Origin of the sequence: Gillisia sp. Hel_I_29 (assembly GCF_000744275.1) — a bacterium.
Classification (GTDB): Bacteria; Bacteroidota; Bacteroidia; order Flavobacteriales; family Flavobacteriaceae; genus Gillisia.
In genome coordinates this window covers 1-57,671 of sequence record NZ_JQLP01000003.1, presented here as the reverse complement: position 1 = coordinate 57,671, position 57,671 = coordinate 1, and the positions used below count along the sequence as shown (strand labels likewise).

Genomic DNA, 57,671 nt, shown 5'->3' with positions numbered 1-57,671 from the left:
TATCAGAATTTCAAGTAATAAAGAATAGAGGATTTTTTTAAACCTCCAATTATAAAAATTTAAATAATGAAAAATATAGCAGTAATAGGAGCCGGAACCATGGGTAACGGTATTGCACATACGTTTGCACAATTTGGATATAAAGTTAACCTTATAGATATTTCTAAAGAAAGTCTTCAAAAAGGCTTGGATACCATTTCTAAGAATCTAGACAGAATGGTTTCTAAAGAGAAGATCTCTGAAAATGAAAAAGCTGAAACTTTAAATAACATTTCAACTTTTATAGATATACCTAGTGGCGTTAAAGATGTAGATCTTATTGTAGAAGCAGCTACAGAAAATGTAGACCTTAAATTAAAGATATTTAAGCAGCTGGATATTAACTGTTCTAAAGACACTATTTTAGCCAGCAATACTTCTTCTATCTCTATTACCCAGATCGCGGCAGAGGTTTCTAATCCGGAAAGAGTTATTGGAATGCACTTTATGAATCCAGTACCGGTTATGAAATTGGTAGAGATCATTAGAGGGTATAATACTTCAGATAAAGTAACGAAAGATATTATGGAGCTTTCAGAAAAATTGAATAAAGTTCCGGTAGAAGTAAATGATTATCCTGGATTTGTAGCCAATAGAATTTTAATGCCAATGATAAACGAGGCAATAGAGACCTTGTATAATGGCGTTGCCGGAGTATATGAAATAGATACGGTAATGAAGTTAGGAATGGCACACCCAATGGGTCCCTTACAACTTGCAGATTTTATAGGTTTAGATGTATGTCTTTCTATTTTAGAAGTAATGTACAACGGCTTTAAAAATCCAAAATATGCACCATGCCCATTATTGGTGAATATGGTGAGAGCCGGAAAATTAGGAGCGAAATCTGGTGAAGGTTTCTACGATTATTCCGAGAGCAGAAAGGCTGAAAAAGTATCAGCTCAATTTATATAAAGATTTTAAAGATCAGAAGTTAGAATGCAGATCCTAACTTCTGATCTATTATACCTATTTTCAGAATTTGACCAAGATCATTCCCTTTAGAGCAGTTCGCCCTACCAGTGACAAGGCAGGACTCGTTGCATCAAGACCGTATGAAGATTATAGCATAGGCGAACTTACGGCGCAATTGGAATACAATCCATATTCTTTTTTACATATTATCAATCCCGGATATAAATTTCAGCATGAAATAACAGGAGAAAAAAGATTTCAATTGGTTAAGAATCGCTATCTCGAGTTTAAAGAAGAGGAGATATTTACCAGAGATGAAACTCCGTGCTATTATCTCTACAAGATCATTGCTAGAAGTCAGGTATTTTGTGGAATTATAGCTGCAGCAAGTGTAGAAGATTATAAGAACAACCTTATAAAAAAGCACGAAGATACTATAGAATACAGAGAAACACTTTTTAAAGATTATCTAAAAGTAGTAGGATTTAATACGGAGCCGGTATTGCTTACGTATCCAGATTCTGAGGTTATCAATAATATTCTGGCACAGGCTATGAAGGAGATCCCGGAATATGAGTTTACTACCCATAATAAGGAAACTCATTACCTGTGGAAAATAGATGATGAAATTAATGTAAATAAGATAAAGGCAGAATTTGAAACGATGCCACATCTGTATATAGCAGATGGCCACCATAGAAGTGCTTCTTCTTGCTTATTGGCAAATGAATCTATGCAAGCCAATCCTGAGCATACCGGGGAAGAGAGCTATAATTATTTTATGAGCTATCTTATTGCAGAGAGCAATTTAAAGATCTATGAGTATAGTAGGATGGTTACAGACCTTAATGGGTTGAGTAAAGAAGAATTCCTCATGCAGCTTGATGAATGGTTTAGAATTGAGAACAGGAATTTTGAGACCTATGCGCCTACGAGCAAGCATCACTTCAATATGTATCTAGATGGCGAATTTTACTCGCTATATCTTAGAAAAACAGGATATGAATTTACAGACTCCTTAAGCACTTTGGATACTAATATTTTATATGAAAAGATCTTAAAACCTATTTTGGGAATTATAGATCTTAGAAATGATAGTAGGATTGCCTATATTCACGGAAAGAATGATCTTATAGAAATGAAATCTCAGGTAGATAATGGAACCTTTGCCGTTGGCTTTGGAATGCTACCACTTACTATAGAAGAAATAAAGAAAGTTGCAGATGAAGGCCTTATTATGCCACCTAAAAGCACCTATATAGAACCTAAATTAAGAAGCGGACTTACCATCTATGAGTTTTAAAATTTGCTGATCTCTTTTTAAGTTCTCAATTCTTTCGAGTGTATGTCCTTCCTATAAAAGCATTTCTGTGAAGATGGAATAATGACAGCGTAATAATATAGATTTAAAATTACAACATATAACAGCATGAGCATTTCAGAAAATATAAAACAATATAAAGAAGAACTTGGTGATGTTTCCTTGGTAGCCATTTCCAAGACTAAACCAAATGAAGATCTGGAAGAAGCTTATAATGCAGGGCAACGCATTTTTGGTGAAAACAAGATCCAGGAAATGACAGATAAATGGGAAGCCTTGCCAAAAGATATAGAATGGCACATGGTTGGCCACGTGCAGCGCAACAAGGTAAAGTATATGGCGCCTTACATTGCTCTTATTCATGCTGTAGACAGCTTAAAGCTTCTTAAAGAGATTAATAAAGAAGCTAAAAAGAACGAACGTACCATAAAATGTTTGCTTCAGATAAAAATAGCCGATGAAGATTCTAAATTTGGGATCTCAAAAGATGAAGCTAAAGAGATCTTAGATTCTGAAGCTTTTGCAAAATTTGAAAATGTTGAGGTTAGCGGATTAATGGGTATGGCAACCTTTACCGATGATATGGATCAGGTTAAAAAAGAGTTTTCATATTTACATTCTGTTTTTACAGAATTCCAGCAAACGTATCCAAAGATGAAGACCTTATCTATGGGGATGAGTGGAGATTATCAGTTGGCAGTAGAATGTGGTAGCACTATGGTTAGAATAGGAAGTGCTATTTTTGGAGAGAGAAATTATAATTAAGAAGAAGGATCATATTTGTACGCAATATTAGACATAGAAACCACCGGCGGGAAGTATAATGAAGAAGGAATTACCGAAATTGCCATTTATAAATTTGATGGGCAAACGGTAGTAGATCAATTTATTAGTCTTGTAAACCCGGAGCAACCCATACAACCTTTTGTAGTAGGACTTACCGGTATAAATAACGATATGTTGCGCAATGCACCCAAATTCTATGAGGTAGCAAAACGCATTGTAGAAATCACTAAGGATTGTATTGTGGTAGCCCATAATGCCAAATTTGATCATAGAATACTAAGATTAGAATTTAGACGTCTTGGTTTTGATTATGAGCGTAAAACGCTTTGTACCGTAGAATTATCTAAAAAGCTTATTCCGGGGCAGACGTCTTATAGCCTTGGAAAACTTGTGAGAGCTTTGGGAATTCCATTAAGTGACAGGCATCGCGCAAATGGAGATGCCCAGGCAACCGTGAAATTATTCAAAATGTTGCTGGCTAAAGATTCTCAAAAAGAGATCTTAAAAGAATCGGTTAAAAATGAGCCTTCAAAACAATTAGACACAAAACTTGTTCAGTTATTAGAAGAACTTCCTGCAATAACCGGGGTATATTATCTTCACAATAGTGATGGAGACATTATTTATATTGGTAAGAGCAAGAATATCCGCAAAAAAGTAAATCAGCATTTTACCAACGATAATCTTAAGGCAAAAGAACTCCAAAAAGAAGTTGCAGCGGTAAGCTTTGAAGCTACCGGTAATGAACTTATAGCTCTCCTTAAAGAAAATGAAGAGGTAAAACAGAATAAACCAAAATATAATAAGACTTCTAACAAACCTATTTTTAGCTACGCCCTCTATCAATTTGTTGATGAGAAGGGTTATATCAACCTAAAGATTGCAAGAGCAGATGCCAGAAAGAGTAATGTTACCACTTTTTCTAATATGCAGCAGGCAAAATCTACGCTTAGAAACATGATCTCCTCTTACAATCTATGTGATAGATTATGCGGCTTGGAGCTAGGAACCGGGAAATGTTTTGGATACACCATAAAGAATTGTCATGGTGCCTGTATAGATCTAGAATCGCCATTAGACTATAATGCACGGGTAAGAGAACTTATAGAAATATATAGTTATAAAGATCAAAACATGCTGGTGGTAGACCGTGGCCGTGAGGTAGATGAAAAAAGCGCCTTGCTTGTGGAAAATGGAGAATTTAAAGGTGTAGGATATTTCAATTTGAATTACCAACTGAATAACCTCGAAATTGTGAGGTCTATAATAACTCCTATGAAAAATGACAGGGATGTACGTCATATCATTCAGAGTTATTTAAGAAGGAACAAGAAACTTAAGATCATCCAACTGCAAACAAATGACTAAATTTTTACTCCCCCTCTTTTTACTTTTTAACCTTTGCATATACGCTCAACAAAGCTTCAATATTAAAAATTCTGAGGTATCAGAATATGATCTAAACGCTACTAGCTACGAGAAAGATGCTGCTGCTAATGCTTTTTATATTTATGAAAAAGGTGAGACAGAATTTCAAGATGTTAATGATCATGGGATAGTAACAAGGTATGAAGCCAAAATTAAGATCTTAAATAATGAAGGTTACGATACTGCAAATATCAAAATAAGACTTTCTAAATCTGAAAGCGACAGGCAGAAGATCAAAGACATTGTAGCTACCACTTATTATCTGGAAGACGGAATTAGAAAAGAAAAGAAGTTATTAGACTCCCAGATATATACAGAAGAAAATACATATCAAGACATGGTGAGCTTTACTTTTCCGGCTTTAAAACCAGGAGCTGTTTTGGTGTACTCTTATACAAAAGAATCTCCTTTTATCTTTAATTTTCAAACCTGGTGGTTTCAAACCGAAATTCCAAAGGTTTATAGTGAATTCAACAGCAAAATTCCAGGGAATTATAAGTACAATATTCAAAAAATTGGAGAACTTAAATTAGCTTCTCAGGAAAGCGATATTCAAAAGCGATGCTTCTTTACTTCAAAATTAGCAGTTCCGGCAGATTGTATGGTTACTACATATGTAATGAACAATATTCCCGCATTTATAGCAGAATCCCATCTAACCTCTAGCCATAATTATGTATCTAGAATAGAATATGAACTGCAATCTATCACTCAACTAGACGGATATGTTAGAAAATATACCAAATCCTGGGAAGATGTAGATAAAGAAATAAAATTTGATAATGGTCTGGGAAAGCAATTAAAGCGCACTTCTCTGGTAGAAGATCTGCTTCCTGAAAACATCAGATCGATGCCTGAAGGCCTGGAAAAAGCACAGGAGATCTTCAATTTTGTAAAAAATACCTATAGCTGGAATGGCAGTTATAAGATCTTTTACGATATGAACTTAAAAGATATCATTAAAGATAAATCTGGAACTATTGCTTCCATAAATATTCTACTTCATAATATTTATGAGAATGAAGGATTTACCGTTAAACCAGTATTAAGCTCTACTAGAAACAATGGAACTCCTACTAAACTGTATCCAATATTATCAGATTTCAATTATTTGATGGTACAATTAGAATTAGAAAATACTCCCTACTTATTAGATGCTTCTGAAAAGAATATAGAATTTGGAATGATTCCTTTTAGAGCATTGAACTCTTACGCCAGACTCATAGATTTTGATTCTGAAAGCTCCTGGATAGATATAAATGCCAAAACATACTCTAATGTTACCTATAAAGATTCTTTAGCTATCTATAAAGACGGGACTGCAAGTGGACATTCTAAGCAATCTTTTAGTGGATATCATGCGCTACAGGTAAGAAATGACCTGCAGGAAATAAGCCAAGAGCAGGTCTTTAATAAGATCTCGACTCCTATGAGCTTTACCACATCAAGCAATTTTGAGATCTATAATCAAAAAGAGATCGAAGAACCTTTAAGCATAGATTATACCTTGAAGAATCAGTCTCAAAAAGTGAATGGAATGATCTATTTTAACCCCTTCAGCTTTAAGCTTTTTGACAAAAATCCCTTTACACTTAAAGAAAGAAATTATCCTATAGATTTTGGATTTAAAGATGGCTATTATTATTACGCAAAAATAAAATTACCGGAAGATCATACGCTGGTAGCACTTCCAGAATCTAAAGCTTACTCCTTACCTGAAAATGGAGGATCCATTCAATTCTCTACAAGAAAGGTTTCCGAAAAAGAGGTGATGGTAGTTTTAAGGGTCACTTTCCCAAAGGCGGTTTATCCTTCGGCATATTATCCTTATCTTAAAGAGTTTTTTAACCATATTTTAGAGATCCAAGATCAATCTTTAATTGTTCTTAAAGAGAATAGCTAAACACAAATATCTATTTAGTAGAAACGATATATTGAAAACTAAAAAATCTTATCCGGCCTGGAAAGCTAAGCTTCATGAAGTAATCTATGAAGCAGATACTCCCATGGGGAAACTGTTTGATATTGTTCTTCTGGTTGCTATAGTATTAAGTATTGTACTGGTAATGTTAGAAAGCATAGCTCCTGTTAATCTTAAATACAGACAGGAATTCTATATCACAGAGTGGATCATTACATTTTTCTTTACCATAGAATATGTTTTGAGGATAGTGTCTATAAAGAAACCCAGAAAATACATCTTTAGTTTTTATGGTATTATAGACCTTCTTTCTACGCTTCCTTCTTATTTAGCTTTCTTCTTTGGTGGCTACAACATGCTATTCGCTATTAGAGCGCTTAGATTGCTAAGGGTGTTCAGGATCTTAAAGATCTCAAGATATATTGGCGAGTCTAATAAACTAATGCGTGCGCTAAAGAGCAGTCAGCCAAAGATCCTGGTTTTCTTATTTGCAGTGTTAATAATCTGCATTATCATGGGAACCTTAATGTATCTGGTAGAAGGTCCGGAACATGGATTTACCAGCATTCCCGTTGGGGTTTATTGGTGTATAGTTACGCTCACCACGGTAGGTTTTGGAGATATACATCCGGTTACTCCGCTAGGCCAGTTCATCGCTTCGTTCATCATGATCATGGGTTACGGAATTATTGCGGTACCTACAGGAATTGTAAGTTCTGAGTTTTCTATGGATACCACTTCAGAAAAACAGGTAAATACTCAATCTTGTCCTAATTGTGCAGAAAGCAATCACCTTAACAAAGCAGAATTTTGCCATAAATGCGGGCATAGCCTTTAATTAAAATGGAGAATAGATACGTAATAAACGTTTTAGGACCAACGGCAATTGGAAAGACAGCGCTAAGTATAAAACTCGCCAATGCATTTAACACAGAGATCATATCTGCAGATTCCAGACAGTTCTATAAAGAAATGTCTATAGGTACTGCTGCGCCAAGCAACGAAGAACTGGCCCAGGCCCCGCATCATTTTATTCAGCATATCTCTATAGAAGATGATTATTCTGTAGGAGATTTTGAAAAGGAAGCTATCAGCACATCAGAAGCACTTTTTGAAAAGCAAGAGGTATTGATTCTGGTGGGTGGCAGCGGACTTTATGTAAAAAGTTTTACTGAAGGTCTGGATGAATTTCCGGAAGTAGATGCAGACATAAGAGTAGCCCTAAATTTACAACTGCAAGAAGAAGGCATTGCTCCTTTAAAATTGAAATTACAAGACCTAGATCCAGAATATTTTGCAAAAATAGATACCGACAATCCTCACAGAGTTATTAGAGCCTTAGCGATCTGTATTGGTACAGGAAGTACTTTTTCTTCATTTCTGAACAAGCCGAAGAAAACCAGAAGTTTTAAGACCCTATCTATTGGACTTACTGCCCCGAGAGAGATAATTTATAACAGAATAAACCGAAGGGTAGATATTATGATGGATGAAGGCTTGCTGGATGAAGCTCAATCTTTATATCAGAAACGAAAATTAAATGCTCTTAATACTGTTGGCTACAAAGAACTATTCGCATTTTTTGAAGGCAGGATGGATCTGGAAGCAGCTGTAGAAGAAATTAAAAAGAATACCCGCAGATTTGCTAAAAGACAGCTCACCTGGTTCAGAAAAGATGAAACTATAAAGTGGTTCGAGCATGAAACTCCTGCAGAAGAGATCATAGCTTATCTAAGATCTAACATGCAATAGTTATTATCTCACTATAACCCTTAAAATAAGTTCTTCCTTATTGGTATATAATTTAAGCACATAAACCGCGCTTTGTAAATAGCTAAGGTTCATCTTATATTGCACCGTTCCTTCCTCAAATAAGGTGGTGGTAATATATTTTCCCTGCATATCATAAACCTCAACTTTCTCCAATGCGATACCCGCAGGCAGATAATAAGAAAAAGGCCCATCTGTAGGGTTAGGATATATAAAGATATAACCTGGCCCTGTAGGCGTGACTGGCGGCTCCTGGCAATTTCCAAGTACGGTAACTGTAGCGGTAGCACTTGCAGGATTACTGCTACCATCTTGAGCCCTTAAGATCACCCTATTTTCACCAAGATTATTACATGTAAAATCTGTTTTATCTAAGAACAGCCTTATATCTCCACAATTATCTATAGAGCCATCATTAAGCATTTCTGTGGTGATGCTGGCAGTACCATTAGCATCTAGGGTAATGCTTATATCTTTAGTTCTTACCACAGGTGGAAGAAGATCTTCTACCACAACTTCTACCCTACAATTACCACCGGTGTTGCCATCGCTATAATACAGAGTAACCGTATTACTGCCTTTATCTGCACACGTAAAAGAGGTTTTATCTACACTAAACTGATAATTTCCTGCCGTACCGGTATATAGATCTTCAGAAGAAAGTTGAGCTTCTCCATTGTTATCTAATTGAAGTATAAAAGATTCTTTGCACGTAAAATCTATAGCATTCTCCTCATAAGGCAATACATTTACAGTTGTGTCACAAAAACCTGAATTTCCCGAAGCATCTGTTACTGTTAATCGTAATATGTTTGTGCCCAGATCTGCTACAGAAAAATCTGACTTAGAAAGTGTTCTTGAAATGCTGTCACAGGCATCAAAAGAAGTATCATCCAGATCTTGAGGAGACAAACTAGCAGTTCCCCCAGCGTCTAACCTTAAGTTTATAATCCCCACGCACTTTACTACCGGCGGAGTAGCATCTACCACATTTATATTAAAAGAGCAGCTGGTTTGCCCGGTATCTCCTGTGGCGGTTAAGGTGATTTTAGTATCTGAGCTTATTAAAGAACCCGGAAGTGGAGATTGGGTAATAACAGCGTCAAAATTAGCCTGTGCCTGTTGCGTATAATCTGGCAATTGAAATTGACAATTAGCATCTAAATTTCCGGTTTGATCTTCTAAGCATGTAATTTGCAGATCTGGGTTTTCGGTGATTATATTCACGTTAAACGTACATTCTGTTGAATTCCCATAACTATCTACCACCGTTAATATAATTTCTGTAGTGTCATAGATCACGGTACCAACATCGGGTTGCTGTTTTAATTCTTGGATAAAGCAGTTATCATCATAAACAGCATTCAATATATAATTTGGCAATTGAAAACCTTCTCCCTGCTGCACCATTTCTGTTTGATCTGTAGGGCATTCTATGGTAGGAAATATAGCATCTGTGGTTATCAACTTTACTTCACAAGTGTCCATCTGATCTTCAAATTTAGCAGTGATTACTAATGTGAGATCGTTATTTACACTAAATCCTGCAGTAATATTTTGAGTTACCGTTGCGCCTTCTATATTAGTACTTATTGTAGAAGCGAGTTCCGGAATTGCATAACTGCAGTTTTCATCTACTTGAAAAAATTGATCTCCAGGACAGTTAAGAATTTGAAGTTCAGATTCTTTAAAGAATTTGATATTAAAACTACAACCAGATTGGTTGTTATTCTCATCTGTAACGCTAAAGTTCACCGTAGTATTTTCTGTAATAATTGTTCCCGAAGCAGGAGTCTGTACAATTTCAAAATTCGAAGAACAATTATCTGAGATAGTGAGTTGTTCTCTATAATCTTCCAGTCTGAAAGATTTGCTATCTGTATATGCTATTAGTTTATCTTCTAGACATTTTACATCTGGAATTATATCATCTATAATAGTAATTTCTGCGGAGCAAGTATCTGAAAGCGAAGGTTCATCTTTATTAGTAACCGTAAGAACAACATCAACTTTGCCGATATCTGCACAATTATAATTATACTTACTCAAACTTAGAATTACATTATCAGCTGCAGCATTCCCGTCATAAACTTGAGCCGCAGTTAATGTTGCTGTACCATTTGAATCTAAAAAAAGATTAACTGGTTTACATTTTGCTTCTGGTGGCGTATTATCTAATACATTAATTGTGGTGGTACACTGGCTTATTTTTCCAGAAGCGTCTGTAACTTTTAAAGTAACCGATTTGATTCCTGAAGTGGTGAAAATTTTGGGAGTTACTTCTCTATTAACTATAGCGCAATTATCTGTTGATCCATTATCTATATCTGAAGCTGCAATTGTTACAGAACCATCTACTAAAAAGAATTCTTTCCCGGGAGCTATACATTTTACATCTGGAATTATATCATCTATAATGGTAATTTCTGCGGAGCAAGTATCTGAAAGCGAAGGTTCATCTTTATTAGTAACCGTAAGAACAACATCAACTTTGCCGATATCTGCACAATTATAATTATACTTACTCAAACTTAGAGTTACATTATCAGCTGCAGCATTTCCGTCATAAACTTGAGCCGCAGTTAATGTTGCTTTACCATTTGAATCTAAAAAAAGATTAACTGGTTTACATTTTGCTTCTGGTGGCGTATTGTCTAATACATTAATAGTGGTGTTACACTGGCTTATTTTTCCATAAGCGTCTGTAACTATTAAAGTAACCGATTTGATTCCTGAAGTGGTGAAAATTTTGGGAGTTACTTCTCTATTAACTATAGCGCAATTATCTGTTGATCCATTATCTATATCTGAAGCTGCAATTGTTACTGAACCATCTACTAAAAAGAATTCTTTCCCGGGAGCTATACATTTTACATCTGGATTTATATCATCTATAATGGTAATTTCTGCGGAGCAAGTATCTGAAAGCGAAGGTTCATCTTTATCAGTAACCGTAAGAACAACTTCAATTTTGCCAATATCTGCACAATTAAAATTATACTTACTCAAACTTAGAGTTACATTATCTGCTGCAGCATCGCCATCATAAACTTGTGACGCCGTCAGAGTTGCATTTCCAACAGCATCCAAAGAAAGAGTTATAGCCTTACAATTAGCTATTAGAGTAGTGTTATCCTCCGGTTTATATTCAATAGAAAAAGTTGTTCTTGGCTGTGGATCGCATTTAAAAAAGTCAATATCTTTTAAACTTACCGAAACCTCACCGGGAGCATCTGGCACTACTTCTGCCGTAAAAGTATCTTGACGTTTAAATTTTCTTATGGAGAAATCAAACGTAGCATTTACACTCGTTGGATAAACCTCATCACCTAAAGCAATTTCACCCATAGGACCTATACCTGAAAGCTTTAGATTATTAATATGGATTAAACCGCAACTATTTAAAGCAATATCTATTGGTAGATTAAGTTCTGCATTATCAAATTTCTTTACAAATGTGTAGTTCTTATTCGTATTAAAAACATTTACAGTATACTTTGTATCTCTTATAGTTTCATAATTATTAAGGACTTCTAGCGGGTCATTAAATAGGTTGGTTAAATTAAAATCACTTTTGTAATCTATAGCATACAAATAACCATAATCATCTACAATTAAACTCCCTGGTGTACCTTGTTCAACACCTTCGATGATTGTAATTGGATTAAAATTATTGTCAAAAATTAAAATTCGACCATTTGTCCCACCTGAATCACTTAAATAAATATTGTTATTCTTATCAACTGCAATTCGAAACGGTTCTATAATCTCTTCGGAATTATAAAAACTAGTCTTTCTAATTAGTTTTCCGTTAGGTTGATAAATTTTTATAGCATCCTTTCCCGAATCGTTTTGACCATTAAAATTATCAGCTACATAAATATTACCAGCTGCATCCAAAGCTATCCCTGTTGCTCCTCGAGGAAAATCACTTTCTCCATTTGTACCATTACCAATTGGATCCAACTCTTGGTAATTTGAGTCAAAAATTAGAACCTGTTTTTTACCATTATCTGCAACATAAAAGTTCCCATTAGTCCTATTAATCACGAAATCCAATGGTGAATCGAATTTATCTTTAGTAATTACGGGTTTAGGATCACCTAATTTATATATTCCATTGTTTAACGTAAGATAAAATAGTTCATTTTTAGAATTAAAATCAATACTAATAACGGAAGCGCCTAATTTAGTCTTAAATAATTCATCGATTGAATCAAAAAGAAAAGCAGTTATTAATTCCGAAGTAGTAATGTTTATAAGGAAGGGGTCAAAATCGATTTCGTCTTTATATTCAAAATTCACATCGGTTCTTAATAAATTTTGCAAGTCTTGACCATTAATGATCGAGAAATCAATCGGAGAAAGAAAATCTACTGCATCATCAAACTCAATGGTTATTGGAATTGGATTTTCAGAAGTAGGACCGGGAGATTCCGTTGATGTTATAGTAAGACCATTCTGCCCCACCACTCCTTCAGAAAAAAACAGCATAGAAAAGAAGAACACAAAGAAAACCACTACCCTATTCACAAAACGAGCGTTCTGTGCGTTGCCGGTAGGTAAGCTGTGGTTAAAATTATCTTTCATTGCGTAGTGTAGGGTGATGCAAATATAGTACCCAATCTCTAAAGTTAAGATCTTAAGCTGTTAACATTTAAATACAAAGAGGCTGTATAAAAGTTATTCATAAGGTTTCCCGGCTCTTTTCATAGTACATGAAATGAACCTCAAATTCCCCAAAACTAACCTTTATACAGCCTCTTTTAGAAACTGAAATTCTAATTCTTTATGCTTCGGTGTTCTCTCTGTTCTTTACAACAAGTCTAAACCCTTCTCCGTGAATGTTCAAGATCTCTACATTCTCGTCTACTTTTAAATATTTACGCAATTTTGCTATGTAAACATCCATACTTCTAGACGTAAAGTAGTTATCGTCTCTCCAGATCTTGGTTAATGCAAGTTCTCTTGGCATTAGATCATTTTCATGAAGTGCCAGTAAACGCAATAACTCATTCTCTTTTGGAGAAAGTTTTATTGGCTCTTGCTGATTGTAAGTTAAAAATCTCAACTTAGAATTTAAATGAAATCCACCAATCTGGAATTCAAATTGTTTGCTGTCTGCAACGCTATCTGTAGCTTTACGCTGCATAATAGCCTTTATTTTCATCAACAAAACTTCACTATCAAAAGGCTTGTTCAGATAATCATCTGCCCCAACTTTGTATCCTTTTAATACATCTTCTTTCATTGCCTTTGCGGTAAGAAAGATAATTGGCACATCTTCGTTCTTATCGCGAATTTCTTTTGCTAATGTAAATCCATCTTTATAAGGCATCATTACATCTAGTATGCAAAGATCAAAATCGTCTTTTTTAAACTTTTCAAAACCTTCCATACCATTTTTAGCATGAGTAACTTCATAGTCATTCATTGCTAGATAATCTTTTAAGACTGTTCCAAAATTCGGATCGTCTTCAACTAGTAAAATTTTCTTGTTTTCAGTTTCCATATCTATGTTATTAACGGTATTTTTATTATAAATGTGCTTCCTCTTCCCTTTTCGCTCTCCACATGAATTGTTGCGTGGTGATCTTCCAGGATTCTTTTTACGTAGGCAAGACCCAGTCCGTGCCCTTTAACGTTATGTATATCTCCCGTATGCTCACGGTAGAATTTTTCAAATATTTTTTTCTGAACAGATTTAGACATTCCCGCCCCCTGATCTCTAATCTTCATCACAATATTATTTCTAACATTCTCTGTATAGATATCTATTTTTGGAGCTTCATCAGAATATTTTATAGCATTGTCTAGAATGTTCACCACTACATTGGTTAGGTGATCTTCATTAGCCAGCACAGAAGATTTCAGCGCACCAAAATGAGTTCTTATATAGCCATTTCTATCTTCTACAATAAGTTCTACATGGGTAATAGAATCTGTAACCACCTCATGTAAATGCAATCTTTCTTTCTTAAGGTCTAGTTCGTTCTTCTCTAATTTAGAGATCTGTAATACGTTCTCTACCTGTGCATGCATCCTCTTGTTCTCATCGCGAATCATCTGTAGATACCGGGCTACCTTTTCCTGATCGTTTATGATCTTCGGATTTTTAATAGCATCTAAAGCCAGATTAATAGTAGCAATAGGAGTTTTGAACTCATGCGTCATATTATTAATAAAATCTGTCTTGATCTGAGAGATCTGTCGCTGTTTTATCAATTGAGATAAGGCACTAGAATACGCAATTACAATTATAAGCGTGAAAATAATAGAAAGTACTGCCATTAAAGTAACAGAAGACAATACTACTTTTTTCTTGCCGGTAAAATTAACCAGTAACTGATAATTACTCTCTCCGGCATTGCTTACAAATAAAGGCACACTATAGGTAGCAGGATCATCAATATCAAAATTATCTGTATGAACTTTGGTTGCCAGCGAATTATTATAAACCCCAAATTCAAATTCTGAATTTAGATTATAGTTCTTTAATTCATTTCTTATTAAATCTTCTATTCTGCTTTTAGAAAGTCTTTTATGAATAGGAATTCTAGAGGTGAATTCTGAGATATAAGATCTTAAAAGATCTTTTTCCACATCTCGCATTCTCATCATTCTATTTAATCGCTCTTCTGAAGTTGCCTGATCTGGATTTACATTCTCATCATTAAAAATATCTTCAACCCTTCTGTTTATCAGTTTAGATACCTGAGCACTATCCTGAGCATAGGCAAGAAAATCTGAAGATACCTTATTATCTTCTTCTATACTACCACCGGGAAGAACACCATCGGTATCTTCATTAGCAGCATCATCGGTTTTAAAATAGCCATTTATAAGATCTTCATCCAATGCACTAGAAGTACTGTCTTTGTCTGCAAATTCAAACCAGAAGTTTTCAATCTCCTGATTTTGAAGCTTTTTAGAAACGCTAATTAGAATTTGCTTGGCGTTATATGAAAATTGTTCTTCCTTATCTTCTACGGTTCTTTTAATCCAGTAACCCTGCACGAATATAATCCCGATAAGGGATAAACTCATGAGCACAATCAAAAGCAGGAATAACTTTTTATTCATGCATCAAAAGTAAGATTTTAACATTTAGAGCATTATCGGTTTAACCAAATGTTAACAAAACAAGTCCTACTTTTTTATAGTATTTAAGAAAATTTTATGCAGATTCTTCACTTGAGATTCTGTATTATCCAGATCTATGTTTAAGATCTCATAATTTGCCAATTCTTGTTTCTGCTCATCGCTCCATTGATGCTGCATTCTAGCCTCAATTTCTGATAGCGAACTTTGGTCGCGTTTCTGCACTCTTTCTAGTCGAGAATTTTTTGGAGCAGTGACCAGTAGAACCAGATCACATTTTTTATAGCCTCCGGCTTCAAATAAGATTGCCGCTTCATAAATAACATATGGAAATTCCTGAAGGCTTAGCCATTCCGAAAAATCTTTAGCTACTGCGGGGTGTACGATCTGGTTAAGTTGCTCTAATTTTTCGGCATCATTAAAAACCTCTGCCGCTATCAGCTTTCTATTTAATGAACCTTCTATATATGCATCTTTGCCAAATAGATCGACCACCGCCTTCTTCACTTCTTCTGAGGTGGCCATAAGTCTCTTGCCAGCATCATCTGCAATATAAACCGGAACTCCCAGATCTTTAAAAAAATTGGCCACGGTAGTTTTTCCACTTCCTATGCCTCCGGTAAGTCCAACTATCTTCATCGCTTTATAACAAATTGAATCTTCTTTTCGTTAAGCCTTACGTTGTTTACCTGTGGTGGTTGCTCTGTAAGCTGTACCAGAAGATATCCATCACTATTAACGGCATTTTTGAAATCTGCCATTACCTTAAAATCTTCTTTCTTAACGCTATTAAATTTCTTTAAACTTACCTGATAGATCACGGTAACCTCTTTTGGAAAGATAACTACATTCATTCCCTCCGGCACATTTACAAGATCTATAGAAACCTGTACTTTGCCTTCTGTAAATTTATCGGTACGTAACGTATAGTCTATTTTAGTTTGGTAGAAGGTAAGACGCTCCAACTTGGCAGTGTCTAGATTTACCGTTCCACTTATATCATTATTGATATTTTCTAAACGCAGCACCTTGGTCTGTACTTGAGATAATGTGTCTAATATTCCTTTAGGCCCACTAACCATAATAGAATCTGGTTGAAATTCTACATCGTCTAGCGCAGAATAGCCCACCGCAAAATCTAATTCTACATTAGAGCGAATAGGAACTTTTTTCACTTCTCTTTGCTGGTAGCTTATGTTTAGGGTCTTTTTTAGGAACTCTGCTTTATCATATTCTAAATTAAGCTGAGATAATAGTGCAGATTTTTGTTCTTCCAGGTTATAGATCAGTTTCCCATTCTCCATCTTACTATCGCTCACATCTAGATACAACACCTTTGGAAATAATCTATTAAAGGCAATATGCAAGCCGTTCTCTTTAACTCTAAGATCTAATTTGGAAGGATTCTCTGGAGAGAGGATCTTATCTTTAGGTACGTTGATATAAGATATAGGTAACTCTACCGCTTCTGTGTATTCTTTGGAGAATTGCACGAATATCCAAACCACTGTAGAAAAGCCTAAAAAGAAAAGGAAGGTTTTAAAAGGCCCTCTTTTTATTAAAGGTTTACGTATTTTCACTTTATTTTGCATTCTTAAAAAATAGCTTAGGAAAAGCTTTTTGAGGCTCCATTTTTAAAAAATTCAATTTCCAAATAGCTTTTAGAAATCCTGTTCCGTACCCAAAAAACTGAATAAAGGTAGCTTTTATTGCTGCCACTCCAATATATAAACTTTTATTTTTAATTCCTGCATCTACTCCTATTATTATAAAATATAGCAAATAGCACAGTATAAAAAATGGAACTCCTAAGAGCAAGAACAGTAAAGATATCAATAAGCCTATCATAAATAAAGATGGGAACCAGAAGGTGATCTTTGCAGAAGAAGGATGCCAGATATTAAGAATAGGGCGCACCATTCCAAACTTATTTACCTGTACATAGAATTTATCCCAGTCTATTCTCCGTTTATGAAACACAATAGCATCAGGAATTAATACACTCTCAAAACCTAAATCTAGTAATCTTAAAGAAAGATCTGGATCTTCTCCCGGATGAATTAACCCAAAACCTCCAGTAGCTTCAAATGCTTCCTTAGAAAGACCCATATTAAAACTTCTGGGCTGAAACTTTCCAACAGATTTTTTACCTCCACGAATACCACCAGTGGTTATGAAAGATGTCATGGCGTAATTAATTGCTTTTTGCAATTTGGTAAAACTCTCATGAGCTCCATCGGGACCTCCAAAACAAGCTACAAAATGAGAAGACAAATAAGAATCTACTTCTTGCAAATAATTTGCAGGCAGAATAACATCAGAATCTAAGATGATATAATAATTGCCTTTTGCCTGCATCATTCCAAAATTTCTGGAATCTCCAGGACCGGTATTTTGCTTGTAGTGGTAGTTAATTTGAAGTAGTTGCTCAAACTCCTTAACTACCGCTTCAGAAGATATTGTAGAACCATCTTCTATGATCACCACCTCAAAAGGTGCAGAAAATTCTAATACTGCCATGCTTTGCAACAACTCCCTAATTTCTTCTGGCCTATTATATACAGGTATTATAAAAGAATAGTGAATTTGCATAGTGCTGTTAGATTATGATTTTAATTAGGTGAAGCTATGGAATGTGAAACCCCGATATCTCGGGGCTTCTAATAGTATAAATAAAATAGATGTGGCTCTATTCTTCTTCTTTCATAAATGTTTCCATCACCCCTTGGCTAACTCCCATATTAGAGAATCCACCGTCGTTATATAAATTTTGAAGGGTTACTCTTTTTGTAAGATCAGAGAAAAGAGAAATGGTATAATCTGCACAATCCATAGCAGTTGCATTTCCTAAAGGAGACATCTTATCTGCATAAGCTATAAATCCATCAAATCCTTTTACTCCCTGCCCTGCAGTTGTTGGTGTTGGAGATTGAGAAATAGTATTTACTCTTACTTTTTTATCTTTTCCGAAGAAATAACCAAAACTACGAGCTATAGATTCTAAGTATGCCTTATTATCTGCCATATCATTATAATCTGGAAAAACTCTTTGTGCAGCCATATAGGTTAATGCAACAATACTTCCCCACTCATTCATGGCATCTTGCTTATAAAGCACTTGCATGGTCTTATGAAAAGACACTGCAGAAACATCCCATCCTTTTTGAGTATAATCATAATTCATATCTGTATAGTGATTCCCTTTTCTCACGTTTACAGACATTCCAATAGAATGCAATACAAAATCTATCTTACCTCCCAAGATCTCCTGAGCTTTGGTAACAAGGTTTTCCAGGTCTTCTACTTTAGTAGCATCTGCAGGAATGATTTCAGAATTGGTTTTTTCTGCTAATTGCTTAATGCTTCCCATTCTCATTGCAATTGGTGCATTGGTAAGTACAAAAGTTCCACCTTCTTCATGAACGCGTTCTGCAGTTTTCCAGGCAATAGAATTCTCATCTAGAGCTCCAAATATAATTCCTCTTTTTCCTTTTAGTAGATTGTATGACATGTTTAAATGATTTTTTAGTATTGTATTAAGCGGGTAAAGATAACAAACTAGATTTAATTAAGCAGCGATTTTGCATGCGCCATAGCCGATTCACTAAGGGTGTTACCACCCAGCATCATTGCTAGTTCTTCTATTCTTTCTCCTGTTTCTAATTCTCTGATCTTTGTGACCGTAGAATCTTTAATATCTTCTTTAAATATTTTGAAATGCTTGCTTCCCTTCCCTGCAATTTGCGGCAGGTGAGTAATTGCCAGCACCTGCATACTGCTTCCCATACTCTGCAGAATATCTCCCATCTTTTGAGCAATATCTCCGGAAACACCTGTATCTATTTCATCAAAGATAATGGTAGGTAATTTGCTTTGTGTAGCAAGAATGCTTTTTACAGCCAGCATAATTCTAGATAATTCTCCTCCGGATGCAGCCTTTTTAAGCTCGTTGAAATCTCCCCCTTTATTGGCAGACAAATACCACAATAATTGGTCTTGACCATTATTAAAATATTCCTCTTTAAAATTGAGCTCTATCTTTAATCTGGCGTTTGGCATTCCAAGATCTGTTAAGATCTTTTCTACCTTGGCTATAAAGCCTGGAATTGCCTTTGCTCTTTTATCATGAATCTCTTTAGCTATCTTGGTTAAAGCTACCTTAGCATTGCTTATTTCTAAAATTACCTTTTCCAGATCTGCTTCTGCATTTTCTGTAAGATCTACTTTTTCGCGCAAACTTGCAGCAATATCTAGAAGCTCCTGTATAGTTTCTGCAGTATGCTTCTTTTGCAAATTATAGATCACCTGCAATTTGGCGTTTACTTCTTCCAGCTCTTTGGGGTTTGCTTCTACTCTGTCTAAAGAAGTTTCCAGATCCTGCGCTACATCATCTAATTCTATGATAACGCTTTCTACCCGTTCTTTAAGCGAGGTATAATTAGAAGAAAGTCCGGCAATTTTACTTAGGCTATTTCTCACCTCCTTTAAACTGCTTAAACTTCCTATCTCTTCTTGCTGAATGTAATTTACGGCAGCCCCTAAATGTTCTGTGAGCGTTTCTACATTGCTCAACTCTTCAAAGCGTTCTTCCAACTCCTCCTGCATTCCATTTTTTAACCTAGCTTCTTCAAGCTCGTTTAATAGAAATACATTATAGTCATGCTCTTTTAAAGCTTGCGCCTGAGACTCTTTTAATTCTGATAAATGCTGCTGAAGTTTTTTGTAAGATCTTAATGAAGCAGTATATTCCTGCAACAGATCTTTATTTTTAGACAAGGTATCTAAAACCTGAAATTGGTATTGATTCTCACCTAAGCTTAAGGTTTGATGTTGCCCGTGAATGTCTATTAGAAAATCTCCAAGCTTACTTAAAACAGGAAGCGTAACCGGAGTATCGTTTATAAAAGCTCTAGACTTACCTGAAGCTAATATTTCTCTTCGAATAATTGTTTGCGTTTCATAGTCCAGATCTTCCTTTTTAAAAAAGGACTGTAGTTTATAATTAGAAATTTCGAACACGCCTTCTATTACGCATTTATTTTCTGCATTTCTAATTCCGCTATAATCTGCACGCTTACCAAGTAATAAACCAAGAGCACCTAACATAATAGATTTCCCGGCTCCTGTTTCTCCGGTAATAATAGTAAAACCCTGCTGAAGATTGATCTTGATATCTTCAATCAAGGCATAATTTTTAATTGATAATGAGGTCAACAAGATGTATGAATTTTAAGGATAAAGATACGTGAGATTTTATTCTCTATCAAAAGGAAAGTGCTAGAATTGGATGTTTCTCCAATTTTCAGCATACATAGGCGCTATTCTATTAAGATCTCTAATAAGATCTGATAATGGAACTTCTGGCCCTCCAGAAAAGATCTGCTCGATCTCCTGTGCTTTCGCATCAAAGAATACACGCATTAATAAAGAATTTGGCCAGCTCTCATTCATTTTCTTTAAATTCTGAATGGATCCTGAAATAGCTTTCTTACCTGCTACCGGATCTTTATGCATAACATCTAGCCCCAATCTATGATATTTGTAGATAGCTGTTCTATAATCTAAATAAGCTCCGGAAAGTAGATCTGCATTAAGTCTGTATCTAGATCTGGTTCCATCAGAACCTTTCCACCCTGCAGAATTACCTTGTTGGGCGGTAGTTACAATTCTATTTGCTTCCTGAAAATACGGAGTTCCGCTTTCCTGCTCAAAAGAATCTGCATCCAGGCCTAAAATGGTATAAATATAATAAGACATAACAGACACCAGATTGGAAGTGTATGAATTCTGACTGTAGTTTAAAGGTTCAAATTCCTGATAAGTAAAGTTGAATTGCTCATCATTAAAATTAAAAACCGGAGTTATAAAGGTAGATCCAAAGACCGGTCTGGAAGATTGCACCTGTATGGTTCCTGAAAATGTTTGATTCTCAAAATTGGTGATGTTAATAAAGAAACTACAACTTATACGTTCTTCGTTTCTTAATCCATTCTCTGTCCATGAATTTTGATTCACGAATTCTGAAAGAGATCTTTGCAATGTTTTAAACACAGATAAGTTTGCCTGCCCTGTTTGTTCGGCATTAACTATAACCTCTGCATTTAATTCCTGAGCTCTTACAGAGATCAGGCTCAAAAAGAAAACAATAACTAGAACGATCTTATTCATGCATCAATGAAATTACTTCTTTTAAAATATCTTTGGCAACTTCTGTCTTAGACTTAAGTTCAAAAGTTTTAATCGCTTCTTTAGAAACTATAGTTATTTTGTTGGTATCAGACTTAAAGCCGGCACCTTTATCATTTAAAGAATTGAGTACTATAAAATCTAGATTTTTACGTTCTAATTTCCCTTTTGCATGTTCCAGCTCATTATTGGTCTCTAATGCAAACCCAATTAATTTCTGATGGGTTTTCTGCTTTCCTAAGGTAGCTAAAATATCTATGGTTGGTTCTAGCTCTATCTGCAAAGAAGTGTCTTTCTTCTTCATCTTTTGAGCCGCAACAGTCTTGGGTCTATAATCTGCAACCGCAGCTGCAGCTATAAGAATGTCAGCATTTTCAAAATGGCTGTTCATAGCCTCAAACATTTGTTGTGCTGTGGTAACTCTAATAATGGTAAGCTCTTTAGCTTCTAGGGCTAAACCTGTAGGACCCGAAACAAGAATAACTTCAGCTCCCAATGCCAAAGCCTGTTTTGCTATCTCATATCCCATTTTTCCACTAGAGTGATTGCCAATAAATCTTACAGGATCTATAGCCTCGTAGGTGGGACCGGCACTTATTAAGATCTTTTTACCTCTAAGAGGAAGATCAATACTTAATCTATTCTCTATAAAGGCAACTATATTTTCTGGTTCTGCCATTCTACCTTCCCCTTTTAAGCCACTGGCAAGTTCTCCAGATTCTGCAGGGATAAGAATATTGCCGTAAGATTGTAAGGTATCTAGACTTTTCTTAGTTGCAGGATGCTGATACATATCCAGATCCATAGCAGGAGCAAAATACACCGGGCATTTTGCAGAAAGATAGGTTGCAAGCAATAGGTTATTGCTTGTACCACCTGCCATCTTAGCCATAGTGTTGGCTGTGGCAGGGGCTATAAGCATAAAATCGGCCCAAAGGCCGAGTTCTACGTGATTGTTCCATACGGCATTCTCATCATCTTCTGTAAAAGAAGAGACCACTTCATTCTTAGAAAGTGTAGAAAGCGTAAGAGGAGTAATAAAATCCTTTGCAGCGGGAGTCATAATAACCTTAACCTCTGCACCAGACTTTACAAATAATCGTACTAAAGAAGCCGTTTTATACGCTGCAATACCTGCGGTAATTCCAAGCAGTATTTTTTTGCCCTCTAGCACCCCCATGTATTATACTTCTTCAGAAGTTTCTGTAGTATCTCTGTAATAGATCTTGTCTTCTAGCCACTCCTGTACTGCTAAAGAATGTGGCTTAGGTAATTTTTCGTAGAACTTAGAAACCTCTATTTGCTCTTTGTTCTCAAAAACCTCATCTAGACTGTCATTATAAGTAGCGAACTCATCTAATTTTTCTAAAAGCTCTTTTTTAATCTCAGAGTTAATCTGAGTTGCTCTTTTAGAAATGATCGCAATAGCCTCATAGATATTGTTTGTAGGGGCATCTACCAAATTCTTGTCGATAGTGGTAGTGTTTATTGGCGCATTACTTTTCTTTAAATCCATCATGGGTAAATAATTAAAAATTTTGTAGTCTTGATTCTAAATCCTGATTTGAAACCTGTATCTGCTCGTAATACTCGCTTCCCTCAGGGTAATATTTATTATACGACTTGTAATAACCACCTGCCGTTTCTAATCTCTCTTTCATTAAGTATTGATAACTATTGATCGCCAACTCATAAGCAGAATCAAATCTATAGTAATACGCAGCTTCTTTAAAAGGAGAGCCTGGATAATCTGTAATAAAATTATTAAAAGCTACTATAGAAGACTTATAATTGGTGGTATGGTGATATTGCTTAGCGATCTCAAAAGCTTTCTTTTCAAGCTTTACTCTTAAATCTGCTACCAATGTATTTGCTTCTGCTATATAGGCTCCTTCCGGATGCATATCTATGTATTTTTGAAGCTCTTCTACTGCTTTAACTGTTTCTGTTTGATCTAGGTCATATCTTGGAGATAGAAAATAATAACTTTTAGCACTCTTAAAAGCTGCTTCGTCTATTTTTTCGCTGTTAGGATACGATTGTGTAAAACGCTCGAACTGATATCCTGCATTATAATTATCATCTAATTCATAATACGTATCTGCATAGATAAAAGTTACTTTCTCTCCCTGAGGTTTCCCTCTATATTGAGGCACAATTTGATCTAGTAATCTTAAAGATTTTCTAAACTTAGCTTTACTATTTTCCGCTTTGCCTTCGTTATAAAGCTTTTCGGCTAAAGTGTATTTTGCACCAACGTCTTCATTTTTCAATACTTTTTGGTACTCACCACAAGATACCAACATTAAAAACACACTTAGTAATAATAAACCTTTTTTCATCTTTTGTAAAAACATCTTGCAAAAGTACTCTTTTCTATGAGATTATAAAAACTTTAGTGAGCCTCGTGCATTTCATTAATAAATCTGTTATTTAAAGTTAGAAACAAAGTCTCCAATTTCTTTCTTTAAGTTCTCTGAAGCTGCAACTAGTGGGAGCCTCACAGTATCTTCCGTCCAGTTTTTAACCTGCAATAAAGCTTTGATCCCGGCAGGATTTCCCTCGGCAAAGATCATATCTATAGACGGTGCTATTTTATAATGTAATTCGTACGCTTCTTTTACCTTATTTTCTAATCCCAGATTCACCATTTTAGAGAATTCTGAAGGTAATCCTTGGCCTATTACAGAGATCACACCATGACCTCCTGCCAATACCATTGGCAACGTGATCATATCATCTCCAGAGATCACTAGAAAGTCTTTAGGTACTGCTGCGATCAATTTCATAGCCTGAACAATATCTCCGGCAGCTTCTTTTACTCCAATAATATTCTTAAAGTCTGTAGCCAGACGTTTTATAGTTGTAGGCAACATATTTGAAGCCGTTCTACCAGGAACATTATACAAGATTATTGGCTTTGTAGCTACAGCTGCTAAAGCTTTATAATGTTGATAAATCCCTTCTTGAGTAGGCTTGTTATAAAAGGGAGAAACAGATAAGATGGCATCAAAACTGGTAAGATCTGTATCCTGAAATTCTTTAACTAAACCTGCAGTATCATTACCTCCAATACCCAAAACTAAAGGTAGCTGCCCGTTATTAGCAGTAATTATAGTATTCTTAACAAGTTCTTTTTCTCCTTTAGTAAGAGTAGCACTCTCTCCTGTAGTTCCCAGAACTACTATATAATCTATACCATTATCAATTTGGCGTCTCACCAATGACGCTAATCCTTCTACATCTACAGATAGATCTGTTTTAAATGGAGTAATAATAGCAACCCCTGTTCCTTTAAATTTATTATTCATCAACAATTAATTTTAAGCTGTTATAAAAATATAGATATCGGTTCAATTAAACTCATAACGTTCTAAGCCTGCAAAAAGAGATCAGCATCTAATCATTCCAATTAACACAATTATGAGGCAACTCTTATTTATTGTTCGAAACCTTCAGCAAAAGTAAGAACTAAATAAAATTCTTTTCAAATAAATTCTCTTTAATATCACTAAAAATTTAAGCCCATTTAATACTATATCTATTAGATCAAGTCGAACCTAAATTATAAGATTTAGCATAGCACCCTAAGCTTTCGTTTAGACCAATAAGAGCTGACAAAAACTTAACATCTGCAATAATCCAAAAGTTATTGTATGCAATTATATCAATTTAAAGCTATGATGGCTTGCATATTACTAATAACGCTTTACTGTACTATATTAGTGTGAACTAGATGAAATTCACAAGTCTTAATTGTTTTTCTCGTGTAGTAAAGAACTTAACCGCGAAAAATGCTGCTGCAAATCTTAGGATGTTCTCTGCTAGTTCTACACTCATATCCTTTAGATAGAAAACATCCATATCTCTCAATACGTCTGCAAACATCAATGCTAACGTTAGTGATATAAAATACATAGATTTCTTTGAATAAGAATTCAAATAATATAGAAATGCTACGATCCCTAGGATCAATAAGTTTAAATAATATAAAGAGTAAAGATAGAATACCGAGCTGTTAGATATATAAGCTTTAAGCTCATAAACATGCGTAAAGATGAGCATGGCATTCATACATACCAATCCAAGAAAAAACAATTGCATAGATATTCCTGCATTTTTTATCTCAACATATTTAGATGCTTCTATGATCAACGCAAAATTCCCCAATGATAATAATACTAATGAAACCTCATCATTAAACCATTGCCCATGGAACAATCTAAAGACAAAAGACAGAAACGTACTTAGCATAAACAGATAATAGAAGCCATTGTTCACTCCTGTTTTATTAATATAGTAAAGCACCGTAAGGAAGAAGAAGGTTATATAAGCGGTATTAGAAATCCAGTCGATATTAAAATAAATAGCAAAAAAATTAAGAAAGAGCAGAATTAACCCAATAATAGCAACAAAATATCTCGCTTTCATTTAAATTTTTGTAAGACGGTAAATATATAAAAATCTAATATTCAGAGGCTGTTAATAGTGAAACTTTAATTTAGAATTAAAATTATATCAACTTATGGTCGTGTATTTCGACTATGAAATAACAAGTCAAATAAAAAACCTTACTACCTTTGTGCTCTTCTAAATTAATTCCAATTAAAATGAATTTGAGATCTATTGTTGCATTGGCAGTACTCGCAGGAACAATTTCTTGCAACAGTGCAAAATTTCATACTTCTACTATAGAAGGAAATAGATTGGCAATAAATAATGAAATTGCTGCAGACACTTCTATAGAAAATTACATAAAACCCTATGCCAATCATATTGAAAATGTGCTGGATAGCGCATTGGCTTATAATCCAACAAATCTGGTAAAGAATGATGGATCGCTAAATACGCCTATTGGTAATATGATGGCAGATCTGGTTTTGGAACAAGCTAACCCTATTTTTAAAAGCAGAACCGGTAATACTATAGATATGGTACTTCTAAATTTTGGCGGAATCCGGTCTTCCATCGCAAAAGGTAATATTACTACCAGAACCGCCTATTCTGCTATGCCATTTGAAAATGAAATTGTTATCACCGAACTTTCTCCGGAGAGAATGAAGGAACTATTGCAATATCTGGAAGTTGCTAAAACTGCACATCCTGTAAGCGGAGTTCAGATTAGAGTGGACAAAGATTTTAAAGTGATAGATGCTAAAATTCAAGATAAACCGCTGGATGCTCAAAAAAATTACTTTGTAGCAACTTCAGATTATTTGCAGCAAGGTGGAGATAATATGAACTTTTTTAAAGATCCTGTACATCTTTACCGAACAGATTATAAGATCAGAAATGCGATTATAGATTATTTTATTAAGGTGGACACCATTAAGACCGTAAAAGACAATAGATATATTCAAATTAAGTAAGTCATGAAAAGAAGATCATTTATTCAGCAAACCGCCGCAACCGGAGCTTTTATTGGCTTGGGTGGTTTAACGATGTCTTTTAAAGAGAATTCTAGAAAACATATTACTATTTTACACACCAACGATGTGCACAGCCATATAGAACCTTTTGGACCGGAAGATCCTAAAAATCCAAATATGGGTGGTGTTGCCAGAAGAGCAACGTTAGTGCATCAAATAAGAAATGAAAATCCAAACACACTGCTTTTAGATGCAGGAGATATTTTTCAAGGCACGCCTTTCTTTAATTTTTACGGTGGAGAATTGGAGTTTAAATTAATGAGCAAGTTAAAATATGATGCTGCAACGCTAGGAAATCATGATTTTGATAATGGCATTGACGGATTGTATTCTCAACTTCCAAATGCAGATTTCGACTTCCTAATTTCAAATTACGACTTCAATGATACTGTAATGAACGGTCATACCTCACCTTACAAAGTCTACATGAAAGATGGAGTTAAGATTGGTATCTTCGGGATAGGGATTGAACTTAAAGGATTGGTTACCGATAAACTTTACAAGGAAACTAAATATTTAGACCCTATTGAAGTAACTCAGGATATGACCAGAATTCTGAAAGAGGAACTAAAATGTGATCTTGTAATTTGTCTTTCTCACTTGGGTTACGAATACAAAAATGAGGATAAGATCTCTGACATAAAATTAGCAAGAGCCACAGAAAATATAGATCTAATAATTGGTGGCCATACCCACACCTTTTTAGAACGCCCTACTATCGAGACCAACAAAGCAGGTAAAAAAGTGCTGGTAAATCAGGTTGGTTGCTACGGAGTTTATCTGGGCAGGATAGATTTCTACTTAGATAATGACAACAATATTGAAAGCAAAGGAGTAAGTATTTCTGTTTAAAATTAATTACAATTAAACCCCATTTTCAATTCTTTCATCACCCTGAATTTATTGACGGCTCATACTATAACATTGGTAAAAAAAATGAGATTTTGAATTCCTTCAAAATCTCATTTTTACTTTAGTTTACTTTACGTACTAACAATTAATTCGCAGCAGGAACCATCGTTAAGAATTCGTCTTCACTAATAATAGTAGTCCCTAATTTTTCAGCTTTTGCCAATTTACTTGGCCCCATATTTTCTCCTGCCACTAAATAATTTGTTTTAGCTGAAATGGATCCTGAAACTTTTCCGCCGTTATCTTCAATTAATTTCTTAAGATCGTTTCTAGAGATCTTTTCAAAAACACCAGAGATCACAAATGTGTTTCCGTCTAAAATATCGGTTTGATTGGCCAATTTTTCAGCTGAAATTTCCAATTTCACTCCATAAGTTGTCAATCTTTCTATAGTGTGAACATTCTCTTCTGAAGAAAAGAAATCTACCACACTTTGGGCAATGCGCTCCCCTATTTCGTCTACATTCACCAATTCTTCCAAAGACGCTTTAGATAACGCCTGAATATTCTTAAAATGTTTGGCTAGTTTTTTAGCTACCGTTTCTCCAACATATCTAATTCCCAATCCAAATAAAACTCGCTCGAACGGAATTTCTTTAGATTTCTCAATTCCTTGGATCAAGTTTTCTGCAGATCTCTCTGCCATTCGCTCTAAGGGCAACACATCTTCTTTCCTTAATGCATAAAGGTCTGCGTAATTGCCAATCAGGTTTTCATTCACCAATAAAGCCACTGTTTCTCCACCAAGGCCTTCAATATCCAGCGCTTTTCTAGAGATATAATGCTGAATTCTTCCTATAATTTGAGGAGGACAACCATTTGCATTTGGACAATAATGTTGCGCTTCTCCTTCTTTTCTAACCAAGGCTGTATCACACTCCGGACAATGAGTAATATATTCGGTTTCTTTAGAATCTGGATCTCGTTTTGTAAAATCTACACCTACAATTTTTGGGATGATCTCACCACCTTTTTCTACAAAAACGGTATCCCCTTCTCTAATATCTAATTTCGCAATTTGATCTGCATTATGCAGCGAAGCTCTTCTCACCACTGTTCCGGCTAATTGAACAGCATCCAAATTTGCTACCGGAGTAATGGCGCCGGTTCTCCCTACCTGATAGCTGATCTGCTTTAACAGAGTAGATTCTTGTTCTGCTTTAAATTTATAAGCAATAGCCCATCTTGGAGATTTGGCAGTAGTACCCAACTCCTCTTGTTGATGTAAATTATTCACTTTCACTACCACTCCATCTATCTCATAAGGTAGCTCATGCCTGTTCTTCTCCCAATAATTTACAAATTGTAAAACCTCATCTACATTCTTAACCAGTTCTGCTTCTTTTGGGACTTTAAACCCCCAGTTTCTAGCTTTTTCCAAGCCTTCATTTTGAGATTTTAAATTGATATTTTCGCCTATAATGGAGTATAATAAACATTCCAAAGGTCTTTTAGCCACCTCTGCACTATCCTGAAGTTTTAAACTTCCCGAAGCTGTATTTCTCGGGTTAGCATAAGGTTCTTCACCAAGTTCCACACGTTCCGCATTCATTGCTACAAAACCTTCTAAAGGCAACACAATTTCACCTCGAATATCAAATTTCTCCGGAAAATCTCCTTTTAATTTTAAAGGAACAGATTTGATGGTCTTAATATTATTGGTAACGTCATCACCTTGAAATCCATCTCCACGAGTTACCGCCCTCACTAGTTTTCCATCTTCATAAGTAAGACTTATAGAAGCACCATCATATTTTAATTCGCAAACATATTCCACATCGCCATCTACCATCTTTTTAACGCGCTTCTCCCAATCTTCCAACTCTTCTTTTGAATAAGAATTAGACAAAGAATACATTCTATGATTGTGAACTACCGTTTCAAAATTCTTAGTAACCGCCCCACCCACTCTATGCGTTGGAGAATTTGGATCATTGTACTCAGGATTTTCCGTTTCCAATTTCTGCAATTCTTCCAGCATCATATCAAAATCATAATCGCTTATCTCCGGGCTATCCAGAATGTAATAATGATAATTATGCTGATGCAAATCTTTACGGAGCTGAGTAATTCTTTCTTCTATCTTCATCTTTTAAGCGGAAAAATATGGGACACAAATTTTATATGTAGTGCAATTCATCGTTTTTGAATTGTAAATGATGTGTATTATTTTGATGACTGTATATTAAGCTAAAACCTGAAGCATAAGCTTTATCGTTAGCTGGAAACCAGTCTTTTAAATCTTTATTAATGGTAATTATAAGACCATCTGGATCTCCAATGGCACAAAATTTTTCGAAATTTCCATCAAACTTTTCAAGCTGAAAGTTCTTACTGAGAAATTCATAGCTTTTTCTAATGTTAGAAGTCGCCAGACCAATTTCAGCAATCCCTAAAATACTTTCTTCAGAAAAGATCGCAGATTTTGGCGAATTAAGCGTTCTTCTTGAAATGAATTCTAAAATATTTTCGTCTTTATCGTAGAAGTAAAGTGACTTAGCATCCCAGTTACTAAAATCTACAATTTCATTATTGTAACTCTTAATAATAGCCACTCTTTCTTTCACCCATTCTAAGGCGATCTCCTCTTGTTTATCTGGAATATGAAAAGCTATATGATATGGAGTAGCATTAGCATTTTTAGAAAGTTTTAGAATTGAAGTTCCTATCAGCACCTCAAAACTTTCTTCAGTATAATTCTGAATTTTTAGTCCAAAGAGATCCCGAAAGAATTTTAATTGCTCTTCCAGTTTTGAAGTATAAATATTTAGATATTCTATCTTCATAGAGTAGTTTACATCTTCAGATCAAGACGTTTAGGTCTGATTTTTATTCATCCATTTTGGAATCGGCATAGGTTTAAAATCTTTCATCTTCTGCAAAAGATCTGCAATATTATCGGAAACTAATACCAAACTCATGTTTTCTTCTTTCAGCAATTTCTTGGTAGCCATTTTATGGAGCATTGCTAAAAGCTCATCATAATAATTATTAGTATTCAAAATACCAATCGGTTTTTTATGTAAGCCTAACTGCCCCCAAGTCAAAATTTCGAACAATTCTTCCAAAGTTCCAAATCCGCCGGGAAGCGCTATAAATCCTTCACTAAGATCGTGCATTTTAAGCTTTCGCTCATGCATATCCTTGGTGGTTATTAATTGAGATAATTGCAAATGCACCACTTCTTTCGTCTTTAAAAAGTCTGGAATTACACCGGTTACTTTTCCACAATTCTCTAAAGCGCCTTTGGCAACCTGTCCCATTAGGCCAAGTTTACTTCCGCCATAAACAACCTCTATATTATGCGTAGCAAGAAATTCACCAACAGCATAAGCCTCTTTGTAGATCTCTACATCCTCCCCATCACTACTCGCACAAAAAACAGCGATGCTCTTTAAATTATTTTCCATTAACGAAAAGTTCTATTTTAAATTTGCTTTCAGCATTCGGTCATTGCCAAAAATATCTTTTCTAACTTCAGTATTAAAACCTAATTCCTGCAACATCGTGGAAGTCTCTTTGGCTAAATATTGATTTATCTCAAAGTATAAACTTCCCGATTTTCTCAATCCAGATTTTGCCAACATTCCAATTTTCCTGTAAAATATCAGAGGATCTTCATCTGATACATACAAAGCCAAATGAGGTTCATTCTCCAGAACATTCCTATGCATTTCTTTTTTTTCCAATTCCCTTACATATGGAGGATTGGAAACAATAACATCTAACTTCTCATCCAAGAAATCTGTGGCAAGAATGTCTTTTAAATTAAAAGATATATGAACATTATTGCACTTAGCATTATCTGTAGCTATAGCTAAGGCTTTTTCTGAAACGTCTACCGCAGAGATTTTAGAATTTTTTAAATGATGCGCAAGGCTAATTGGAATACAACCTGTACCGGTGCCAATCTCTAAGATCTCAAATTGCGCTTCCTTCTTTTCATTTAGATCATCTAAAATCCATTGCACCAACTCTTCTGTTTCAGGTCTAGGAATTAGTACATTTTCATTTACTTTAAATTGAAGGCCAAAAAATTCTGTCTCTCCAAGAATATATTGTATAGGCTCATGACAAACCAATCTTTGTTGAGCCTCCTTAAATTTAATAAGAACCTCATCTTCAATGACACAAGCTGGATCTAGAGCGATCTCTAATCGAGTTAATCCTAAGTATGAAGTAGCTAATAAATTAAAAAAAGAATTGATCTCCTGTGGGGGATATTCCTCTTTTAAGGCATTTATAAATTGATCTTTAAATTGTAGAACCTTCAATCTTGTTTTATTAAATGACTATCTCTATAGATCTTTTATCATCCACATGGTACAGTTGTAATGCCCTGTATCTCCCATTGGCTTTTCTAATGATCTAAACCCTGATCTACCATAAAGTCTTCTCGCATTTTCCATATATGGAAGAGTTTCTAGGTAACACTGCTTAAAACCTTGAGCCTTTGCAAAATGCAAACAAGTTTCCATCATATGCGCTCCAATACCTCGCCCTCTTGCCTCAGGCAGAAAATACATTTTTTGTAGTTCACTCACTTCAGCCTCTAAGCCTACTAATGGCGCAATTCCAGAACCTCCAATAAGAGTTCCATTTTCTTCTACTACAAAATATTGCATCTTATCATGTTGATACGTACTGTACATATCATCCAAAGATTTATCTTCATAAGCTGTTCCCACTTTAGGAACTCCCATTTCTACCAACACCTTTCGTATTAAGGCTGCAATTTGCTGGTTATCTTCCGGTTGTATCTCTCTAATTTTAAAACTCATGTTTTGCTGAATAAATCATATTTTTGTGATGTGAAGATACACGAAAAATATATAAATAGATGCATAGAATTGGCCCAAAACGGCCTCGGAAACACCTATCCCAACCCAATGGTTGGCAGTGTAATTGTACACCAAGGGAAAATTATTGGTGAAGGTTGGCATCATAAAGCAGGTGAGCCGCATGCAGAAGTAAATGCAATTGCCTCAGTTAAAGACAAATCGCTTTTAAAGAAGAGTACTATTTATGTGAGTTTAGAACCTTGCAGCCACTACGGAAAAACTCCTCCCTGCAGTGATCTTATCATAGCTAAAGAAATTAAAAAAGTTGTTATTGCTACGGTAGATCCTTTTGCGGAAGTATCTGGTAGAGGAATTCAAAAACTGCTAAGCGCCGGATGCGAAGTAGTTGTAGGCGTAAGAGAAAAAGAAGCACAAGATCTTAACAAAAGGTTCTTTACCTATCATCAAAAAAAGAGACCTTATGTGATCTTGAAATGGGCACAATCTGAAGATGGATTTCTTGCCCCGGAGAAGAAAGATAAAAGAGAACCAATTTGGATTACCAACCAATACTCTAAGCAACTGGTTCATAAATGGAGAAGTGAAGAACAAGCAATCTTGGTGGGAACTAATACTGCCGTAATGGACGATCCTAAACTAAATTCCAGATTATGGGAAGGAAAAAATCCCACCCGCGTGCTAATAGATCAAAATTTAAGAACCCCAAAAGATTCGGCAATTCTGGATGGTAGCATTAAAACCATTGTAATTTGTGGTATGCACTCTAAACCAGAACTAGATTTTAATTTATTATATTTTGAAAAAATAGATTTTCTAAAAGAGATTGCTTCTCAAATTATGAATACTCTGTATGAACATCAAATTCAATCTGTAATTATTGAAGGCGGGAGCAAAACCCTTCAAACTTTTATAGACGCCAACCTTTGGGATGAAGCGCGAGTTTTTACAGGAGAAAATCAATTTTTAAAGGGGACTTCTTCTCCATCTTTATTAGGCACAAAAGTTCTGGAACAGCACTTAGAGAATGATTATTTAAAGATTTACAAAAATGATTAAAACCATCATATTCGATTTTGGAGATATATTTATAAATCTTGATAAATCTGCTACTCAAAGAGAATTGAACTCTTTAAAAATAGAAAAGCTCTCTGAAGAGTTGCAACAAACAAATCTTGAATATGAACAGGGACATATCACTTCAGATGAGTTTTTAGGCGCTTATACCAATAGATATCCTGCTATTGAAAAAGATCAATTTAGAAGATCTTGGAATGCTATTTTAAAAGATTTCCCGGAGTACAGATTAAAATTTATTCAGAAACTTTCCAAAGAAAAAGATTTTCAACTCATCTTACTTAGCAACACCAATGAAATTCATATAGATTGGATAAAACAAGAGGTTCCGTTCTTTGAAGATTTTAAGAACTGTTTTGATGCCTTCTATCTTTCTCATGAGATTCACTATAGAAAACCGAACAGAAATATCTATGAATTCGTGCTTAGCAAGCATCAGTTAAAACCGGAAGAGTGTTTGTTTGTAGATGATACTTCTGCAAATACAGACGCCGCAAAAGAACTAGGCATCCATGTTTGGAATTTAGAACCTACACGAGAAGATATCATAGATCTATTCACCTCCCAAAAAGAGCTATTTTGATATATCTTCTCCTCAGCATTTTATCATCCAGCATAATATTTGTGGTTTTTAATCTCTACAAAAAATATGGAGTTAATACGCTTCAGGCAATTATTGTAAATTATTTTATAGCCTGTGCTGTAGGCTTTTTTGGCTTTATAAAAAGCACAGACATTACTGCTATACCTCATAAAGATTGGTTTCTAGGCACATTAATATTAGGAGTTCTCTTTATTGTTGTTTTTTATCTAGCCGCAATAACTACACAGCGCAGCGGACTTTCTGTGGTTTCGGTAGCTACTAAGATGTCTGTAGCCATCCCTGTTCTATTCGGTATTTTATATTTTAATGAAAGTAGCGGCATAATGAAATCTGTCGGAATCATCCTTGCATTAGTAGCTGTTTATCTTAGTTCTGTTAAGAATAGAAGCGGAATTGCTATTAAAAAGGAGAATTTAATATTTCCGATCCTAGTGTTTTTGGGTAGCGGAATAATAGATACCAGTATAAAATTTTTAGAAGCCAGCTATGTTTCAAAGACAGAAGTTGCACTTTTTTCATCCACAATTTTTGCCATTGCTGGTATCATAGGGGTTATGGTTTTAATAGTTCAGGGCTTTTTAGGACGCCTAAGAGTTACAAAAAGGAACTTATTAGGCGGTGTTGCTTTAGGTATTCCGAATTACTTTTCTATTTACTTTCTGGTTTTAGCTTTAAGAAGTGAAGGAATGGAAAGTTCTACCGTATTTACCATTAATAATGTCGCCATTGTTTTGGTGTCTACCTTGCTTGGTATAGTTTTGTTCAAAGAACATTTAATTCCTAAAAACTGGATTGGTATATTCTTGGCTATTTTAAGTATAATTTTAGTAGCTACCAGTTAAAATTACATATTTTGAAAGACACGTATAAAAGCATTACAAAACCATCTGAAGAGATCTTATTTAAAGACAAGAACTCTAAATTCTTTGGCTATGCTTTTCCTATTCATTCTGAAGATGATGCCAAGATACATTTAGAAGAATTACGAAAGAAACATCATCAGGCTAGACATTGGTGTTATGCCTGGCAGATAGGTAAGGAAGTTCAAGATCATCAATTTAGAGCTAATGATGATGGAGAGCCCTCAAACTCTGCAGGGATGCCAATTTATGGTCAAATTCAGTCTTTTGAGGTAACTAATATCCTCATCGTTGTAGTTCGATATTTTGGTGGAGTCAAATTAGGCGTTGGCGGTTTGATAAACGCTTATAAAACTGCAGCCCAATTGGCGTTGGAGGCTAGTGATATTTTAAAACGAACCATTGATGAACGTTTTGTGCTTCAATTTGATTATCCGGAAATGAATATCGTAATGCGAGTTATTAAAGAACACAACCTTAATATAATTGAACAAGATCTAGGTTTAGATTGCAAAATCTACATCGCAATTAGAAAAAAAGATGCAGAAGCCATATTTGATAAATTTAAAGGTATTTATAAAGTTGAAATAAAAAAAGTGGAAGACTAATCTTTTAATTTTTCAAGTAAAAACTGCGGACATCTCACCGGCCTTTTAGTAATGGAATCTATAAAAACTAGAACCGTAGAAGCCGTTGTTATTAGCTGCTCATTCTGATTATAGATAGTATATTCAAAGCCAATTTTTACTCTAGGCAGTTCCATTAATTTCGTTTCTATTCTTAAAGTATCTTCAAAGTGTGCAGGTTGCAAAAATTTGAAACTCATTTCATAGACAGGTAGCATAATACCATCTTTTTCCATAGAGCCATAAGACACCCCTAGCTCCTCAAGCCAGTCTATACGGGCCATCTCTAAATACTGTGCATAATTTCCATGATGCACCACACCCATTTGGTCTGTTTCTGCATATCTAACTTTAACATAGGTTTGATGACTTTTCATAGGAGTTTTATGGAGTTAATTGCGTTAGGTTTTGTACTTTCATACCTGAAAGGAAGTATGCGTAAATTTTTATTAAAAGTCAACATCAAAACGGTTTTTTTATTAGATAATTTGTTCACATATTTGTTCCACCAAGATTTGGGAGGATTTCGATCCCGAAAAAGCAACCACGTACTAACCTAAAATAACCTGAAAACAAGCATGTCAAAAACTGCGCAATCAGTTTGGAATAGCTGTCTAGCTTTTATCAAAGATAATATAACACCCCAGGCTTATAAAACTTGGTTTGAACCGATACAAGCAGTAAAACTTACAGATTGTGCCTTGAGCATACAGGTTCCTTCTAAATTCTTTTATGAATGGTTGGAAGAGCACTATGTAAAACTTTTAAAGGTTTCTCTAACAAGAGAATTAGGTGAAAAAGCCAAATTGGTCTATGTGATCAAAATGGAAAACACCTACGGCAACAAACTTCCATTCACAGAAAAAATTCCTAGTACTCAAAGAAGCAATGTTGCTTCTCAAGAAGTAGATGTTCCTGTAAGACATAAAAATCCGGAACTTAGAAATCCATTTATAATTCCTGGAATTCGGAATGTTAAGATAGAATCTCAATTAAACCCTAACTATAGTTTCGAGAATTTTTTGGAAGGAGAATCTAACAGACTAGCAAGATCTGCAGGATTAGCAGTTTCTAACAAACCTGGAGGAACATCATTTAACCCTTTACTTATTTTTGGAGGAGTTGGTTTAGGAAAAACTCACTTAGCTCATGCTATTGGTGTAGATATTAAAGATAAATATCCGGAGAAAACCGTATTATATATTTCTGCTGAAAAATTTACACAGCAATACATAGAATCTGTAAAGAAGAATAATAGAAATGATTTTATACATTTCTATCAGATCATAGACGTTCTTATTGTAGATGATATTCAATTATTATCTGGAAAAGCTGGAACGCAAGATGTATTCTTTCATATTTTTAACCACCTACATCAAAACGGAAAGCAGGTAATTCTTACTAGTGATAAAGCTCCGGTAGATATGCAGGATATCGAGCAAAGGTTGCTATCAAGGTTTAAATGGGGGCTTTCAGCTGAATTGCAAAACCCAGATTTTGAAACCCGAGTTTCTATTATTAAAAACAAACTCTATCGCGATGGTGTAGAAATGCCGGAAGATATCATAGAGTTTTTAGCTAATAATATTAAAACGAACATTCGAGAATTAGAAGGCGCTATCATCTCTTTAATTGCTCACTCTTCTTTTAATAGAAAAGATATCACATTAGATCTGGCTAAAAAAATTGTAGATAATTACGTTAAGAATACAAAACGTGAGGTTTCTATAGATTACATCCAGAAGATCGTTAGTGACTATTTTCAAATGGATGTAGAAACACTTCAATCTAAGACCAGAAAACGTCATATCGTTCAGGCTAGACAATTAGCAATGTTCTTTGCAAAGAAATTTACCAAAGCATCACTTGCCAGCATTGGAAGTCAAATAGGTAAAAGAGATCATGCAACGGTATTACACGCTTGTAAAACGGTAGATAATCTTGCAACCACCGATAAGCAATTCAAAAAATTTGTCGAAGACCTTAACAAGAAACTTACCCTATAAAAAGTAGCTTTATGAAAACCAATGTTTTGATGGTGTGTCTCGGCAATATCTGCAGATCTCCATTGGCAGAAGGAATTCTGAAATCTAAACTTTCTAGTGATACTGTTTATGTAGATTCTGCCGGTACTGGAGATTATCATGTTAACGATCTTCCAGACTCAAGATCTATTGCTGTTGCTAAAAAGCATGGACTAGATATTACAGATCAACGCGGGAGACAATTTAAAGCTGATGACTTTAAAAAATTTGATCTCATCTATGTAATGGATAATTTTAATTACAATGATGTGATTTCATTAGCAGCTTCTACTGAAGATCAAGAAAAAGTAAAGCTCATCTTAAATGAAGTCTTTCCCGGAGAGAACGTAGATGTTCCTGATCCTTACCAAGGTGGACAACAAGGCTTTGAGAATGTATATAATATGCTTGATGAAGCCTGTACGATCATCGCTAAAAAATTAAATGCTTAATTTTAGCTAAACTTCTTATAAACATGGCGAACACTCCTTTTCAATTTTCTGGAAAACTATACCTGATCCCAACTACTTTGGGAACTTCAAACCCGATAGAAGTGCTCCCGTTATCTATAAAAAAGATTATAGAAAAAGTGGATCATTATATAGTTGAAAATGAAAAAACCGCAAGAAGATCTATTAAAGATGTAGTTCCAAGCAAAAAGCAACCGCTTTTAAAATTAAATTTACTAAATAAATTTACAGACCCTGCCAGCCTAAGTTCTTTTCTAGATCCATGCAAAGAAGGTCTGGACGTTGGCTTGCTAAGTGAGGCAGGATGTCCTGGAGTTGCAGATCCAGGTGCGGAGATTGTAAAGCTCGCACATCAAATGGGAATAAAGGTGGTACCGCTTGTAGGCCCCTCCTCCATTTTACTTGCAATGATGGGAAGCGGAATGAACGGTCAAAGTTTTACATTCCACGGGTATTTACCTATAGATAAAAAAGAACGCAAGAACGAATTGAAGAATTTAGAGCGAATTTCTTTAGAAAGAAATCAGGCGCAAATCTTTATAGAAACTCCTTATAGAAATAATAAGTTGTTGGAAGATATGACACAGCAATTACATGCTGCAACAAAACTTTGCATAGCTTGTGATATTACACTTCCCACAGAATATATTATCACTAAAACTATTTCAGACTGGACTAAAACAAAAGTAGACCTTCATAAAAGGCCTACTATTTTTGTGATACAGAAAGAGCTTTAATTTAAGCTTGAAATATTTCAGCCTTAGCTTTTCTCTCCGGTTTTACAAATGAAGTATCATAACCGGCAAACCTTTTCATGTAATACCCTATAGTTGTTCCAAATGCATCATTAAAAGAATTGGCTCCCCAACTTCTTAGATACTTTTTTACACTTCCAGGACCTGCTAAATGTGCCGCAGCAAGAATACCAGATTCTGTAATTGTAATACCATTTATTTTTTCTCCAACAAATCTTGCAATATCACGTTTCAAGATCCATTTGTTCCTAGAGGCATTGGCATAGAATGCCGCTTCTTGCAACTCTGGAGTATTTAAGAATTCATTTGCATTATAGATTCCTATCAATTTTAAAGTTCCCTTTCCAAATTGATACTTCCCTAAATATCCAAATTCATTAATTATCTTATAATCTCCTCTAGACTCTTTAAAAGCAACTGCTTCTTTAAAACCTAAATAAGATTTACCAAGTGCTGGTAAAATTTTAATTGCCTCTACCTCGGTAACGCTACTATCTGGAGTAGCAGCTACCGTGTATTCCAGAACAACATCTGAAGGGGTAGCATAAGTTTCAAGGTTTGCAGCTTCTTTAGTAGAAAAGCTAAAAAATATAGATCCTGCCAATATGATTGGAAAGATTGAAATTTTTGCAACTTTTTTTCTCATAATTTTTTGATTCTGATAGGTTGAATAGCTTAGTAAAACAGCCCCTATCAATTTCGCCGGGCAAATGTACGATTATTTTTAATAATTTGATATACAGCATGTTAAATATTTTATAATATTGTATTTGCTGATATTCAGCGAGTTACGATTTTATTAAATTTCCTATATCAAGTTTTAAGGTACAACGCGTGTAGTAGCAAGGCAAATGAGACCATTTAGCTTGCTAAAAGTGATAAATTTTTTGCCATTTCTTCCTATTTTGAGACTAAAAAATTAATCGGAATAAGAACTCAAATTTTTGCCAAAATGAGTATCCTCACTACATTTTTAATTAAACAACAGTAGATCCCGAGAAATCCGAAAATATACCAAACAAAAAAAAGCACCCATTTTAGGTGCTTTTTGCTGTAAGAGATTTTAGAAATTATCGTTTAATTCCTTGTTTATTCACCCAATTAACATAAGCCTGCTTATTGATATTATGCTCACGCAAAGTCTTTGCAAATTTATGATATCCAAAATTTTCTACGTTAGCTACAAAGAAAATAAAATCGTGCTTTTCATAATTAAGCACCGCATTTATAGATGAAATGTCTGGCATAAATATAGGCCCTGGAGGTAGGTCTTTATATAGATAAGTATTATAAGGAGAATCTAAGGTTAGATCTTTATAAAGTACACGTTTAATAACTGTATTAAAATTCTGTGTCTTATCTTTAATAGCATAAATAACTGTTGGATCTGCTTCTAATTTCATCCCTTTATTGATCCTATTCATATAAACTCCGGCAACTTTTGGTCTTTCATCAACCTTTGCTGTTTCCATTTGAACTATCGAGGCTATAACAGAAACATCCAGTGGTGATAAGCCTATTTCTTTAGCTTTATCTAATTTCTCTTGCGTCCAGAATTTATTATACTCCTTTTGCATTCTGCTTCTAAATTCTTCCGCAGAAGTATTCCAGAAAAATTCATATTGATTTGGAATATACATTGCCAAGCCATTTCTCAATGTAAAGTCATTCCCGCTAAGAAATTCCTCTTCTTTCATTGCACTCAACAAGCTTAAACTATCAGCTTCTATTTGTCTGGATATTCTACCTGCAAGATCTTCTAACCTTTCCTGATTATTAAAAACAACTTTTACAGGTTGATTCTGGCTTCTAAGGACATTAATAAGATCATTATTATTCATGTTCTTCTTCAACAAATACTTCCCAGCTTTTATATTACCCACGTAATTTTTTTTCTGTGCAACAGCATCAAATGCTTCCATATCTTTTATTAAAGGAGAAAGGCTGTCTTTTACTACAGTATAATTTGCGCCGGTTGGAATATAGACCACTGTAGAATCACTATCAAACTTCGTATTTGGAGCAAAAATATTATTGTAGATGGTATAGCTGAAAAATCCCAGCACAACTAAGCCCAAAAGGGCGATAATTAAAAGTATTTTTTTAATGTACATTATTGATGAATTGGTATAAAATCTCGTCTTTAAATTTTCCGTTTATTAAGTTCCAGTCTTTTTTGATTCCCACTTTTTTGAAACCACATTTTTCAAAAAGTTGAATACTAGGCAAATTATCCACGGTAACGTTGGCATAAACCTGATGCAAATTTAGATGAACAAAACAATATTGGCTTATTAGAGAAATTACCTCTGCCCCATATTTTTTTCTTCTATCTTCTTCCTTAATGATCAATATCCCTAGAGAAGCTCTTCTATTCTTAGGATCCAGATCAAAAATATCTACTAAGCCTAAAGGATCCCCTCCCAGATCACAGATCATCAACCTTAATTGCCTAACATCAAAAATATCCCTGTGGGAATTTTGAAGGTATTTTTTAATTAGAAATCTGGAATATGGCACTTTTGTATCACTTATCTCCCAAAATTTTTCGGTATTCTCTACTTCAAGAATAAAATCTAGGTCTTCTGGCTCTAGTGCTCGTAATCTAACATTTTCTCCGGTTAATGTTAACATTCTAAACTTCCTTTAAAAACCTGTAACGCAGGTCCCGTTAACCAGATGTTAGAATACTGAGCTCCATTATTATCAAAACTAACCTCTAGATTACCGCCCGGAGTAGCAAGATTAACCTTATTAAAATTTGTTTTACCCGTGGCGTGCGCAGTAATTGCCACCGCAGTTACTCCCGTTCCACAGGAGTAAGTTTCATCTTCAACTCCTCTTTCATAAGTTCTAACCAGAAAAGAATGATCATCACTTTGCTGAACAAAATTCACATTAGTTCCTCCAAAATTACTATAGATATCTGAGTATCGAATTTTTGAACCCAGCTTTTTTACATCTAAGTCTCCTACCTCTGTAGAAAATTCTATATGATGAGGAGAACCGGTATCTAGAAATAAATGACCTTCATTTAAGCCATCTGCAATTACATCTTGCATTTGTAAACTTATGGTCTCACCTTTTACCCAGGCCTTATGTTTTCCATCTACAGCAATAAAATTGGTGCGCTCTCCTATAACTCCTAAGAAATTTGCAAAAGCTACGATACATCTGCCACCATTACCGCACATACTACTTGGGTTTCCATCAGAATTATAGTAAACCATAACAAAATCCTCTCCTTCTACCTCAGAATTTTCCAATAGTATCAATCCATCTGCCCCTATTCCAAACCTTCTATGGCAAAGTTTAAGCACTAAATTGGTATCATTTTTGGGGAACAGTAACTGGCGATTATCGATCATGATAAAATCATTTCCAGCGCCATGATATTTGTAAAAATCGAGTTTCATGAACCTTTTATTTTGAAGGCCAAATATACAACATTCAGACTGATTTTTCGTTGAGAACAGGCCATCGCCAAATAATAAATCAAAGAATAACATTGATTAAAATTTGAGATTTTTTGAATATAAAAATAGAAATAGCATGAAAAAATTCGCAACATTCGTTGGAGCCTCCATTTTGGGTGGAGTATTAACTTTGGGTTCTTATCAATATTTGAATAATGAGGATACCTCTTTTTTGAATAATCATAATAAACAAGAGTCACAACTATTCCCAATCTCCAATAACACTCCAAATTATGGTACTAATGCAGATTTCACGGAAGCTGCAGAAAAGACTGTTCATGCCGTGGTACACGTTAAAAATGTAGCAATATTTAAACAGCCTAGAAATTCATGGGAATATTATGCTAGAAAAGGAGAAAGTGAAAAGGCGCTAAGGGGCACCGGATCTGGAGTTATCATTACTCCAGATGGGTACATAGTTACCAATAATCATGTTATTGATGGTGCAAGTGAATTGGAAGTAACCTTAAACAACAACAAAACGTATAAGGCAAAACTTATCGGAAAAGACGTTAAAGCAGATATTGCACTTATTAAGATTGATGCACAGGAACTGGATTATATCCCATTTGGAGACTCCAATAATATCAAATTAGGAGAATGGGTACTTGCTGTAGGAAATCCTTTTAATCTAACTTCTACCGTAACTGCGGGAATTGTGAGTGCTAAAGCTAGAGATTTTAATAGTAATGATGGAACGCCTCAATCTTACATTCAAACCGATGCTGCCATTAATCCTGGAAATAGCGGAGGAGCTTTGGTAAATATCAACGGGGAACTTATAGGTATAAATACTGCTATTACGAGCCAAACAGGAAGTTATATTGGATATGGTTTCGCAGTGCCTTCTAATAATGCCAGAAAAGTTGTAGAAGACCTTATAGAGTATGGTAATGTGCAACAAGGCATCTTAGGTATTCGAGGTAGTGATGTAAATGAAAATCTTTCCAACCAATTTAATCTTGGAACTTCCCAAGGTGTTTTGGTACGAGATATAGATCAGGGAAGTGGTGCTTTCACTTCTGGGATTAAAGAGGGAGATGTTATTAGACAAATTGATAATATTGAAGTAAGAAAAATGTCTGACCTTACTGGTTATATTGGTTCAAAAAGACCAAATGACATTGTAAATGTTAAGATCTTAAGAGATGGAGAGGAGCAGTTGCTAAAAGTAAAACTCACCAAATATGAAACATTTGCTATTGAGTCAATTGGACTTGAAGTTACCAATGCTTCAAAATCAGATCTAGAAAATTATAGCAGCTCTAATGGAGTAAAGATAAGTAGAGCCTTAAAAGGAGATGCTCAGTCTCAAGCATTAATAGGAATTTTGATCACTAAAATTGACAACAGTAAAGTCAATAACATAAGTGATGTTAGAAAGATCATAACTTCTAGAGATCCTTCAGAGCCAATTAGTGTAACTTTCGTAAATAGCGAAGGTAGAGAGCAAACTTACATTTGGAGATAAGCTCAATAAAAATAAGCCTTACCCACCATTTTAATGGCGGGTATTTTTTTTGAATAAATATTTTACGAAAACGTTTGAAATATATACTTTTGCAGCGTTTTTAAACACACAACTTAATCTATTAAAAATGGGATTTAACGAAGTTTACGAAAAGGAACTTGCTTTTCAGGCCGATCGCAGACGCGCCTCGGTAGAATTCATTAAAATTATTAGCGATTTATGGTACGATAAATCTATCGAGTTGGTTCTTTTCAGAAACCAATTAATCAATTTAAATGTAAGTGACATTTTAAATCTGCACGAATATGCAGGTGAATTTGTTCAAAAACCTATTTCAATCTTCGATTCTGTGGAGATCGCACAGGCCATTAAAGATCTGGACCTTCCTCCTGCTAAATTAGATATTGGTAAGCTAACCTATGAGTATCATATAGAAGATGTAGATTATAACAATGCAAAAGCCTTTATCTCAAATAAATTGAAGAAGGCAAAAGAATATGAAGAAGTTACTCCTAAAGACGTAGTTCTTTATGGATTTGGAAGAATTGGTAGATTGGTTGCGCGAGAGCTTATGACTAAAACCGGAAAAGGAAGTCAGTTAAGATTAAGAGCTATCGTTACCAGAGATCATGTTGATGCCAATATCCTAGAAAAAAGAGCATCCCTTCTTAAGAATGACTCTATACATGGAGATTTCTCTGGAACAGTTACTATAGATGTAGACAATTCTGCACTTGTAATTAATGGAACTACCGTTCATATTATCTCAGCAAAAAATCCGGAAGAAATAGATTATACAAATTATGGTATTGAAGATGCCCTAGTTATAGATAATACTGGAGCTTTTAGAGACAAAGAAGCCTTATCAAGACATTTATCTTGTAATGGTGTTTCTAAAGTATTGTTAACTGCTCCGGGGAAAGGTATTCCAAATATTGTACATGGAGTAAATCATAAAAATTATGATCCGGATGTAGAAGACATTTTCTCTGCAGCCTCTTGTACTACAAATTCTATTGCTCCAATATTAAAAGCAGTAGAAGAAACTTTGGGGGTAGTTCATGGTCACCTAGAGACTATACATGCTTACACCAACGATCAGAACTTGGTAGATAATATGCATAGTAAATACAGAAGAGGTCGTGCAGCAGGATTGAATATGGTAATTACCGAAACTGGAGCTGGTAAGGCAGTAGCAAAAGCGTTACCTGTGTTTGAAGGAAAATTAACTTCTAATGCAATTAGAGTTCCGGTCCCAAATGGATCTTTAGCAATTCTTAACTTAGAAGTACAAAGTGAAACTTCTTTAGAAGGTATTAATGATATTATTAAAAAATATGCTTTAGAAGGCGAATTGGTAGAACAAATAAAGTACTCTCTAGACAATGAGTTGGTTTCTTCAGATATTGTTGGTTCTTCTGCTCCTTCTATTTTTGACAGTAAAGCAACCATTGTAACAGAAGATGGAAAGAATATCGTTCTTTATATATGGTATGACAATGAATACGGTTACAGTCATCAGGTAATTAGACTAGCTAAGTATATTGCAAAAGTTAGACGCTTTACTTATTACTAGAAAAAGTAATTTTAATAAAGAAACCCCCACCACTATGGTGGGGGTTTTATTTTTAGCAGTTTATTAACTGATGTTATGCAAGGTAAATCTGAAATTTGTGAAAATTTCTTAAAGATGAGTGAGACTAATAAGCGTAAAAGAATTTATAAGAAAAGATACAATGTACCTATTCTCATCATTGTTATCTTAATATCTATAAGAATCGCGCTACCTTATCTCCTCCAAGATTATGTAAATAAAACCTTAAATGACATCCCTGGATATGAGGGACATGTAGAAGATATTGACATAGCATTATGGCGCGGAGCCTATGTGGTAAAAAAATTAATTCTAAAGAAAACCGAAGCAGAAACAGATACCCCTGTTCTAGATTTTAGAGAAACCGATATATCCATAGAGTGGAAATCTCTCTTAAAAGGTAAGATTGTAAGTGAGATAGAAATGTACGATCCCAAATTCAATTATATTTTTGAAGATCAGAAAAAAGAGGGGCCAGAAGGCAAGGCAGATACAGAAGATTGGACCAAAGCACTTACAGATCTAGTTCCTATAGACATTAATCACCTTGCTATTCACAATGGAACTGCCAATTTCGCGCAGTTATCTTCCAGTCCGGATATAGAAATGTTTCTTCAGAATATAGAATTAGATGCCACTAATTTAAGTAATGTGGTTAATAAAGATAAAACCTTACCTTCTACCCTACATGCAACAGCAACTTCTATTGGAGATGGAAGCGTAACATTAGAAGGAGAGTTGAATCTATTAAAGGAGATTCCAGATATGGATATAGACTTTGCTTTAAAAAAGGCAAATGTCACCGCCGTAAATGATATTACTTTGAAATATGCAGGTGTAGATTTTGAAAGCGGAACTTTTGAACTTTATAGTGAAGTAGCTATTGCAGATGGATATTTAAAAGGAAGCATAAAACCTATGTTCATCAATGCCAAGCTCATTAGTAAAGATGATGATGGAGGAATATTTAAAAAGTTATGGGAAGGTTTTGTGGGAACATTCAAGTTCCTTCTAAAAAACCACGGAACAGATACTCTAGCAACTAAAGTACCTTTGGAAGGAGATTTAAATGAAGTGAAATCTGGAATACTACCAACAGTTTTTAATATTTTTAAAAACGGTTGGATAAAAGCATTTAAAGGAGATGTGGATGAAAATATTAATTTTGAAGATGCAAAAAGATCTAAAGATGGAAAATAGTTAAAAGCTACTGCTGATAAAAAAATAAACCTTTTTGTGCTATTTTAAGTTTAATGGCAATAAGTTTTTTTCCTTTGCGTTGTCTAAATAATTTAACCAAAAACACCCAAATGAATAAAGCATTATTTTTTACTTTACTGTTCCTTACAAGTGTAATGAACCTTAAAGCGCAGGACTATCAGGCTGAAGAGACACCAATTAACGATGCCTTCACCAAATTAATTGAAGATTCTAACGATTATCAAGGTTATAAGGTTGTAGATTATACAGATCTAATTACGCTTAAAAAGAACACTCTCAATTTCATTGGAATTCTAAAAAACGAAATTACTACACAGAAAAATTCTTTAAATCAGCAACAAGAAGAAAGTGCAAAACTAAAAGCAGATCTAGAAGAAACTCAAAAACAATTAGAAGATGTTACTGCACAGAAAGATGCTATTACATTTTTAGGGATGCCTTTTAGCAAAGGAAGTTATATGGCATTAATGTGGGGAATAGTAGCTGCACTTATTATAGCCTTGCTATTCTTTATATTTAGATATAAAAAAGGACATTCTGATACGTCTGAAGCAAGAAACAAGTTATCTACCACAGAAAAAGAATTTGAGCTTTATCGTGCTAAAGCATTAGAAAAGGAACAAAGACTTGGAAGATTACTACAAGACGAAAGAAATAAATCTAGCGATAGATAAGCTACTTTTTCTAATTATATATTGTAAAGATATTTCTCATCTTTGCACCGGTAAACTAAAATAACATGCGAATAGATATTATTACAGTGGTTCCGGACATTTTAACCAGTCCTTTTGAAGTCTCTATATTAAAGAGAGCTATAGAAAAAGGACTGGTTGAAATACATCTACACAACCTTAGAGATTACGTTACAGACAACTACAAGCAGATAGACGATTACCAATTTGGTGGCGGAGCAGGGATGGTGATGATGATTGAGCCTATAGACAAATGCATTACTAAATTAAAATCTGAGCGTAGTTATGATGAAGTGATTTATATGACACCAGATGGCACTACACTTAATCAAAAAATAGTAAATACGTTATCTATTAAGGAGAACATAATTATTCTTTGTGGTCATTACAAAGGTGTAGATCACAGAGTTCGTGAGCAGTTTATTACTAAAGAAATATCTATTGGAGACTATGTGCTCTCCGGCGGTGAGTTAGGGGCTGCAGTATTATGCGATGCCATAATTAGATTAATTCCAGGAGTTTTAGGTGATGAAACTTCTGCGCTTACAGATTCATTTCAAGACGACTTACTTGCACCTCCTGTTTATACTAGGCCTGCAGACTACAAAGGCTGGAAAGTTCCTGAGGTATTAACTTCTGGAAATTTTCCAAAAATTGAGACCTGGAGAGAAGAGCAATCCTACCTGAGAACCAAGAATTTAAGACCAGATTTATTAGATGAAGATTAATTAAATTATTGGTTGTTTATATTATTTAATTTTCTAATTTTGCACTCGTTTCTGAACCAACCTCTGGCGAAAACCGTGCATGTTGCTTTAGTATTATATTAAACTATCTATTATGGAATCGTTAATTAAATTCGTTCAAGACGAATTCGTTACAAAAAAAGATTTTCCTGAATTCTCTGCAGGTGATACTATCACTGTGTATTATGAAATTAAGGAGGGTGCTAAAACCCGTACTCAGTTTTTTAGAGGTGTAGTAATTCAAGTTAAAGGAACAGGAGTTTCTAAAACTTTTACCATCAGAAAAATGAGTGGAACTGTTGGAGTAGAGCGTATTTTCCCAATGAATTTACCTGCACTTCAAAAAGTTGAAATCAATAAACGTGGAGCTGTTAGAAGAGCACGTATCTATTATTTCAGAGGACTTACTGGTAAGAAAGCTCGTATTAAAGAGCAAAGAAGAAAGTAATTACGCTTCAAATGATTTTATTAAAGCCCCATTGTATGGGGCTTTTTTATGCTTTAAATCTAAATACAAACACCTGAAAATTAGCGTGTTAAAATTTTTTAGTTTTAAATTAAATTTCTTAACTTTAAGTGTATTTAATTTATGATTGGAATGACACAAGGATTTTCCATGGTTAAATACGGTAGAGTAAAATCTTTACATAGGTTTTTATCCTTTATTATTTTTGTGATATAAGATAAAAACGTTTTTGATATAATTTGTTCACGTGGGTGATCAACTTGTATCATGAGAAGTAACGCACGTGTAAGTTCTTTAATCAACTTACAATGATTTTTTAAATCGATCGGTAAAGCGTTATTTCATCAGAAGCTATTTCAGTATACAAGGTATGCTGAAATAGCTTTTTTATTTATAAAGTTTTGTTACAATCTTAGACTTCGTATACTTTCTACTATGATAAAATTGGCAAAAATGCTATCTTCGCGAGGCTAAGTGGGTTTAAGCCTTATACTTAGAAAATACCGAATCATTAATCTTCACAGCGTCTTTAGAATTTTTCTATTCAGAACTCCTGTGTTTAAAATAATTATATATAATGACAAACCGATCAAAAATATTTTATACCAAAACAGATGAAGCCCCTATGTTGGCAACATTCTCGTTCTTACCAATAGTTAGAAGTTTTACAGATACCTCCAACATAGACATAGAACCAACAGATATTTCTTTAGCTGCAAGAATTTTAGCTAATTTTTCTGACATGCTTCCCGAAGAACAAAGAGTACCTGATGCTTTAAAAATGCTTGGAGAATTGGTTTCTCATCCAGAAGCTAATATTATTAAACTTCCTAACATAAGTGCTTCAGAACCGCAATTGGAAGCTGCCATCAAAGAACTTCAAGCTAAAGGTTACAAATTGCCAGATTATCCTGGAGAGCCTAAATCTGATGAGGAGAAAACCATCAAGCAAAAATACGATAAGGTTAAAGGTAGTGCTGTAAATCCTGTTCTTAGAGAAGGAAATTCAGATAGACGTGCACCAAAAGCGGTAAAGAATTATGCAAAACAAAACCCTCACTCTATGGGGAAATGGGATGCCGATTCTAAAACTCACGTTGCTACCATGAAAGAAGGCGATTTTTATTCTAATGAAAAATCACTTACACTTTCAGAAGCTAATACCTTAAAAATTGAATTAGAAGATACAAAAGGTAATAAGCATGTTCTAAAAGACAATCTAAAAGTTTTAGATGGAGAGATCATCGATGCAACTGTAATGAGTAAAAAAGCGTTGATCAAATTTTTAGAATCTCAAATACAAGACGCTAAAGATAAAGGTGTTCTATTCTCCCTGCACATGAAAGCTACCATGATGAAGGTTTCAGATCCTATTATATTTGGTCATGCTGTGCGAGTTTTCTTTAAAGATGTTTTTAGTAAACATGCAGCTACACTAGAAAAGCTTGGAGTTAATCCTAACAGCGGGCTAGGAGATCTCTTAGAATCTATAAAATCGCTTCCGGCAAATGAAAAGGCAGCGATAGAAGCAGACCTTAAACATGATTTTGAACATGGACCAGACCTTGCCATGGTCGATTCAGATAAAGGCATTACCAATTTAAATGTACCTAGTGATGTTATAATCGATGCATCTATGCCTGCTATGATTAGAACATCAGGTAAAATGTGGAATGCTCAAGGAAATACACAAGATACAAAAGCTGTAATTCCAGATAGCAGTTACGCAGGAATTTATCAAGCAACTATAGAATTTTGTAAAAAGAATGGAGCTTTTGATCCTACAACTATGGGTACAGTTCCTAATGTTGGTTTAATGGCTCAAAAAGCAGAAGAATATGGTTCACATGATAAAACTTTCGAAATTGAGACTGCCGGTAAAGTAAGAGTTGTAGATGCTTCAGGAAAAACTTTGATGGAACATTCTGTTGAAGAAGGAGATATATGGAGAATGTGTCAAGTGAAAGATGCACCTATTCAAGATTGGGTAAAATTAGCAGTTACTAGAGCTAAAGCATCAGGAATGCCTGCTATTTTCTGGTTAGATGAGAGTAGAAGTCATGATGTAGAAATAATCAAAAAAGTAAACACTTATTTAAAAGATCTGAATACTGAGGGCTTAGAGATAAAAATAATGTCGCCAGAAAAGGCTACAGAATTTACTTTAAAAAGAGTTAAAGAAGGAAAAGATACTATTTCTGTAACAGGAAATGTATTGAGAGATTATCTAACCGATTTATTTCCAATTTTGGAACTTGGAACCAGTGCTAAAATGCTATCTATAGTACCATTAATGAAAGGCGGAGGACTCTTTGAAACCGGTGCCGGTGGATCTGCACCTAAGCATATCCAACAATTTTTGGAAGAAGGACATCTGCGTTGGGATTCATTAGGAGAATTTTTAGCATTAGCAGTATCTCTAGAACATTTAGGTACAAATTTCAATAATCCGAAAGCCTTAGTTCTATCTGAAACCTTAGATGAGGCTACAGAATTGTTCTTAAAAAATGACAAATCTCCTTCTAGAAAAGTTAATGAACTAGATAATAGAGGAAGTCATTTTTACCTTGCTCTTTATTGGGCACAAGCGCTAGCAAATCAAGATAAAGATTCGGAACTTAAAGAGCAATTCACAAAAATTGCGAAAGATCTGTCTACTAATGAAGATAAAATACTTCAAGACCTTATTGAAGCACAAGGTAAATCTGTAGATATAAATGGATATTATTATCCAAATGAAGATCTTACAAGCGATGCCATGAGACCTAGTGAAACTTTGAATAAGATTTTAAGATATTAAAATAATCTTATTCATATAATTTATAGCCCTGATGTATTTCATCGGGGCTTTTTTTTACGCCAATAATTTTAAAACAAAGTTATTTTTAAAATAAAGTCTTAAGATGATCATCTATACTATGTCCATCTTCCTACAAGTCTTATATTTACAATAAAAATTAGCTTGCGAACTTTACTCTCAATTCTTCTAATTCTTGGCTTCACAATTTCATATGCCCAGGAAACTTTTACCGTTAATGGTGTAATTAAGGATGCTTCCAACAACGAAACCTTATATGGAGTTAACGTGCTTGTGGCAAATTCCAACTCAGGGGTAGTTACTAATGAATACGGTTTTTATTCAATTAAACTTCCAAAGGGAGAACATACGTTGATAATTTCTTACTTAGGTTTTCAAGAACAAACTACCACCATAGAGCTCTCGAAGAATACTTCCTTAAATTTTTCCTTAAATGAAACTTCAGAATACTTGGAGGAGGTTGTGATCACAGAAGATATTGAAAAATTGAATATTCGAAAACCTGAGATGAGCGTTAATAAATTAGATATTAGCACCATTCAGAAATTACCAGTAGTGTTTGGAGAGGTAGACGTTATAAAATCACTGTTACTTCTACCTGGTGTTTCTAATACTGGAGAGGGTTCATCTGGATTTAATGTGAGAGGTGGAGCTGTAGATCAAAATTTGATACTTTTAGATGAAGCTACAATTTATAATTCATCTCACTTATTTGGATTATTTTCAGTTTTCAATCCAGATGCCATTAAAAACCTCAAACTATATAAAGGTGGTATTCCTGCTAAATACGGCGGAAGAGTTTCCTCTGTTCTAGAGATTTTTCAGAAAGATGGAAATAGCAAAGAATTTAAAGCAAATGGTGGAATAGGTTTAATTTCTAGCAGACTATTAGCTGAAGGCCCAATAGTTAAAGATAAAAGTTCATTCTTAATTGCCGGAAGGGGTTCTTACGCTCATCTATTTTTAAAATTTACAGATAATGATAATGCAGCCTATTTCTATGATCTTAATACCAAACTAAGTTTTAGACTGGATAATGACAATAGCATACTATTTTCTGGGTACTTTGGGAGAGATGTTTTTAATATAAGCGAGAGCTTTAAAAACACTTACGGAAATGCTGTTTTCAATTTAAGGTGGAATCATGTACTAACAGATAATATATTTACAAATCTCTCTGTAATCTATAGTGACTATTACTACGGTCTTACCTTAGACTTTGTAGGTTTTAACTGGAATAGTGGTATAAAAAATCTGAATTTAAAATATGACTTTAACCACAATATCAGCGATAATTTAAATTTAGATTATGGCATACAAAATACATATTATGAATTTAATCCAGGAGAAATTGAACCTAGCGGTACTACTTCAGGAATTATAGATTTTGATCTTACCAAGAAATATGCTTTTGAAAGCGCTATTTATCTTTCTGCTGAACAAAAATTGACTGAAAACGTATCTGCAGAATATGGCTTCAGATTTAGTAACTTTTTTAGGTTGGGACAATCAGAATTGAATAGGTATCAAAATGATCAGGCGGTAAATTTCAATGAGAACTTCAGTATTTATGAGAAAGCAGATCCTATTGGTTCCACTACACTTTCTAAAAATAAAGTTCAGGAATATTTTTGGGCATTGGAACCTCGTGCCGCTATAGCCTACAGTTTAAATGATAATGAATCTGTAAAGCTTAGCTATAACAGAATGTATCAATATTTACATCTTATAACAAATACGAGCTCACCTACCCCTTTAGACATTTGGACGCCAAGCGGCAAGTATATAGAGCCCCAAATTCTCGATCAGGTAGCAGCAGGTTACTTTAGAAATATATCTAACAATAAATATTCTATAGAAGTTGAAGGATTCTATAAATTGATTCAAAACAGAATTGATTATATAGATGGGGCAGATCTAATTGCGAATAATGCTATAGAACAGGTAATACTTCCGGGAACAGCTAGAGCCTATGGATTAGAATTGCTAGTTAAGAAAAACCTCGGAAGATTTACTGGATGGTTGGCATATACAATTTCAAGATCAGAACAAAAAACCCCGGGTAGAAACTCATTAGAAACAGGAATTAATAATGGTAAATGGTATAAAACTGCATATGATAAAACACATGATGTATCTATCATTGGAAGCTATGACCTGAATTCGAAATGGCAACTGAATACTAACTTTGTATATCAAACAGGTTTACCTACCACCTATCCTAGTGCTCAATATAAATTTGAAAATCTAACTATACCAGTTTATGCTGATAGAAATAGCGCAAGACTCCCTTCACTTCACAGGTTAGATATTTCTGCAACCTATACACCAATTAAAAATAAAGGTAGAAATTATAAATCTTCTTGGAACTTTGGAATTTACAACGTTTATGGAAGAAAGAATGCAGTATCGTTAAATTTCAGAAATAACGAAGATTCAGGAAATAATGAAGCCGTAAGACTCTCTTTATTTGGCATAGTTCCATCAGTTACTTACAACTTCAAATTCTAAAATATGAGAAAGTTAAATATCATAATCACTTCTATTCTTTTAATATTACTTACTTCTTGTGAAGATGTTGTAGATATAGATCTCAATGAATCTGAACCTAGGTTAGTAATAGAGGCATCGATCATTTGGAGAACCGATACAGACGGAAATAACCAGTTTATTAAATTAAGTACTACCGCACCTTTTTTTGATACTATAACCCCACCTGCAACAAACGCTAGGGTTCAGGTTTTATCTGATTCTGGAGAAAAGTTTTTATTCAATGAAGTTGATCCTGGAATATATAAAAGTGAAAATTTCAACCCTCAAGTAAATGCTAGATATTCATTAACTATACAATATAAAGATGAAACCTATACGGCAACAGAAATATTACAGCCAGTAGTAGAATTAGAAGAAATCGTTCAATCTAAAAACGGTGGCTTCAATTCAGATGAATATGAATTAAAGGGATATTATTCAGATCCTATAGAGGAAAGTAATTTTTACTTATTTAGATTTATTTTTAAAGACATTTCTCTTCAAATATATGATGACGAGTTTACCAATGGAAATAGAACCTTTGCATATTTTTCAGATGAAGATCTAGCCCCTGGAGATAAGGTCTTTTATGAAATCCAAGGAATCTCAGAACAATTCTACAATTATTTATTTATCTTAAGATCTCAAGCGGGAGATAGTAATGGAGGTCCATTTCAAACGCAACCAACTACTGTAAGAGGAAATATAATTAATAAAACAAATCCGGACAATTTTGCTTTTGGATATTTCAGATTATCCCAGTCGAATTTAATGAGTTATGAGATCAAATAATTAATTGATCTATTAAAATGTTGTAAAAGATGAAGCATACCAATAAGGAGTTATTAGGAAAAGGAATTAGATATTTAGCAGGAGCTTTACCATTAACTTTTCTAGGCCCTAGTATTTTATACAGTGCCTTTAATAATCAAGACCATCCACTATATATAGCAGTACTAATTTTAGGTATAGCGGCGTGCGCTGGAGCTATGTATTTTATGTTTAAAGGTATAAGAACACTTATGAGATCTCTATTCGATTAGTGCGTCCCGCTAAACCTGATGGTTTATCGCCGGGCTTTTCGCGCTACGTGGTAGCTTGCTACAATCCCTGGCCGAGTAAGCATCAAATTCTAATATAAAATACACCACCCCATCCAGAGGTAATCTCCAGATGGGGTGGTGTATTTTATATAGGAACTGAAGTGTTGCGAATTGGGTATATAAAACAACAACACCCCTTTCCGGGATATCGTTATCCGGAAGGGGTTTTATTATGTGTAACGCTGGGTTGTTCCTATTTGAGGATAGGGTATAAAAAAACCCCTTCATCTGGTGATGAAGGGGTTTTCAAAAACAAGGCGACGACATACTCTCCCACAATACAGCAGTACCATCTGCGCTAACGGGCTTAACTTCTCTGTTCGGAATGGGAAGAGGTGAGCCCCGATGCAATAGCCACCTTAAATCTTTAAGCAGTGATACACTCAAAAGTGTATAACTAACTTCTAATAACATAACATATATAGGAAATAAACAATAGAAGAAAATTAGATAAATAACAATGCAATTAGATAGGTTTTTCGCTCTCCCCTTTATAGTCCCCTTTAGGGGATGTAGGGGGAGAACTGCACTAAGCTTTACGGATTATTAGTACCACTCGGCTATGACATTACTGCCTTTACACCTATGGCCTATCAACGTGGTAGTCTCCCACGGTCCTTTAAAGAAATCTCATCTTGTGGTGGGTTTCGCGCTTATATGCTTTCAGCGCTTATCCCTTCCGAACGTAGCTACCCAGCAATGCCACTGGCGTGACAACTGGTGCACCAGAGGTTCGTCCAACTCGGTCCTCTCGTACTAGAGTCAGATCCACTCAAATTTCTAACGCCCACTGTAGATAGAGACCGAACTGTCTCACGACGTTCTGAACCCAGCTCGCGTGCCACTTTAATGGGCGAACAGCCCAACCCTTGGGACCTTCTCCAGCCCCAGGATGTGACGAGCCGACATCGAGGTGCCAAACCCCCCCGTCGATGTGAGCTCTTGGGGGAGATCAGCCTGTTATCCCCGGCGTACCTTTTATCCTTTGAGCGATGGCCCTTCCATGCGGAACCACCGGATCACTATGCTCTACTTTCGTACCTGATCGACCTGTATGTCTCTCAGTCAAGCTCCCTTATGCCATTGCACTCTACGCACGGTTACCAAGCGTGCTGAGGGAACCTTTAGAAGCCTCCGTTACTCTTTTGGAGGCGACCACCCCAGTCAAACTACCCACCAAGCATTGTCCTTCCATTGGAAGTTAGGCTTCAAACAAGTAAAGGGTGGTATTTCAACAATGACTCCACCACACCTAGCGATGCAGCTTCAACGTCTCCCACCTATCCTACACATCACTTGTCCAAAGTCAATACTAAGCTATAGTAAAGGTGCACGGGGTCTTTTCGTCCCACAGCGGGTAATCGGCATCTTCACCGATACTACAATTTCACCGAGCTCATGGTTGAGACAGTGTCCAGATCGTTGCACCATTCGTGCAGGTCGGAACTTACCCGACAAGGAATTTCGCTACCTTAGGACCGTTATAGTTACGGCCGCCGTTTACTGGGGCTTCAATTCAATGCGTCGCCGAAGCTAACATCTCCTCTTAACCTTCCAGCACCGGGCAGGTGTCAGGCCCTATACGTCATCTTTCGATTTAGCAGAGCCCTGTGTTTTTGATAAACAGTCGCCTGGACCTCTTCACTGCGGCCCATCCGAAGATGGGCGACCCTTCTCCCGAAGTTACGGGTCGATTTTGCCTAGTTCCTTAACCATGAATCTCTCGAGCACCTTAGAATTCTCATCCCAACTACCTGTGTCGGTTTACGGTACGGGCTGCCACCACTTGCTTTTCTTGGAAGTCGATTTGCTAGATTATCACGCCGGCCGAAGCTTTTGTGTACTATCGCCGTGTTACCACTGGCTTCAACGTACTATTCCGTCAGTACGCACTAACTTTTCGCCTCCGTCACGTTTAACGTGGGGCAGGTACAGAAATATTAATCTGTTGTCCATCCACTAACCCATTCGGGGTCGCGTTAGGTCCCGACTAACCCTCAGCTGATTAGCATAGCTGAGGAAACCTTAGTCTTTCGGTGTGCGGGTTTCTCGCCCGCATTATCGTTACTTATGCCTACATTTTCTTTTCTAATTAGTCCAGCATACCTCGCAGTACACCTTCAACCCTATTAGAATGCTCCCCTACCACTTACAGTAATCTGTAAATCCATAGCTTCGGTAGTATATTTATGCCCGATTATTATCCATGCCGAACCGCTCGACTAGTGAGCTGTTACGCACTCTTTAAATGAATGGCTGCTTCCAAGCCAACATCCTAGCTGTCTGGGCAGTTCAACCGCGTTTTTTCAACTTAATATACATTTGGGGACCTTAGCTGATGGTCTGGGTTCTTTCCCTCTCGGACATGGACCTTAGCACCCATGCCCTCACTGATAAAAATCATTTTATAGCATTCGGAGTTTGTCAGGAATTGGTAGGCGGTGAAGCCCCCGCATCCAATCAGTAGCTCTACCTCTATAAAACTAAATTATCGCTGCACCTAAATGCATTTCGGGGAGTACGAGCTAT

Annotated in this window: 50 protein-coding genes and 2 rRNA genes; 26 read left to right on the top strand and 26 right to left on the bottom strand. The window is 35.1% G+C overall.

The genetic code is table 11. From position 1 onward, the window contains the following. Nucleotides 1-66: 66 nt before the first annotated feature. The 7 genes from P163_RS03995 to miaA all read left to right on the top strand — a co-directional run bounded on the left by P163_RS03995 (nt 67) and on the right by miaA (nt 8,162). A complete protein-coding gene (locus P163_RS03995; protein WP_034887930.1) occupies nt 67-954 on the top strand; it encodes a 3-hydroxyacyl-CoA dehydrogenase family protein in 888 nt (295 codons plus the stop codon). Nucleotides 955-1,021: 67 nt separating this feature from the next. Beyond that, complete coding sequence (locus P163_RS03990) at nt 1,022-2,257, top strand: DUF1015 domain-containing protein (protein WP_034887928.1); 1,236 nt, start codon at nt 1,022-1,024, stop codon at nt 2,255-2,257. A 126-nt stretch (nt 2,258-2,383) separates the two neighbouring features. Beyond that, nucleotides 2,384-3,040, top strand: a complete 657-nt coding sequence (locus tag P163_RS03985) for a YggS family pyridoxal phosphate-dependent enzyme (RefSeq protein ID WP_034887926.1) — start codon at nt 2,384-2,386, stop codon at nt 3,038-3,040. Nucleotides 3,041-3,055: 15 nt separating this feature from the next. Further along, the gene (locus P163_RS03980) at nt 3,056-4,429 is read left to right on the top strand and encodes an exonuclease domain-containing protein (RefSeq protein WP_034887924.1); all 1,374 of its coding nucleotides are present in this window, start codon (nt 3,056-3,058) and stop codon (nt 4,427-4,429) included. Continuing rightward, nucleotides 4,422-6,392, top strand: coding sequence for a DUF3857 domain-containing protein (locus P163_RS03975; protein ID WP_034887922.1), 1,971 nt, complete (start codon nt 4,422-4,424; stop codon nt 6,390-6,392). The genes P163_RS03980 and P163_RS03975 overlap by 8 nt, the downstream gene beginning before the upstream one ends. A gap of 31 nt (nt 6,393-6,423) precedes the next feature. After that, on the top strand, nt 6,424-7,248 hold the full coding sequence (locus tag P163_RS03970; protein WP_034888309.1) for an ion transporter: 825 nt from the start codon (nt 6,424-6,426) through the stop codon (nt 7,246-7,248). 5 nt (nt 7,249-7,253) lie between these two features. Then, nucleotides 7,254-8,162, top strand: coding sequence for a tRNA (adenosine(37)-N6)-dimethylallyltransferase MiaA (gene miaA, locus P163_RS03965; protein ID WP_034887920.1), 909 nt, complete (start codon nt 7,254-7,256; stop codon nt 8,160-8,162). 3 nt (nt 8,163-8,165) lie between these two features. Here miaA and P163_RS03960 read toward each other — a convergent pair whose 3' ends face one another. The 14 genes from P163_RS03960 to P163_RS03895 all read right to left on the bottom strand — a co-directional run bounded on the left by P163_RS03960 (nt 8,166) and on the right by P163_RS03895 (nt 25,898). Next, on the bottom strand, nt 8,166-12,770 hold the full coding sequence (locus tag P163_RS03960; RefSeq protein WP_034887918.1) for a T9SS type A sorting domain-containing protein: 4,605 nt from the start codon (nt 12,768-12,770) through the stop codon (nt 8,166-8,168). Between the two features lie 199 nt (nt 12,771-12,969). After that, nucleotides 12,970-13,692 (bottom strand): response regulator transcription factor, encoded by a 723-nt coding sequence (locus P163_RS03955; RefSeq protein ID WP_034887916.1) that lies wholly within the window; start codon nt 13,690-13,692, stop codon nt 12,970-12,972. Nucleotides 13,693-13,694: 2 nt separating this feature from the next. Next, nucleotides 13,695-15,263, bottom strand: a complete 1,569-nt coding sequence (locus P163_RS03950; protein ID WP_034887914.1) for a sensor histidine kinase — start codon at nt 15,261-15,263, stop codon at nt 13,695-13,697. Nucleotides 15,264-15,329: 66 nt separating this feature from the next. Continuing rightward, nucleotides 15,330-15,920 carry a dephospho-CoA kinase gene (coaE, locus tag P163_RS03945; RefSeq protein WP_034887912.1) on the bottom strand — a complete coding sequence of 197 codons (591 nt, stop codon included), beginning with the start codon at nt 15,918-15,920 and terminating at the stop codon, nt 15,330-15,332. Further along, nucleotides 15,917-16,861 (bottom strand): CdaR family protein, encoded by a 945-nt coding sequence (locus P163_RS03940; protein WP_231556152.1) that lies wholly within the window; start codon nt 16,859-16,861, stop codon nt 15,917-15,919. The genes coaE and P163_RS03940 overlap by 4 nt, the downstream gene beginning before the upstream one ends. Nucleotide 16,862: 1 nt before the next feature. Continuing rightward, complete coding sequence (locus P163_RS03935) at nt 16,863-17,873, bottom strand: glycosyltransferase (protein ID WP_034887908.1); 1,011 nt, start codon at nt 17,871-17,873, stop codon at nt 16,863-16,865. Nucleotides 17,874-17,970: 97 nt separating this feature from the next. After that, complete coding sequence (locus tag P163_RS03930) at nt 17,971-18,792, bottom strand: enoyl-ACP reductase (RefSeq protein ID WP_034887906.1); 822 nt, start codon at nt 18,790-18,792, stop codon at nt 17,971-17,973. A 53-nt stretch (nt 18,793-18,845) separates the two neighbouring features. Then, nucleotides 18,846-20,498: a DNA repair protein RecN gene (gene recN, locus P163_RS03925; protein ID WP_034887905.1), complete on the bottom strand. Its 1,653-nt coding sequence runs from the start codon at nt 20,496-20,498 to the stop codon at nt 18,846-18,848. A 60-nt stretch (nt 20,499-20,558) separates the two neighbouring features. Next, nucleotides 20,559-21,449: a DUF4835 family protein gene (locus P163_RS03920; protein ID WP_034887903.1), complete on the bottom strand. Its 891-nt coding sequence runs from the start codon at nt 21,447-21,449 to the stop codon at nt 20,559-20,561. Beyond that, nucleotides 21,442-22,647, bottom strand: a complete 1,206-nt coding sequence (coaBC, locus tag P163_RS03915) for a bifunctional phosphopantothenoylcysteine decarboxylase/phosphopantothenate--cysteine ligase CoaBC (protein WP_034887901.1) — start codon at nt 22,645-22,647, stop codon at nt 21,442-21,444. Before coaBC ends, P163_RS03920 begins: the two co-directional genes overlap by 8 nt. A 3-nt stretch (nt 22,648-22,650) precedes the next feature. After that, the gene (locus P163_RS03910; protein ID WP_034887900.1) at nt 22,651-22,983 is read right to left on the bottom strand and encodes a DNA-directed RNA polymerase subunit omega; all 333 of its coding nucleotides are present in this window, start codon (nt 22,981-22,983) and stop codon (nt 22,651-22,653) included. Between the two features lie 13 nt (nt 22,984-22,996). After that, a complete protein-coding gene (locus P163_RS03905) occupies nt 22,997-23,809 on the bottom strand; it encodes an outer membrane protein assembly factor BamD (protein ID WP_231556151.1) in 813 nt (270 codons plus the stop codon). 87 nt (nt 23,810-23,896) lie between these two features. Next, complete coding sequence (gene dapA / locus P163_RS03900) at nt 23,897-24,778, bottom strand: 4-hydroxy-tetrahydrodipicolinate synthase (RefSeq protein WP_034887896.1); 882 nt, start codon at nt 24,776-24,778, stop codon at nt 23,897-23,899. 421 nt (nt 24,779-25,199) lie between these two features. Continuing rightward, nucleotides 25,200-25,898 (bottom strand): hypothetical protein, encoded by a 699-nt coding sequence (locus P163_RS03895; protein WP_034887894.1) that lies wholly within the window; start codon nt 25,896-25,898, stop codon nt 25,200-25,202. Between the two features lie 179 nt (nt 25,899-26,077). On the opposite strand from P163_RS03895, the gene P163_RS03890 reads away from it, so the two are divergent. Continuing rightward, nucleotides 26,078-26,836, top strand: a complete 759-nt coding sequence (locus P163_RS03890) for a 5'-nucleotidase C-terminal domain-containing protein (protein WP_034887890.1) — start codon at nt 26,078-26,080, stop codon at nt 26,834-26,836. 3 nt (nt 26,837-26,839) lie between these two features. Continuing rightward, nucleotides 26,840-27,748 carry a bifunctional metallophosphatase/5'-nucleotidase gene (locus tag P163_RS03885; protein ID WP_034887889.1) on the top strand — a complete coding sequence of 303 codons (909 nt, stop codon included), beginning with the start codon at nt 26,840-26,842 and terminating at the stop codon, nt 27,746-27,748. 145 nt (nt 27,749-27,893) lie between these two features. Here the strand turns inward: P163_RS03885 and ligA are convergent, their stop codons facing one another. The 5 genes from ligA to P163_RS03860 are packed head-to-tail and all read right to left on the bottom strand — an operon-like array spanning nt 27,894 to nt 32,589. Beyond that, nucleotides 27,894-29,897 carry an NAD-dependent DNA ligase LigA gene (gene ligA, locus P163_RS03880; RefSeq protein WP_034887887.1) on the bottom strand — a complete coding sequence of 668 codons (2,004 nt, stop codon included), beginning with the start codon at nt 29,895-29,897 and terminating at the stop codon, nt 27,894-27,896. A 31-nt stretch (nt 29,898-29,928) separates the two neighbouring features. Then, nucleotides 29,929-30,594, bottom strand: a complete 666-nt coding sequence (locus P163_RS03875; protein WP_034887885.1) for a VOC family protein — start codon at nt 30,592-30,594, stop codon at nt 29,929-29,931. 30 nt (nt 30,595-30,624) lie between these two features. Beyond that, the gene (locus P163_RS03870) at nt 30,625-31,218 is read right to left on the bottom strand and encodes a TIGR00730 family Rossman fold protein (protein ID WP_034887883.1); all 594 of its coding nucleotides are present in this window, start codon (nt 31,216-31,218) and stop codon (nt 30,625-30,627) included. Nucleotides 31,219-31,230: 12 nt separating this feature from the next. Next, nucleotides 31,231-32,082, bottom strand: a complete 852-nt coding sequence (gene prmC / locus P163_RS03865) for a peptide chain release factor N(5)-glutamine methyltransferase (RefSeq protein WP_034887881.1) — start codon at nt 32,080-32,082, stop codon at nt 31,231-31,233. Nucleotides 32,083-32,106: 24 nt separating this feature from the next. Further along, entirely contained in the window at nt 32,107-32,589 is a 483-nt protein-coding gene (locus tag P163_RS03860) for a GNAT family N-acetyltransferase (protein ID WP_034887879.1), read from the bottom strand. A gap of 30 nt (nt 32,590-32,619) precedes the next feature. Here P163_RS03860 and ribD point away from each other — a divergent pair, with 30 nt between their 5' ends. Genes ribD through P163_RS03840 form a run of 4 tightly spaced genes read left to right on the top strand, consistent with a single transcriptional unit; the run spans nt 32,620 to nt 35,756 of the window. Continuing rightward, on the top strand, nt 32,620-33,666 hold the full coding sequence (gene ribD / locus P163_RS03855) for a bifunctional diaminohydroxyphosphoribosylaminopyrimidine deaminase/5-amino-6-(5-phosphoribosylamino)uracil reductase RibD (RefSeq protein WP_034887876.1): 1,047 nt from the start codon (nt 32,620-32,622) through the stop codon (nt 33,664-33,666). Next, nucleotides 33,659-34,267, top strand: coding sequence for an HAD family hydrolase (locus tag P163_RS03850; RefSeq protein ID WP_034887874.1), 609 nt, complete (start codon nt 33,659-33,661; stop codon nt 34,265-34,267). The genes ribD and P163_RS03850 overlap by 8 nt, the downstream gene beginning before the upstream one ends. Further along, nucleotides 34,264-35,130 carry an EamA family transporter gene (locus P163_RS03845; RefSeq protein ID WP_034887872.1) on the top strand — a complete coding sequence of 289 codons (867 nt, stop codon included), beginning with the start codon at nt 34,264-34,266 and terminating at the stop codon, nt 35,128-35,130. The genes P163_RS03850 and P163_RS03845 overlap by 4 nt, the downstream gene beginning before the upstream one ends. Before the next feature lie 11 nt (nt 35,131-35,141). Then, the gene (locus P163_RS03840) at nt 35,142-35,756 is read left to right on the top strand and encodes an IMPACT family protein (protein WP_034887870.1); all 615 of its coding nucleotides are present in this window, start codon (nt 35,142-35,144) and stop codon (nt 35,754-35,756) included. Here P163_RS03840 and P163_RS03835 read toward each other — a convergent pair. Beyond that, on the bottom strand, nt 35,753-36,151 hold the full coding sequence (locus tag P163_RS03835) for an acyl-CoA thioesterase (RefSeq protein WP_034887868.1): 399 nt from the start codon (nt 36,149-36,151) through the stop codon (nt 35,753-35,755). The two genes, P163_RS03840 and P163_RS03835, sit on opposite strands and share 4 nt — an antisense overlap. 201 nt (nt 36,152-36,352) lie before the next feature. On the opposite strand from P163_RS03835, the gene dnaA reads away from it, so the two are divergent. From dnaA to P163_RS03820, 3 genes are read left to right on the top strand one after another with little or no spacing between them, the layout of a single operon-like run. Beyond that, nucleotides 36,353-37,780: a chromosomal replication initiator protein DnaA gene (gene dnaA / locus P163_RS03830; RefSeq protein ID WP_034887866.1), complete on the top strand. Its 1,428-nt coding sequence runs from the start codon at nt 36,353-36,355 to the stop codon at nt 37,778-37,780. Between the two features lie 11 nt (nt 37,781-37,791). Beyond that, nucleotides 37,792-38,250, top strand: a complete 459-nt coding sequence (locus P163_RS03825; protein WP_034887864.1) for a low molecular weight protein-tyrosine-phosphatase — start codon at nt 37,792-37,794, stop codon at nt 38,248-38,250. A gap of 23 nt (nt 38,251-38,273) precedes the next feature. After that, nucleotides 38,274-39,005, top strand: a complete 732-nt coding sequence (locus tag P163_RS03820) for an SAM-dependent methyltransferase (RefSeq protein ID WP_034887862.1) — start codon at nt 38,274-38,276, stop codon at nt 39,003-39,005. 1 nt (nt 39,006) lies between these two features. On the opposite strand, the gene P163_RS03815 is transcribed toward P163_RS03820, so the two are convergent. From P163_RS03815 to dapF, 4 genes are all read right to left on the bottom strand, one after another. Further along, nucleotides 39,007-39,669 (bottom strand): hypothetical protein, encoded by a 663-nt coding sequence (locus P163_RS03815; protein WP_034888307.1) that lies wholly within the window; start codon nt 39,667-39,669, stop codon nt 39,007-39,009. A gap of 424 nt (nt 39,670-40,093) precedes the next feature. Then, on the bottom strand, nt 40,094-41,137 hold the full coding sequence (gene mltG, locus P163_RS03810; RefSeq protein WP_034887860.1) for an endolytic transglycosylase MltG: 1,044 nt from the start codon (nt 41,135-41,137) through the stop codon (nt 40,094-40,096). After that, complete coding sequence (locus P163_RS03805) at nt 41,127-41,657, bottom strand: GNAT family N-acetyltransferase (protein ID WP_034887858.1); 531 nt, start codon at nt 41,655-41,657, stop codon at nt 41,127-41,129. The genes mltG and P163_RS03805 overlap by 11 nt, the downstream gene beginning before the upstream one ends. Further along, complete coding sequence (gene dapF, locus P163_RS03800; protein ID WP_034887856.1) at nt 41,651-42,439, bottom strand: diaminopimelate epimerase; 789 nt, start codon at nt 42,437-42,439, stop codon at nt 41,651-41,653. Before dapF ends, P163_RS03805 begins: the two co-directional genes overlap by 7 nt. Before the next feature lie 136 nt (nt 42,440-42,575). Here dapF and P163_RS03795 point away from each other — a divergent pair, with 136 nt between their 5' ends. The 10 genes from P163_RS03795 to P163_RS03750 all read left to right on the top strand — a co-directional run bounded on the left by P163_RS03795 (nt 42,576) and on the right by P163_RS03750 (nt 55,082). Continuing rightward, entirely contained in the window at nt 42,576-43,970 is a 1,395-nt protein-coding gene (locus P163_RS03795; protein WP_034887854.1) for a trypsin-like peptidase domain-containing protein, read from the top strand. 127 nt (nt 43,971-44,097) lie between these two features. After that, nucleotides 44,098-45,546: a glyceraldehyde-3-phosphate dehydrogenase gene (locus P163_RS03790; protein WP_034887852.1), complete on the top strand. Its 1,449-nt coding sequence runs from the start codon at nt 44,098-44,100 to the stop codon at nt 45,544-45,546. Nucleotides 45,547-45,660: 114 nt separating this feature from the next. After that, nucleotides 45,661-46,764 carry a DUF748 domain-containing protein gene (locus P163_RS03785; RefSeq protein ID WP_034888305.1) on the top strand — a complete coding sequence of 368 codons (1,104 nt, stop codon included), beginning with the start codon at nt 45,661-45,663 and terminating at the stop codon, nt 46,762-46,764. Between the two features lie 110 nt (nt 46,765-46,874). Then, a complete protein-coding gene (locus tag P163_RS03780) occupies nt 46,875-47,459 on the top strand; it encodes a DUF4199 domain-containing protein (protein ID WP_034888303.1) in 585 nt (194 codons plus the stop codon). Nucleotides 47,460-47,524: 65 nt separating this feature from the next. Next, nucleotides 47,525-48,205, top strand: coding sequence for a tRNA (guanosine(37)-N1)-methyltransferase TrmD (gene trmD / locus P163_RS03775; protein WP_034887850.1), 681 nt, complete (start codon nt 47,525-47,527; stop codon nt 48,203-48,205). Nucleotides 48,206-48,317: 112 nt separating this feature from the next. Beyond that, nucleotides 48,318-48,671 carry a 50S ribosomal protein L19 gene (gene rplS, locus P163_RS03770; protein WP_034887848.1) on the top strand — a complete coding sequence of 118 codons (354 nt, stop codon included), beginning with the start codon at nt 48,318-48,320 and terminating at the stop codon, nt 48,669-48,671. A gap of 595 nt (nt 48,672-49,266) precedes the next feature. After that, nucleotides 49,267-51,489 (top strand): NADP-dependent isocitrate dehydrogenase, encoded by a 2,223-nt coding sequence (locus P163_RS03765; RefSeq protein WP_034887846.1) that lies wholly within the window; start codon nt 49,267-49,269, stop codon nt 51,487-51,489. 162 nt (nt 51,490-51,651) lie between these two features. Next, entirely contained in the window at nt 51,652-54,018 is a 2,367-nt protein-coding gene (locus P163_RS03760; RefSeq protein ID WP_156100651.1) for a TonB-dependent receptor, read from the top strand. A gap of 3 nt (nt 54,019-54,021) precedes the next feature. Further along, the gene (locus P163_RS03755; protein ID WP_034887842.1) at nt 54,022-54,831 is read left to right on the top strand and encodes a DUF4249 domain-containing protein; all 810 of its coding nucleotides are present in this window, start codon (nt 54,022-54,024) and stop codon (nt 54,829-54,831) included. A 29-nt stretch (nt 54,832-54,860) separates the two neighbouring features. After that, nucleotides 54,861-55,082 (top strand): DUF6095 family protein, encoded by a 222-nt coding sequence (locus tag P163_RS03750; protein WP_034887840.1) that lies wholly within the window; start codon nt 54,861-54,863, stop codon nt 55,080-55,082. 312 nt (nt 55,083-55,394) lie between these two features. Here the strand turns inward: P163_RS03750 and rrf are convergent. Continuing rightward, a 5S ribosomal RNA gene (rrf, locus tag P163_RS03740) occupies nt 55,395-55,504 on the bottom strand. 163 nt (nt 55,505-55,667) lie between these two features. Further along, a 23S ribosomal RNA gene (locus P163_RS03735) occupies nt 55,668-57,671 on the bottom strand; the annotation flags it as partial.

What these genes read in the sequence shown, in the direction of transcription:
- P163_RS03995 (WP_034887930.1), top strand. Translation starts at nt 67, where the DNA reads ATGAAAAATATAGCAGTAATAGGAGCCGGAACCATGGGTAACGGTATT.
- P163_RS03985 (WP_034887926.1), top strand. Translation starts at nt 2,384, where the DNA reads ATGAGCATTTCAGAAAATATAAAACAATATAAAGAAGAACTTGGTGAT.
- P163_RS03975 (WP_034887922.1), top strand. Translation starts at nt 4,422, where the DNA reads ATGACTAAATTTTTACTCCCCCTCTTTTTACTTTTTAACCTTTGCATA.
- miaA (WP_034887920.1), top strand. Translation starts at nt 7,254, where the DNA reads ATGGAGAATAGATACGTAATAAACGTTTTAGGACCAACGGCAATTGGA.
- P163_RS03960 (WP_034887918.1), bottom strand. Translation starts at nt 12,770, where the DNA reads ATGAAAGATAATTTTAACCACAGCTTACCTACCGGCAACGCACAGAAC.
- P163_RS03955 (WP_034887916.1), bottom strand. Translation starts at nt 13,692, where the DNA reads ATGGAAACTGAAAACAAGAAAATTTTACTAGTTGAAGACGATCCGAAT.
- P163_RS03950 (WP_034887914.1), bottom strand. Translation starts at nt 15,263, where the DNA reads ATGAATAAAAAGTTATTCCTGCTTTTGATTGTGCTCATGAGTTTATCC.
- coaE (WP_034887912.1), bottom strand. Translation starts at nt 15,920, where the DNA reads ATGAAGATAGTTGGACTTACCGGAGGCATAGGAAGTGGAAAAACTACC.
- P163_RS03935 (WP_034887908.1), bottom strand. Translation starts at nt 17,873, where the DNA reads ATGCAAATTCACTATTCTTTTATAATACCTGTATATAATAGGCCAGAA.
- P163_RS03930 (WP_034887906.1), bottom strand. Translation starts at nt 18,792, where the DNA reads ATGTCATACAATCTACTAAAAGGAAAAAGAGGAATTATATTTGGAGCT.
- P163_RS03920 (WP_034887903.1), bottom strand. Translation starts at nt 21,449, where the DNA reads ATGAATAAGATCGTTCTAGTTATTGTTTTCTTTTTGAGCCTGATCTCT.
- coaBC (WP_034887901.1), bottom strand. Translation starts at nt 22,647, where the DNA reads ATGGGGGTGCTAGAGGGCAAAAAAATACTGCTTGGAATTACCGCAGGT.
- P163_RS03910 (WP_034887900.1), bottom strand. Translation starts at nt 22,983, where the DNA reads ATGGATTTAAAGAAAAGTAATGCGCCAATAAACACTACCACTATCGAC.
- P163_RS03905 (WP_231556151.1), bottom strand. Translation starts at nt 23,809, where the DNA reads ATGAAAAAAGGTTTATTATTACTAAGTGTGTTTTTAATGTTGGTATCT.
- dapA (WP_034887896.1), bottom strand. Translation starts at nt 24,778, where the DNA reads ATGAATAATAAATTTAAAGGAACAGGGGTTGCTATTATTACTCCATTT.
- P163_RS03895 (WP_034887894.1), bottom strand. Translation starts at nt 25,898, where the DNA reads ATGAAAGCGAGATATTTTGTTGCTATTATTGGGTTAATTCTGCTCTTT.
- P163_RS03890 (WP_034887890.1), top strand. Translation starts at nt 26,078, where the DNA reads ATGAATTTGAGATCTATTGTTGCATTGGCAGTACTCGCAGGAACAATT.
- P163_RS03885 (WP_034887889.1), top strand. Translation starts at nt 26,840, where the DNA reads ATGAAAAGAAGATCATTTATTCAGCAAACCGCCGCAACCGGAGCTTTT.
- ligA (WP_034887887.1), bottom strand. Translation starts at nt 29,897, where the DNA reads ATGAAGATAGAAGAAAGAATTACTCAGCTCCGTAAAGATTTGCATCAG.
- P163_RS03875 (WP_034887885.1), bottom strand. Translation starts at nt 30,594, where the DNA reads ATGAAGATAGAATATCTAAATATTTATACTTCAAAACTGGAAGAGCAA.
- P163_RS03870 (WP_034887883.1), bottom strand. Translation starts at nt 31,218, where the DNA reads ATGGAAAATAATTTAAAGAGCATCGCTGTTTTTTGTGCGAGTAGTGAT.
- P163_RS03860 (WP_034887879.1), bottom strand. Translation starts at nt 32,589, where the DNA reads ATGAGTTTTAAAATTAGAGAGATACAACCGGAAGATAACCAGCAAATT.
- P163_RS03850 (WP_034887874.1), top strand. Translation starts at nt 33,659, where the DNA reads ATGATTAAAACCATCATATTCGATTTTGGAGATATATTTATAAATCTT.
- P163_RS03835 (WP_034887868.1), bottom strand. Translation starts at nt 36,151, where the DNA reads ATGAAAAGTCATCAAACCTATGTTAAAGTTAGATATGCAGAAACAGAC.
- dnaA (WP_034887866.1), top strand. Translation starts at nt 36,353, where the DNA reads ATGTCAAAAACTGCGCAATCAGTTTGGAATAGCTGTCTAGCTTTTATC.
- P163_RS03825 (WP_034887864.1), top strand. Translation starts at nt 37,792, where the DNA reads ATGAAAACCAATGTTTTGATGGTGTGTCTCGGCAATATCTGCAGATCT.
- P163_RS03820 (WP_034887862.1), top strand. Translation starts at nt 38,274, where the DNA reads ATGGCGAACACTCCTTTTCAATTTTCTGGAAAACTATACCTGATCCCA.
- P163_RS03815 (WP_034888307.1), bottom strand. Translation starts at nt 39,669, where the DNA reads ATGAGAAAAAAAGTTGCAAAAATTTCAATCTTTCCAATCATATTGGCA.
- mltG (WP_034887860.1), bottom strand. Translation starts at nt 41,137, where the DNA reads ATGTACATTAAAAAAATACTTTTAATTATCGCCCTTTTGGGCTTAGTT.
- P163_RS03805 (WP_034887858.1), bottom strand. Translation starts at nt 41,657, where the DNA reads ATGTTAACATTAACCGGAGAAAATGTTAGATTACGAGCACTAGAGCCA.
- dapF (WP_034887856.1), bottom strand. Translation starts at nt 42,439, where the DNA reads ATGAAACTCGATTTTTACAAATATCATGGCGCTGGAAATGATTTTATC.
- P163_RS03795 (WP_034887854.1), top strand. Translation starts at nt 42,576, where the DNA reads ATGAAAAAATTCGCAACATTCGTTGGAGCCTCCATTTTGGGTGGAGTA.
- P163_RS03790 (WP_034887852.1), top strand. Translation starts at nt 44,098, where the DNA reads ATGGGATTTAACGAAGTTTACGAAAAGGAACTTGCTTTTCAGGCCGAT.
- P163_RS03785 (WP_034888305.1), top strand. Translation starts at nt 45,661, where the DNA reads ATGAGTGAGACTAATAAGCGTAAAAGAATTTATAAGAAAAGATACAAT.
- P163_RS03780 (WP_034888303.1), top strand. Translation starts at nt 46,875, where the DNA reads ATGAATAAAGCATTATTTTTTACTTTACTGTTCCTTACAAGTGTAATG.
- trmD (WP_034887850.1), top strand. Translation starts at nt 47,525, where the DNA reads ATGCGAATAGATATTATTACAGTGGTTCCGGACATTTTAACCAGTCCT.
- rplS (WP_034887848.1), top strand. Translation starts at nt 48,318, where the DNA reads ATGGAATCGTTAATTAAATTCGTTCAAGACGAATTCGTTACAAAAAAA.
- P163_RS03765 (WP_034887846.1), top strand. Translation starts at nt 49,267, where the DNA reads ATGACAAACCGATCAAAAATATTTTATACCAAAACAGATGAAGCCCCT.
- P163_RS03755 (WP_034887842.1), top strand. Translation starts at nt 54,022, where the DNA reads ATGAGAAAGTTAAATATCATAATCACTTCTATTCTTTTAATATTACTT.
- P163_RS03750 (WP_034887840.1), top strand. Translation starts at nt 54,861, where the DNA reads ATGAAGCATACCAATAAGGAGTTATTAGGAAAAGGAATTAGATATTTA.